The organism is Streptomyces sp. RK62 (assembly GCF_018070255.1).
Lineage (GTDB): Bacteria > Actinomycetota > Actinomycetes > Streptomycetales > Streptomycetaceae > Streptomyces > Streptomyces nigra.
In genome coordinates, this window is the sequence record NZ_JAGPYD010000009.1 from 112,978 (window position 1) to 169,481 (window position 56,504).

At 74.0% G+C, this 56,504-nt stretch carries 50 protein-coding genes (2 of these 50 only partly in view); 25 read left to right on the forward strand and 25 right to left on the reverse strand.

Features of this window, described 5'->3' with window-relative positions:
- A protein-coding gene (locus KBY32_RS18695) for a YihY/virulence factor BrkB family protein (protein WP_210980848.1) crosses the window boundary here: on the forward strand, window positions 1-129 show its final stretch. Its footprint begins 1,017 nt before the window's first position; 129 of the gene's 1,146 nt are visible here — the last part of the coding sequence; its start codon lies beyond the left edge, outside the window; it ends in the stop codon at window positions 127-129.
- Window positions 130-140: 11 nt separating this feature from the next.
- On the opposite strand, the gene KBY32_RS18700 is transcribed toward KBY32_RS18695, so the two are convergent.
- Entirely contained in the window at window positions 141-1,001 is an 861-nt protein-coding gene (locus KBY32_RS18700; protein WP_247689670.1) for an NmrA family transcriptional regulator, read from the reverse strand.
- A gap of 80 nt (window positions 1,002-1,081) precedes the next feature.
- On the opposite strand from KBY32_RS18700, the gene KBY32_RS18705 reads away from it, so the two are divergent.
- Both KBY32_RS18705 and KBY32_RS18710 read left to right on the forward strand, forming a co-directional pair.
- Window positions 1,082-2,041 (forward strand): AraC family transcriptional regulator, encoded by a 960-nt coding sequence (locus KBY32_RS18705; protein WP_210980849.1) that lies wholly within the window; start codon window positions 1,082-1,084, stop codon window positions 2,039-2,041.
- Window positions 2,034-2,717, forward strand: a complete 684-nt coding sequence (locus tag KBY32_RS18710) for a helix-turn-helix domain-containing protein (RefSeq protein ID WP_210980850.1) — start codon at window positions 2,034-2,036, stop codon at window positions 2,715-2,717. Before KBY32_RS18705 ends, KBY32_RS18710 begins: the two co-directional genes overlap by 8 nt.
- On the opposite strand, the gene KBY32_RS18715 is transcribed toward KBY32_RS18710, so the two are convergent.
- Entirely contained in the window at window positions 2,703-3,101 is a 399-nt protein-coding gene (locus KBY32_RS18715; protein WP_210980851.1) for a VOC family protein, read from the reverse strand. The two genes, KBY32_RS18710 and KBY32_RS18715, sit on opposite strands and share 15 nt — an antisense overlap.
- 60 nt (window positions 3,102-3,161) lie before the next feature.
- Window positions 3,162-3,794, reverse strand: a complete 633-nt coding sequence (locus tag KBY32_RS18720; RefSeq protein ID WP_210980852.1) for a VOC family protein — start codon at window positions 3,792-3,794, stop codon at window positions 3,162-3,164.
- Between the two features lie 104 nt (window positions 3,795-3,898).
- Between KBY32_RS18720 and KBY32_RS18725 the strand changes: the two genes are divergently transcribed.
- Window positions 3,899-4,546, forward strand: coding sequence for a ThuA domain-containing protein (locus tag KBY32_RS18725; protein ID WP_115504690.1), 648 nt, complete (start codon window positions 3,899-3,901; stop codon window positions 4,544-4,546).
- Here the strand turns inward: KBY32_RS18725 and KBY32_RS18730 are convergent.
- On the reverse strand, window positions 4,543-5,691 hold the full coding sequence (locus KBY32_RS18730; RefSeq protein WP_210980853.1) for a ferritin-like protein: 1,149 nt from the start codon (window positions 5,689-5,691) through the stop codon (window positions 4,543-4,545). The two genes, KBY32_RS18725 and KBY32_RS18730, sit on opposite strands and share 4 nt — an antisense overlap.
- Before the next feature lie 283 nt (window positions 5,692-5,974).
- Between KBY32_RS18730 and KBY32_RS18735 the strand changes: the two genes are divergently transcribed.
- Window positions 5,975-7,549, forward strand: coding sequence for a carboxylesterase/lipase family protein (locus tag KBY32_RS18735; protein WP_210980854.1), 1,575 nt, complete (start codon window positions 5,975-5,977; stop codon window positions 7,547-7,549).
- Window positions 7,550-7,559: 10 nt separating this feature from the next.
- Here KBY32_RS18735 and mmuM read toward each other — a convergent pair whose 3' ends face one another.
- On the reverse strand, window positions 7,560-8,483 hold the full coding sequence (mmuM, locus tag KBY32_RS18740) for a homocysteine S-methyltransferase (RefSeq protein WP_210980855.1): 924 nt from the start codon (window positions 8,481-8,483) through the stop codon (window positions 7,560-7,562).
- A 150-nt stretch (window positions 8,484-8,633) separates the two neighbouring features.
- Here mmuM and KBY32_RS18745 point away from each other — a divergent pair, with 150 nt between their 5' ends.
- The 3 genes from KBY32_RS18745 (at window position 8,634) to KBY32_RS18755 (ending at window position 11,665) form a co-directional block, all read left to right on the forward strand.
- Complete coding sequence (locus KBY32_RS18745) at window positions 8,634-10,367, forward strand: DUF2264 domain-containing protein (protein ID WP_210980856.1); 1,734 nt, start codon at window positions 8,634-8,636, stop codon at window positions 10,365-10,367.
- 10 nt (window positions 10,368-10,377) lie between these two features.
- Entirely contained in the window at window positions 10,378-11,166 is a 789-nt protein-coding gene (locus tag KBY32_RS18750; RefSeq protein ID WP_210980857.1) for an isocitrate lyase/phosphoenolpyruvate mutase family protein, read from the forward strand.
- Between the two features lie 73 nt (window positions 11,167-11,239).
- Window positions 11,240-11,665 (forward strand): NUDIX hydrolase, encoded by a 426-nt coding sequence (locus KBY32_RS18755; protein WP_374224961.1) that lies wholly within the window; start codon window positions 11,240-11,242, stop codon window positions 11,663-11,665.
- Here the strand turns inward: KBY32_RS18755 and KBY32_RS18760 are convergent.
- The 5 genes from KBY32_RS18760 to KBY32_RS18780 all read right to left on the reverse strand — a co-directional run bounded on the left by KBY32_RS18760 (window position 11,652) and on the right by KBY32_RS18780 (window position 16,256).
- Window positions 11,652-12,380: a hypothetical protein gene (locus KBY32_RS18760; RefSeq protein WP_210980858.1), complete on the reverse strand. Its 729-nt coding sequence runs from the start codon at window positions 12,378-12,380 to the stop codon at window positions 11,652-11,654. The genes KBY32_RS18755 and KBY32_RS18760 overlap by 14 nt on opposite strands.
- Window positions 12,381-12,407: 27 nt before the next feature.
- Window positions 12,408-13,796, reverse strand: a complete 1,389-nt coding sequence (locus KBY32_RS18765) for a hypothetical protein (protein ID WP_247689671.1) — start codon at window positions 13,794-13,796, stop codon at window positions 12,408-12,410.
- A 256-nt stretch (window positions 13,797-14,052) separates the two neighbouring features.
- The gene (locus KBY32_RS18770) at window positions 14,053-14,655 is read right to left on the reverse strand and encodes a TetR/AcrR family transcriptional regulator (RefSeq protein ID WP_210980860.1); all 603 of its coding nucleotides are present in this window, start codon (window positions 14,653-14,655) and stop codon (window positions 14,053-14,055) included.
- A gap of 69 nt (window positions 14,656-14,724) precedes the next feature.
- Window positions 14,725-15,420 carry a response regulator transcription factor gene (locus KBY32_RS18775; RefSeq protein WP_308293753.1) on the reverse strand — a complete coding sequence of 232 codons (696 nt, stop codon included), beginning with the start codon at window positions 15,418-15,420 and terminating at the stop codon, window positions 14,725-14,727.
- Window positions 15,417-16,256, reverse strand: coding sequence for a sensor histidine kinase (locus KBY32_RS18780; protein ID WP_210980861.1), 840 nt, complete (start codon window positions 16,254-16,256; stop codon window positions 15,417-15,419). Before KBY32_RS18780 ends, KBY32_RS18775 begins: the two co-directional genes overlap by 4 nt.
- 139 nt (window positions 16,257-16,395) lie before the next feature.
- Between KBY32_RS18780 and KBY32_RS18785 the strand changes: the two genes are divergently transcribed.
- Together KBY32_RS18785 and KBY32_RS18790 are read left to right on the forward strand one after the other, a co-directional pair.
- Window positions 16,396-17,103 (forward strand): ABC transporter ATP-binding protein, encoded by a 708-nt coding sequence (locus tag KBY32_RS18785; RefSeq protein WP_055624061.1) that lies wholly within the window; start codon window positions 16,396-16,398, stop codon window positions 17,101-17,103.
- Window positions 17,100-19,415: an FtsX-like permease family protein gene (locus KBY32_RS18790; protein WP_210980862.1), complete on the forward strand. Its 2,316-nt coding sequence runs from the start codon at window positions 17,100-17,102 to the stop codon at window positions 19,413-19,415. The genes KBY32_RS18785 and KBY32_RS18790 overlap by 4 nt, the downstream gene beginning before the upstream one ends.
- Window positions 19,416-19,436: 21 nt before the next feature.
- On the opposite strand, the gene KBY32_RS18795 is transcribed toward KBY32_RS18790, so the two are convergent.
- The 6 genes from KBY32_RS18795 to KBY32_RS18820 form a co-directional block, all read right to left on the reverse strand.
- On the reverse strand, window positions 19,437-22,316 hold the full coding sequence (locus KBY32_RS18795; protein WP_210980863.1) for a glycoside hydrolase family 2 TIM barrel-domain containing protein: 2,880 nt from the start codon (window positions 22,314-22,316) through the stop codon (window positions 19,437-19,439).
- A gap of 12 nt (window positions 22,317-22,328) precedes the next feature.
- The gene (locus KBY32_RS18800) at window positions 22,329-23,144 is read right to left on the reverse strand and encodes a carbohydrate ABC transporter permease (protein WP_210980864.1); all 816 of its coding nucleotides are present in this window, start codon (window positions 23,142-23,144) and stop codon (window positions 22,329-22,331) included.
- Window positions 23,145-23,185: 41 nt separating this feature from the next.
- Window positions 23,186-24,130, reverse strand: coding sequence for a carbohydrate ABC transporter permease (locus tag KBY32_RS18805; RefSeq protein ID WP_210980865.1), 945 nt, complete (start codon window positions 24,128-24,130; stop codon window positions 23,186-23,188).
- Between the two features lie 20 nt (window positions 24,131-24,150).
- Complete coding sequence (locus KBY32_RS18810) at window positions 24,151-25,410, reverse strand: ABC transporter substrate-binding protein (RefSeq protein ID WP_210980866.1); 1,260 nt, start codon at window positions 25,408-25,410, stop codon at window positions 24,151-24,153.
- A gap of 191 nt (window positions 25,411-25,601) precedes the next feature.
- Window positions 25,602-26,825 (reverse strand): ROK family transcriptional regulator, encoded by a 1,224-nt coding sequence (locus tag KBY32_RS18815; protein ID WP_210980867.1) that lies wholly within the window; start codon window positions 26,823-26,825, stop codon window positions 25,602-25,604.
- Window positions 26,826-26,950: 125 nt separating this feature from the next.
- On the reverse strand, window positions 26,951-28,204 hold the full coding sequence (locus tag KBY32_RS18820) for an FAD-binding protein (RefSeq protein WP_210980868.1): 1,254 nt from the start codon (window positions 28,202-28,204) through the stop codon (window positions 26,951-26,953).
- A gap of 121 nt (window positions 28,205-28,325) precedes the next feature.
- Here KBY32_RS18820 and KBY32_RS18825 point away from each other — a divergent pair, with 121 nt between their 5' ends.
- The 6 genes from KBY32_RS18825 to KBY32_RS18850 all read left to right on the forward strand — a co-directional run bounded on the left by KBY32_RS18825 (window position 28,326) and on the right by KBY32_RS18850 (window position 35,779).
- Entirely contained in the window at window positions 28,326-29,336 is a 1,011-nt protein-coding gene (locus KBY32_RS18825; RefSeq protein WP_210980869.1) for a hydroxyacid dehydrogenase, read from the forward strand.
- A gap of 113 nt (window positions 29,337-29,449) precedes the next feature.
- Window positions 29,450-30,769 carry a radical SAM protein gene (locus KBY32_RS18830; RefSeq protein WP_115504677.1) on the forward strand — a complete coding sequence of 440 codons (1,320 nt, stop codon included), beginning with the start codon at window positions 29,450-29,452 and terminating at the stop codon, window positions 30,767-30,769.
- Between the two features lie 201 nt (window positions 30,770-30,970).
- On the forward strand, window positions 30,971-32,449 hold the full coding sequence (locus tag KBY32_RS18835) for a cellulose binding domain-containing protein (RefSeq protein ID WP_210980870.1): 1,479 nt from the start codon (window positions 30,971-30,973) through the stop codon (window positions 32,447-32,449).
- A 228-nt stretch (window positions 32,450-32,677) separates the two neighbouring features.
- Window positions 32,678-33,787 carry a ribosome small subunit-dependent GTPase A gene (rsgA, locus tag KBY32_RS18840; protein ID WP_210980871.1) on the forward strand — a complete coding sequence of 370 codons (1,110 nt, stop codon included), beginning with the start codon at window positions 32,678-32,680 and terminating at the stop codon, window positions 33,785-33,787.
- Between the two features lie 70 nt (window positions 33,788-33,857).
- A complete protein-coding gene (locus KBY32_RS18845) occupies window positions 33,858-35,264 on the forward strand; it encodes an AlkA N-terminal domain-containing protein (RefSeq protein ID WP_210980872.1) in 1,407 nt (468 codons plus the stop codon).
- A complete protein-coding gene (locus KBY32_RS18850; RefSeq protein ID WP_374224962.1) occupies window positions 35,261-35,779 on the forward strand; it encodes a methylated-DNA--[protein]-cysteine S-methyltransferase in 519 nt (172 codons plus the stop codon). Before KBY32_RS18845 ends, KBY32_RS18850 begins: the two co-directional genes overlap by 4 nt.
- A gap of 1 nt (window position 35,780) precedes the next feature.
- Here KBY32_RS18850 and KBY32_RS18855 read toward each other — a convergent pair whose 3' ends face one another.
- A complete protein-coding gene (locus KBY32_RS18855; RefSeq protein WP_210980874.1) occupies window positions 35,781-36,263 on the reverse strand; it encodes a DUF456 domain-containing protein in 483 nt (160 codons plus the stop codon).
- A gap of 187 nt (window positions 36,264-36,450) precedes the next feature.
- On the opposite strand from KBY32_RS18855, the gene KBY32_RS18860 reads away from it, so the two are divergent.
- Complete coding sequence (locus tag KBY32_RS18860) at window positions 36,451-37,776, forward strand: protein phosphatase 2C domain-containing protein (RefSeq protein WP_210980875.1); 1,326 nt, start codon at window positions 36,451-36,453, stop codon at window positions 37,774-37,776.
- On the opposite strand, the gene KBY32_RS18865 is transcribed toward KBY32_RS18860, so the two are convergent.
- On the reverse strand, window positions 37,777-39,162 hold the full coding sequence (locus KBY32_RS18865; protein ID WP_210980876.1) for a helix-turn-helix transcriptional regulator: 1,386 nt from the start codon (window positions 39,160-39,162) through the stop codon (window positions 37,777-37,779).
- Window positions 39,163-39,367: 205 nt separating this feature from the next.
- Between KBY32_RS18865 and KBY32_RS18870 the strand changes: the two genes are divergently transcribed.
- On the forward strand, window positions 39,368-39,979 hold the full coding sequence (locus KBY32_RS18870; RefSeq protein ID WP_210980877.1) for a hypothetical protein: 612 nt from the start codon (window positions 39,368-39,370) through the stop codon (window positions 39,977-39,979).
- 557 nt (window positions 39,980-40,536) lie between these two features.
- Window positions 40,537-41,016, forward strand: a complete 480-nt coding sequence (locus KBY32_RS18875) for an ATP-binding protein (RefSeq protein WP_079033798.1) — start codon at window positions 40,537-40,539, stop codon at window positions 41,014-41,016.
- A 75-nt stretch (window positions 41,017-41,091) separates the two neighbouring features.
- Here the strand turns inward: KBY32_RS18875 and KBY32_RS18880 are convergent, their stop codons facing one another.
- Together KBY32_RS18880 and KBY32_RS18885 are read right to left on the reverse strand one after the other, a co-directional pair.
- Complete coding sequence (locus KBY32_RS18880) at window positions 41,092-42,129, reverse strand: DUF2637 domain-containing protein (RefSeq protein WP_055623970.1); 1,038 nt, start codon at window positions 42,127-42,129, stop codon at window positions 41,092-41,094.
- 284 nt (window positions 42,130-42,413) lie between these two features.
- Complete coding sequence (locus tag KBY32_RS18885) at window positions 42,414-43,259, reverse strand: (2Fe-2S)-binding protein (RefSeq protein ID WP_210980878.1); 846 nt, start codon at window positions 43,257-43,259, stop codon at window positions 42,414-42,416.
- Between the two features lie 154 nt (window positions 43,260-43,413).
- Here KBY32_RS18885 and KBY32_RS18890 point away from each other — a divergent pair, with 154 nt between their 5' ends.
- On the forward strand, window positions 43,414-44,211 hold the full coding sequence (locus KBY32_RS18890) for a GntR family transcriptional regulator (RefSeq protein ID WP_210980879.1): 798 nt from the start codon (window positions 43,414-43,416) through the stop codon (window positions 44,209-44,211).
- Between the two features lie 19 nt (window positions 44,212-44,230).
- Here KBY32_RS18890 and KBY32_RS18895 read toward each other — a convergent pair whose 3' ends face one another.
- Together KBY32_RS18895 and KBY32_RS18900 are read right to left on the reverse strand one after the other, a co-directional pair.
- A complete protein-coding gene (locus KBY32_RS18895; protein WP_055624058.1) occupies window positions 44,231-45,010 on the reverse strand; it encodes a hypothetical protein in 780 nt (259 codons plus the stop codon).
- 154 nt (window positions 45,011-45,164) lie between these two features.
- Entirely contained in the window at window positions 45,165-46,829 is a 1,665-nt protein-coding gene (locus tag KBY32_RS18900; protein ID WP_210980880.1) for a PucR family transcriptional regulator, read from the reverse strand.
- 374 nt (window positions 46,830-47,203) lie between these two features.
- Between KBY32_RS18900 and KBY32_RS18905 the strand changes: the two genes are divergently transcribed.
- From KBY32_RS18905 to KBY32_RS18925, 5 genes are all read left to right on the forward strand, one after another.
- Entirely contained in the window at window positions 47,204-48,094 is an 891-nt protein-coding gene (locus KBY32_RS18905) for a xanthine dehydrogenase family protein subunit M (RefSeq protein ID WP_055623966.1), read from the forward strand.
- Window positions 48,094-48,663, forward strand: coding sequence for a (2Fe-2S)-binding protein (locus KBY32_RS18910; protein WP_210980881.1), 570 nt, complete (start codon window positions 48,094-48,096; stop codon window positions 48,661-48,663). The genes KBY32_RS18905 and KBY32_RS18910 overlap by 1 nt, the downstream gene beginning before the upstream one ends.
- 2 nt (window positions 48,664-48,665) lie before the next feature.
- Entirely contained in the window at window positions 48,666-51,053 is a 2,388-nt protein-coding gene (locus KBY32_RS18915) for a xanthine dehydrogenase family protein molybdopterin-binding subunit (RefSeq protein WP_210980882.1), read from the forward strand.
- 252 nt (window positions 51,054-51,305) lie between these two features.
- Window positions 51,306-52,763 (forward strand): NCS2 family permease, encoded by a 1,458-nt coding sequence (locus tag KBY32_RS18920; RefSeq protein ID WP_210980883.1) that lies wholly within the window; start codon window positions 51,306-51,308, stop codon window positions 52,761-52,763.
- Window positions 52,764-52,806: 43 nt separating this feature from the next.
- A complete protein-coding gene (locus tag KBY32_RS18925; RefSeq protein ID WP_210980884.1) occupies window positions 52,807-53,961 on the forward strand; it encodes an XdhC family protein in 1,155 nt (384 codons plus the stop codon).
- Here KBY32_RS18925 and KBY32_RS18930 read toward each other — a convergent pair.
- From KBY32_RS18930 to KBY32_RS18940, 3 genes are all read right to left on the reverse strand, one after another.
- Window positions 53,910-55,217, reverse strand: coding sequence for a lanthionine synthetase LanC family protein (locus tag KBY32_RS18930; RefSeq protein ID WP_247689673.1), 1,308 nt, complete (start codon window positions 55,215-55,217; stop codon window positions 53,910-53,912). The genes KBY32_RS18925 and KBY32_RS18930 overlap by 52 nt on opposite strands.
- A 66-nt stretch (window positions 55,218-55,283) precedes the next feature.
- Window positions 55,284-55,724, reverse strand: coding sequence for an SRPBCC family protein (locus KBY32_RS18935; protein ID WP_210980885.1), 441 nt, complete (start codon window positions 55,722-55,724; stop codon window positions 55,284-55,286).
- Window positions 55,725-55,849: 125 nt separating this feature from the next.
- On the reverse strand, window positions 55,850-56,504 hold the 3' portion of the coding sequence (locus KBY32_RS18940; RefSeq protein ID WP_210980886.1) for a PP2C family protein-serine/threonine phosphatase. 488 nt of this gene lie beyond the right edge of the window; only the last 655 of its 1,143 coding nucleotides appear in the window; its start codon lies beyond the right edge, outside the window; it ends in the stop codon at window positions 55,850-55,852.

The window sequence follows — 56,504 nt, forward strand, 5'->3', positions numbered from 1 at the left end:
GACATGCCGTCCGAGTTCCCCGAACGCTGGTCCCGTTTCCTCCCCCCTGAGGACGTCACGTCCCGGCTGCGCACCCATGTGAAGAACCCGCACCACCACCCGCCGCACAAGAAGAACGGCAGCTCCTAGAAGGCCGTCGGTCAGATGCGCCAGGCCCCCGCCGCCGCGGCCTCCCGCACGAAGGCGGAGAAGTCGCGCGGGGCCCGGCCGAGCACCTCGCGCACGTCGTCCGTGAGGTGCGCGTTGCGTCCGTCCAGGAGGGTCTCGAAGATCTCCACCAGCAGGGCCGCCTCCCCGGCCGGCACCCCGAACCCGGTCAGCGCCTCCCCGTAGGCCGGGGCGGGCACCGGCGTGTACGTGATCGCGCGCCCCGTCTCCGCCGCGATCTCCGCGACCGCCTCCCGCCAGGTCAGCAGGCGCGGCCCGGTCAGCCGCAGCGTCCGCCCCGTGTACCGGTCGCCGTCCGCCAGCACCGCCGTCACCACGTCCGCGATGTCCCGGACGTCGACGAACGGCTCCCGCACCTCACCGGCCGGGAACACCAGCTCCCCGTGCGCGATCCCCTCCACCAGCGGCCCCTCGCTGAAGTTCTGCGCGAACCACGAGGCCCGTACGACCGTCCAGTCCGCGCCGGACCCCTTCAGCGCCTCCTCCGCGGGCAGCGCCTGGTCCTCGCCGCGCGCCGACAGCAGCACCAGCCGCCGCACCCCGAGCCCTGCCGCCTCACTCGCCAGCGCCCCGATCCCCTCGGCCGCCGCAGGGTCGCCGATGTCGGTCGGGTACATCAGATAGGCCGCGTCCGCGCCCCGCAGGGTCCGCTCCCACGTCGAGGCGTCGCCCCAGTCGAAGCCCCGCGCCCGGGACGCCGCCCGGACGGTGAACCCCGCCGCACCCGCCGCGCGGGCCACCCTGCTTCCCGTACGCCCCGACGCCCCGGTCACCACCACGGTCGTCCCGTTCCCACCGGCCGTCACGGCCGCGTTCTCCTCGTTCCATGTCATGCCTCCAGTCAACGGCCGCGCTGCCAGGGCGCCCATCGCCGAACGGCTCACTCGCATACGCGGGCGTCTACCCTGACGGCATGGACGCCCTTGCCGGTCTGCTCGACGGGCCCCGCGCGCGCGGCGCGTTCATGATCCGCGCGTGCTTCGAACCGCCGTGGTCGGTCCGCGTCGAGGACCGCGCCCCGCTCACCGTCATGGTCATGGTCCGCGGCGAGGCGTGGGTGACACCCGACGCGGGCGAGCCGGTCCGGCTGCGCGCCGGCGACCTCGCCATCGCCCGCGGCCCCGACCCCTACACCTGCGCCGACGACCCCGGCACCCCGCCGCAGGCCCTGATCCTGCCGGGCGCCGAGTGCCGCTACCCCGACGGACGGCCCCTCAACGGCGCGATGGACCTCGGTGTGCGCGCCTGGGGCGACCGGCCCGACGGCTCGGCCGTCCTGCTCATCGGCACCTACCCGTGGGAGGGCGAGGTCGGCGGACGGCTGCTGAACTGCCTGCCCCCGCTGCTGACCCTCACCGCCGACGTGTGGGAGTGCCCGCTCACCCCCTACCTGATGACGGAGATCGCCAGAGACGCGCCAGGCCAGGAGGTCGTCCTGGACCGGCTGCTCGACCTGCTCGTCATCGCCGCGCTCCGGGCGTGGTTCGCCCGCCCCGAGGCCGAGGCCCCGGGCTGGTACCGGGCACAGGCCGACCCGGTCGTCGGGCGGGCGCTGCGGCTCCTCCAGGACGACCCCGCCCACCCCTGGACGGTCGCCTCGCTCGCCGCGAAGACCGGGGTGTCCCGTGCCGCGCTGTCCCGGCGGTTCACCGAACTGGTGGGGGAGGCGCCGATGACGTACCTCACCGGATGGCGGCTGGCGCTCGCCGCGGACGCGCTGCGCGACACCGACGACACCCTGGAGGCCATCGCGCGGCGCGTCGGCTACGGCAGCCCGTTCGCGCTGTCCGGCGCCTTCAAACGCGTCTACGGGGTGAGCCCGCAGGAGCACCGGCGGCGTCCCGCCCCGGCCCGGGTCGGCACCCGTGTATGAGGAGCGGGCGTCCCGGCTGCCGGGGGCCGTCGTCTGGACGAACACCCCGGACGCCTCCGGCACCGGGCGGGTCCTGCCCGACGGCTGCATGGACCTGCTGTGGCACGAGGGACGGCTGCTGGTCGCCGGGCCCGACACCCACGCCCAGCTCACCGAGGGCACGGCCGGCGCCTGGAGCGGCGTCCGGTTCTTCCCGGGGACCGCGCCCGCCCTCCTCGGCGTCCCCGCCCAGGAACTGCGCGACCGGCGCGTCGACCTCGCCGACCTGTGGCCCGCGTCCCGGGCCCGCCGGCTCGGCGCCCGCGTCGGAGCGGCGGCCGATCCGGCGACCGCCCTGGAGGACGCCGCCCTGGACCTCGCCGCCGACACCCGGCCGCCCGACCCGCTGCTGCGCCCCCTCGTCACCGCGCTCGGCGCGGGCCGCCCCGTCGCCACCGTCGCCGGTGAACTGGGGCTCGGAGCCCGGCAGTTGCACCGCCGCTCACTGGCCGCCTTCGGGTACGGCCCCAAGACCCTGGCCCGGATCCTGCGGCTCCAGCGCGCCCTGCGGCTGGCCCGCTCCGGCGTGCCGTACGCGGACACCGCGGCCCGCGCGGGCTACGCCGACCAGGCCCACCTCGCCCGTGACGTCAGGGAGCTGACGGGACTGACCCTCGGCGGACTACTCGGCGGGTAGCGGCGCGAACAGGTCCACGCCGTTGCCGTCCGGGTCCCGCACCACGGCGTAGCGCTGCCCCCAGAAGGCGTCCCACGGCTTGAGCGCGCCGTCGTACCCCGCGCCCACCATGTCCTCGTACACCGCGTCCACCTCGGCCGGACCGTCGCACCGCAGCGCCAGCGCGGCCCGGCCGTCCCCGGTCGGCGACCGCCATTCCGGATGGAAGGACCGGACCGTGTCCTCGGTGTCGAGCAGCAGCCGTACCCCGCCGGGCGGCGCGGCCTCGGCGTGCGGCTCGTGCTCGGCGCCCTCGGGGAACGGGAATCCCAGACGCCGGTAGAAGGCGACGGAGGCGGCCATGTCGGAGACGACGAGGCCGACGGCATCGAATCGTGGAGTCATGCGGTCACCGTAGGGACCGGGGGAGGGGCCCGTCTTGAAGAAAACGGACACCGGAAGCGGTCAGTGGAAGGTGACCGGCCCCTTGGGGGTGTCCAGCGTGAAGGAGAGCCCGACCGGGCCCACCGTCAGCGCGAGATCGGTGCCGAGCGAGCGCACCGGCCGCCGGACCGCCTCCGGGTCGGGCGCGCTCCCCGACATCGACAGCAGCGGAGTGAGCGGCAGCCCGGCGGCCGTGGGATGGGGCGAGTCGCCCCAGTCGATCAGGAAGGGCACCAGACCGGACGGGTCGGCGTCCTCGCCGTCCGTGAGCCGCCACCGCAGCAGCGTGCCGTCGGGCAGGCGCCTGCTCATCGGCTTCGCCGGGCCCGGGTCGTACCCCTGGGCCCGCGCGGCCGCGATCGCCGCGTCCAGGTCGGGCGGGGCGATCGCCCAGGTGAGGGCGCGGGCGGTGGTGAGCCCGAGGGACGCGAAGGGCCGCGGTCGCCCCGGAGCGGCCTGCTCCGGGTCCGGGCCGATGATCTCCAGATAGCTCGAACCGCCCAGCGCCACCAGATGGTTGCGGGTGCCGCGCCCGACATGCACCCCGCCGGGGGCCGGCTCCACCCCCGTGCGACGGGTGAACTCGGCGAGGGTGGCGGCGAGATCGCGCGTCGCCAGCACGAGATGATCCAGGAACGGGGGAATGGCATTCATCCCGGCCGAGGCTACGCAGTGCGCCCGTTCCGGGGGAACACCCCCGCCCGCGCCGGGAGTTCACAGCGGGACGGCCGGGCGGACCGCCGTCTACGCTGGACCGCATGGCCGTACGACTCCTCGTCTTCACCCGCACCACCGACTACCGGCACGCGTCCATCCCGGCCGGGGTGGAGGCACTGCGCACGCTCGGCGGCTTCACGGTGGACCACACCGAGGACCCGGCGGCCCTCGAACGCCCCCTCGACGGCTACGCGGCCGTCGTCTTCCTCTCCACCAGCGGCGACGTGCTCACCCCCGCCGGACGCGAACGGCTCCTCGCCCACATCGGCTCCGGCGGCGGCTTCGCCGGCATCCACGCGGCCGCCTGCACCGAGTACGGCTGGCCCGCCTACGGCGACCTCCTCGGCGCCCGCTTCGACCGGCACCCCGCGTACCAGCCCGGCAAGGTGGTCGTCGAGGACCACGACCACCCCGCCACCCGGCATCTGCCGCCCGTCTGGGAACTCACCGACGAGTGGTACGACTTCCGCCGCAGCCCCCGGGGCGCCGTCCGGGTCCTGGCCTCCGCCGACGAGTCGTCGTACGACGGAGGCGGCATGGGCGACGACCATCCGCTCGCCTGGTGCCGAGAGCACGGCGCCGGGCGGGTCTTCTACACGGCCCTCGGCCACGCGGCCGAGCTGTACGACGACCCCGCCTTCCGCGCGCATCTGCGGGGCGGGATCGGGTGGGCGGCGGACACGACCTAGCGGCCGGGCCGGGGGAGGGCGTGGAACTGGGGGCCGTAGTTGCCGCGGCCGTCCGGGAGCGGGGTCTCCATCAGCTCCAGCGCCGGCTGCGCCAGACCGCGCATGGTGCGGATGCCGGCGCCCAGACTGCGGTGCCCACCGCCCGCCCAGGCGTCGTCGAGGGAGTCCAGCACCGTGCTGTACATGGCGTCGAAGCGGAACAGCGTGCCTCCGACGTGCACCGAGGCGCGGGGCCAGCCGCCCGCCGGGACCGGCGCCATGGGACGCACGTCCGGGAACGGCACCGCGGGGCCGGTGTAGGCCCAGCCCTCGGCGGTCTGCCGCAGCTCACGCCCGTGGTAGATCTCTCCGAACGCGTAGTAGTGCGCGGGGGCGTCCTGCGAGAACGAGTCGTTCGGCGAGGCGGCCGTGCCCTCGCCCTGCTCCCTGATCACCTCGATGTCGTGCTCGACGTCGTCCAGCGTCCGCACGGGCCGCAGCTCGTCGGAGTCGATGCGCTGGGACACCTGCCCCCGCACCGACAGCTCCGGCCGCACCGACGTGAACGCGCCCAGCAGGCCCTCGTAGAACTCGCCGACCGTGGGGGACGCCGGGGCGCTGCGGACCAGCGGCTCCTCGGGCGCCTCGATGGCCATCATCACGTCCCGGACGTAGTCCCTGCCGAGCCCCGACAGATAGACGTTCACGCCCGCGCGCACCCCGCCGGGCAGTGGCCCCGGGTAGACCGGCGCGGCCGCCTTGACCTGCGGCCGGCCGCCGATCGCGACCAGCAGGTTGCACACGATGCCCAGGTGGTACATCTCGTCGCCGACGATGCGCCGGATCATCCGCGCCACCTCGTGGCGCGGGTTCTTCACCGACCACCAGCCGCACAGATAGGGCGGGATCGTGGCGAGCTCCAGGGCGATGGCGACCTGCAGCGCGGACCGCAGCCAGTCGATGTCGCGGCCGTCCTCCGGGACGGCCATCAGCCGGGCCACCGACCCGAGCCGGGCCGTGGCGGCGGCCGTCTCCAGGGGCGCGGCGTGGGCCGTCTGCGCTGTCCCGGCGACCGCGGCCGGCGCTCCGGCCGCCAGCGCGGCCGACGCCAGGAAACTCCTGCGCCTGAACGGGGCCACCGCCGGCTCGTCCCGCTCTTCGCTCATACCCGTCTCCCTCGCCTCAGCTCACGGGGCGGGCCCCGGCCTGGCTCGGCACGGCGGCACACGGGCCCCTCGACAGCTCGCGAAGCTAGCAGCGATCACCCCCGCCACCAGGGCACACGTGCCGAGCGGCGCCGCGACCACCCGGCCGGTCCAACGCGGCGCCCCCACCCCGCGACCTACGCCGAACGGCCCTGTTCGGCCCCCGTCCGATGGAATATCCGGCCACAATGAGGTGCTCTGATCTTCACGGTGCACAAGCGCGGTGGAGGAGGCTGGTGGACGGATGACGGCACTCCGGACGGACCCTGTGGTGAGCACGCCCCACGGCGCGGTACGGGGCGGATACGAGGACGGCGTCGCCGTGTTCCGGGGCATCCCGTACGCGGCACCACCCTTCGGCCCCCGCCGGTTCCGGCCGCCGGAGCCGCCCGAGCCGTGGGACGGCGTGCGGGACGCGCTCGCCTTCGGCCCGACCGCGCCGAAGCCGCCCTACTCCGAGGCGTTCGCCCAGTATCTGTCCGACCCGACCGTGCCCGGCGACGACTGTCTCAACCTCAACGTCTGGACGCCCGACCCGGCCCCCGGCGCCCGGCTGCCCGTCATGCTGTGGCTGCACGGCGGCGCCCTCACCCGCGGCTCCTCCGCGGTGCCGGTCTACGACGGGCGCGCCTTCGCCCGCGACGGCATCGTCATGGTCTCCGTGAACTACCGGCTCGGCGTCGAGGGCTACGGCTACTTCCCGGACGCCCCCGCCAACCCGGGCCTGCGCGACCAGCTGGCCGCGCTGGAGTGGGTGCACGCGTCCATAGCCGCGTTCGGCGGCGACCCCGACCGGATCACGCTGTTCGGGCAGTCCGCCGGCGCCATCAGCATCGGCGCGCTGCTCGCCGCCCCGCAGGCCCAGGGCCTGGTCCGGCGGGCCATCCTGCAGAGCGGGCCGCCCGAGGCCGGCGAACGGGACAAGGTGCGCCGCATGGTGCGCCGGATGGCGACCCGGCTGAAGATCCCGGCGACCGCCGCCGCGTTCGCCGAGGTCGACCGCGAGCTGCTGCTGCGCATCCAGGGCGAGGTGGGCCGGCTCAGCTCGCCCGTGCTAGGCGGCCCGGCCTTCGGGATCGTCGTCGACGGCGACCTCGTGCCCCGCGACCCGCTGGAGGCGCTGACCGACGGCGGCGCGGCGGCGGGCGTCGAGCTGATGATGGGCTGGACCAGGGACGAGTACCGGCTGTGGCTGGTGCCCGGCGGGCTGCTGGAGCGCGTCGACCGGCTCGGCGCGGTCGCCCTCGCCGGAGCCATGGCCCGCTGCCACGTCGGCTCCGACGTCCCGCGCGGCTACCGCGCGCTGCACCCGGAGGCCGGCACCGCCGAGACGGTCGGCCAGATGGTCACCGACCACCTGCTGCGCCGCCCCCTGCACCGCCTGGCCGACGCCCGCCCCGGATCGTCGTACATGTACGAGTTCGCCTGGCCCTCCAACCTGCCCGGCCTGGGCTCCTGCCACGCGCTGGAACTGGGCTTCGTCTTCGACACCGGGGAGGCCCCCGAGTCCCGCAGACTCGCCGGCGAGGGCGCGCCGCAGTCGCTCGCCGACGAGATGCACGGGACGTGGGTGCGGTTCGCGACGGACGGCGACCCCGGCTGGCAGCCCTGGGACGCGACCCACCCGGTCCGCGTCTTCGGCGACGGCGCCCCCCGCACGGACCTCGGCCCCCGCGACGCCGAACTGTCCCTCTGGACCCCAGCACCCCACCCCCCGGACCCCGCCCCCGCCCCGGCCAACGGCACCCCGGCCCGGGGCACCGAGATGCGAGCGGTCGTCCGCCGTCTGCGCCTGCCGGGGGCGGTCCGGCGGCACTGAGGGCGGGACGTCACGCCCCAGGGGTCAGCGTTCGGGAGAGGGCCGTGATCGTCGGGGGGCCCACGCGGCAGCAGCCGCCGATCAGGTGGGCGCCCGATGCACGCCACTGCCTGGCCAGGGCGGGGGAGAGGGTGGCTCGGCCGTCCCAGGCTCGGGTCGTCGCGTTCCAGGACTCGCCGCTGTTCGGGTAGGCGACCACCGGAAGGCCCGTCACCCGGGCGGCGATCGCGACGGCACCCTCGACGTCCTCCGGGGCGCAGCAGTTCACCCCGACCGCGATCACCTCGTCGGCGCCGGCGGCGAGCCCGAACGCCTCCTCCAGCGGCTGCCCGGCGCGGGTGCGGTCGCCGCTGACCGTGTACGACAGCCAGGCCGGGACGCCCAGCCCGCGCACCGCCCGCAGCAGCGCCTCGGCCTCGTCGGTGTCCGGGACCGTCTCCAGCGCGAGCACGTCGGGCCGGGCCCCGGCGAGGACCTCCAGCCGGGGCCGGTGGAACCGCTCCAGCTCCGCCACGCTCAGCCCGTACCGCCCCCGGTACTCCGAGCCGTCCGCGAGCATCGCCCCGTACGGTCCGGCCGACGCCGCCACCCACAGCGGACGGCCGATTCCGCGCGCCCGCGCCCGCCGCGCCGCTTCACGCGCCAGCTCCACGCTCGACGCGATCAGCCCGGCGGCCCGCTCCCGGTCCACTCCGCGCCGCGCGAAGCCCTCGAAGGTCGCCTGGTAGCCGGCGGTGATCGCCACGTCCGCGCCCGCCTCGAAGTACGCGAGGTGGGCTTCGACGATCGCCCCGGGCTCCTCCGCGAGCAGCCGCGCCGACCACAGCTCGTCGCTCAGGTCGTGTCCCTGGGCCTCGAGCTGGTTGGACAGTCCTCCGTCGAGCACGACGGTGCCCGTAGCGAGGGCCTCGGCGAGGGTCGGCGTGCCGTTCATGCACGTGACGGTAGTCGAACGCGGGGCGGGAGGGGGTCTGGCGCGGTGGGGGTGGGTGCGGGTGGGATGGGGGCGTGGGGGTCTTGTTCCCGTCGCCGGAAGGAGCCCCCCGGCGTACGACCGTAGACCAGCCCACGAGCCGGGAGAGCCATGCCGCCGTCGCCCGACGTCCCGCTGGACGGGGACCCCGCCCTCAGCCCCTACACCGGTCGCACCCGCGCCCACTGGGAGGCGACGGCCGACTCCCTGCTCGCCGCCGTCGAGCCGTACGCCACCGGCGACCGCGCCCTCTACCACCTGCCCGGCGACCGCCCGAGCTGGTCCGGCCGGCTCTCCGACGGCCTGGAGGGCTACGCCCGCACCCTGCTCCTCGCGGCCTTCCGCCGGGACGAGACCGTGCTGGAGCGTTACGCCGACGGACTCGCGGCCGGCGTCTCCGGGGTGTGGCCCCGGATCGAGGACCGGGGACAGCCGCTCGTCGAGGCCGCGTCGATCGCGCTCGCGTTGAGGCTCACCCGGCCCCTGCTGTGGGACCGGTTGCCGGACGGGGTGCGGCAGCGGGCGGCCGCATGGCTCGGCGACGCGCTGACCGCCGAACCCTGGCCCTGCAACTGGGAGTTGTTCCCGGTGACGGTCGGCGGCTTCCTCCAGGAGATCGGGCACGCGTCCGAGGCGTCCCGTACGGCGATCGACCGGGGCCTGGCCCGCATCGAGGACTGGTACGTCGGCGACGGCTGGTACACGGACGGCGACGGCCGCAAGTTCGACTACTACAACGGCTGGGCCATGCACCTCTACCCGGTGCTGCACGCCTGGCTGGCCGGTGACGCCGCCCTCCTCGACCTGTACGGCGGCCGGCTGTCCCGCCATCTGGCCGACTACGCCCGTCTGTTCGGCGGCGACGGTGCCCCGATGCGCCAGGGTCGCTCCCTGACCTACCGGTTCGCCACGGCGGCCCCGCTGTGCCTGGGCGCGCTCACCGGGCACACGCCCCTCGCGCCAGGTGTCACCCGACGCCTGGCGTCCGGCGCGCTGACCTACTTCCTGGAGCGCGGCGCGGTGGACGAGAAGGGCCTGCTGACGCTCGGCTGGCACGGCCCCGACTCCACGGTTCTGCAAGGGTATTCGGGGCCCGCGTCCCCGTACTGGGCGAGCAAGGGCTTCCTCGGCCTGCTGCTCCCGGCCGGCCACCCGGTGTGGACGGCGGTGGAGGAACTCGCGCCCGTCGAGCGCGAGGACGCCGTCACCGCCCTCGCCGCCCCCAACTGGCTGCTGCAGGCCACGCGTTCGGACGGGCTGGTCCGGCTGCACAACCACGGCAGCGAGGACGTCCGCTACGACCCGTACTACACGCGGCTCGCCTACTCCACGGCCACGGCGCCCTCACCGTCGTACGACAACTCCGTGATCGTCGGCGGCGATCCACGCCGTACGGACATCGTGCCGCTCGGGGTGGGCGACGGCTGGGCGGCGTCCCGGCACTCGGTCGGCGACGGGGTCCGTGTCACCAGTGTGGTGCTGGCGGAGGGCGCGGCCGAGGTGCGGATCCACGAGGTCACGGGCGCGCCGCCCGGGACGGAGGTACGGGTGACCGGGTGGGCCGCGTCCGGCGGGCTGCGGTCCGAACTCGTGCCGGTGCTAGGCATGTCGGGGGAGGGTGAGCCGACCGGGGTGACGTCCGCCGGGTCCACCCTGTTCGCCGTCCTGGCCCGTCTCACAGCCGAGACCGATCCCGGCCCGCTGACCGATCTGGTGTCCGTTCGGCCGTCCGGGGACGGCACGGTGGATGTCCGGTGGAGCAGTGGCCGCCGGATGCGGGTCCGGCCGGCGCGGGAGTGCCCGGTGGTCGACACTTCGGCCGGGGCCGAACCGATCGGGCCCTAGCGTTCCCCGTATGACGTCGACGACCCCGTTCGCCGCGCTCCACCACGGTGACGCCCCCCTGCTGCTGCCCAACGCCTGGGACCACGCCTCCGCCTCCGCCCTGGCCGCCCGGGGCTTCCCGGCGGTCGGCACGACGAGTCTGGGGGCCGCCGCTGCCGCCGGGCTGCCCGACGGCTCCTCCGCCACCCGCGACGAGACCCTGCGCCTCGCCCTCGTGCTCGGCTCCGGGCCCTACCTGCTCTCCGTCGACGCGGAGGACGGCTACAGCGACGACCCCGAGGAGGTGGCCGCGTTCGCCCGGCAGCTCGCCGCCGTCGGAGCCGTCGGCGTCAATCTGGAGGACCGGCTGGGCGACCCCGTCCGGCACGCGGTGAAGATCGCCGCGGTCAAGGCCGCCGTCCCCGGTCTCTTCGTCAACGCCCGTACCGACACCCACTGGCTGGGCGACGGGAGCGAGGACCCGAGGCGCCGGCTCGACGCCTACCGGGAGGCGGGCGCCGACGGGGCGTTCGTGCCCGGGCTGACCGACGCCCGGGAGATCGCCGCCCTGGTGAAGGATCTCGACGTCCCCCTGAACGTCCTGCACAGCCCGGCCGGACCCGGGCTCCCCCGCCTTGCTGAACTCGGCGTCCGCCGCGTCAGCCTCGGCTCCCTGCTCTACCGGGTGGCCCTGGGTGCCGCGCTCGACGCGGTCGGCGCGATCGCGGCCGGACGGCCCCTGGCCGGGACCGTCCCCTCGTACCGGGATGTCGAGAAGCTGGGACGGCGCGGTGACGCGGGACACGGCGGCGTGCGGTGAGCCCCTGTTAGCCTTGAAGCTTTCCCGGGTATCAGACCCTTTGGACTCATCACCGGCGAGGGACCGAGGAACCATGACCATGGACATCCCCGGCGACAGGCGACTGGCGGCCGCCGTCGTGATGGACGAGGACCGGCGGGTCCTCCTGGTCCGCCGCAGCGTCAAGGAGCGGTTCCTGCCCCGGGTCTGGGGTGTTCCCTGCGGAAAGCTGGAGCCCGGCGAGCTCCCCGAGGACGGCGCGCTGCGGGAGCTCAAGGAGGAGACCGGCCTGCTCGGCGAGGTCGTCCGCAAGGTCGGCGAGTCGTCCTTCCTCAGCGAGTACCGGGGCCACGAGATCAAGAACTGGCAGGACAACTTCCTGGTCCGCCCGCTGACTTCGGCGATCACCCTGCCCGAGCCCGACCAGGACTCCGTCTGGCTGAGCCGCGCCGAGCTGACGACGGTCGACGTCGACGCGTACAACCTCGACGTCGTCCAGCAGGCCTTCAGCGCGACCTGAGGCGGTCCGCCAGCGCGCCCAGCGCCGCCAGATACTCCGGCACCGCCAGCGGCACCTTCGCCACCGCGCCCGGATGCGGGCCCGCCGCCGTGAACACGTCGGTGTGCCGCCGCCGTCCGGCCCCCGTCTCCAGAAACAGCGTCACCGTCGGCTCGTCCGTGTCGCACCAGGCCCGGTGCAGGGTGTGCGCGGGCAGCGCGTACGAACTGCCCTCCGCGTACTGGCCGGTGTGCGTCAGCCGCAGCCGCGCCTCGCCCGCCGCCGCCAGCGTCCAGTCCGCCGAGCCGTGCGCCAGCGACTCCTCGTAGCGGGCCGCCGTGAGACCGCCGCCGTCGCCGGACACCTCGTACAGCTCCATCGCCAGCCGGCCCCGCACCACATAAGAGGCCAGCGATGAGCGGTGGTTGTGGATGTCTTCCTTGCCGATCGTCCCCGCGTCCGGATGCCACACATGCGCGCGCAGCATGTGCCGCGGCCCCGCGTCGATCAGCAGCAGCTTGTCGAAGCCCAGCACATGCCGGTACGACAGCCGGGCCGTGCCCTCCGGATCGCCCGCGCCGGAGGCCAGTTCGGCGACGAGCGCCGACAGGGCGCCGTCCGCGCCGAGTTCACCGACGACCCGGCGGGCGGCCGCCGCCTGTTCGTGCTCGGGCAGCTCGCCGTCCAGCGCCTCCGCCAGCAACCGCCGTGCCGCCCGCACCCGCCGACCACCCATGCACCCGTCCTCCCGTACCGCAGCGGCTCATCCGCGTGGCTGATACATCCATACGGCATGGGCGCGCAGCGCCGAAAGGCCCTGATACGTCATCCACATGGGCCGGCGCAGCTCGGTGCCGTCGCCGCCGCGCCCCCACACCCAGACACCGCCCCGCTGCCCGGCCCACACCGCGGCCAGCGCCCCGTCCAGCCGGACCCGCCACTCGGCCTCCAGGCCCTCGGCCCGCGCGACGGCCACGGCACCCGGCGTCAGAAGGGCGCGCACCAGCCAGGACGCGGTGAAGTGGCGCACGCTCAGCACCTCGTGCCGGGACGGGTCGTCGGTACGCGGGCGGCGCACCTCCTCGTGCAGGTTCTCCAGGTCGGGGCAGGTGTCGTGCGGTGCGTCCGGGCAGGCCAGCAGCCAGCGGATGCCGTCCTCGCGCGCGGTCCGCGCCCGCTCGCCCCGCGCGTCGGCGTCCTCGCCCAGGACTAGCGCCGCCCGGTCCAGGGCGACCACGGCCTGCGCGGTGTGCAGCGGCGACGGCCTGCCGTACGGCGGCTGCAGCCGGTAGCCCCAGCAGCGCAGATGGTCCCGGCGCCCGTCGCTGATCGCGCCGTCCGCGAGGGCTTCGCGCAGCAGGGACAGCAGCGGGGAGCCGGGCGCGGCCCGCAGCAGCCCGCGCAGCACGGTCGTCACCACATGCGTGGACTCCCAGCCCGCGCGGTCCAGCTCCCGGGTGAAGCCGGCCGTGCAGAGGTCCACCTCGGCGCCCAGCCGGTCGGCCGGCACCCCCGCGCGGGCCAGCGCGCCCAGCACCAGCGCGGTGACCTCGGGACGCGCCTGGGAGCCCTGGGAGCGCGCCGACCAGCCGCCCTCGGGCAGCCGCAGCCGCCACAGCGTGTCCACCAGCTCGCCGGTGCTCAGCCGCCCGTCGGGCATCCCGAGGTCGAGCATCATGTGCAGGCCGTACGCGGTGCCCACGGACGTCGGCCAGGACGGGGTGCTCTCGCCGAGGGAGTGCGGCCAGCCGGTGAGGCGCCCGCGCCGCGGGTCCTCCACGACGCACACCTGCTCGACGAGGGCGTTGTACGCGGAGGCGAACACCTGCGGGAGCGGGCCGGACGCGCCCGTGCCCGGAAGGTCAGGGCCGCTGCCGCCCCGGTCGCCCGCCGCGGCCCGGGCGCGCAGCAGGGCCGCCGCCAGCCAGACGGCGACGAAGGTGCCGAGGCCGCTGACCCCGGAGATCAGATAGCGGGCCGCGGAGCCGTCCAGCGAGTCCGGCAGCACCCCGAACAGGGCCTGGAAGACGGCATATCCGGCGGCCGCCGCGCCGAGTCCGCCGAGCCAGCCGACGAAACGGGCCGGCGGCGAGCCGGCCGGGTCCTCACCGTCGGCGGCGGGAGGGGCGGGACCGGGGCGACGGGATCTCAACGGGCCGCGTCCTAACTGCTGTTGGGACAAGACGCGCTCCCTCCCCCGTGGCGGCCGCGTGTGGCTTCCGCGAAGCTTCCAGTCTAAGAGCTCCGAACACAAGTGGAGTCCGATCAGCTCACGGCGTCTGGCGCGTGCGATCGCAAGGCGCCGGAAGCCCCTGGTAGCGGCGCTACCAGGGGCTTCCGGCAACGCGGCGAGCGTGCGGGCCAGGCGTCGTGAGCCGGGCTCCACTTTTGTTCGGAGCTCTAAGTGGTCAGCGGGGCGCCTGGGGTGGCCGCCCGCCGAGCCCGCCCCGCGGCCAGTGCGAGAGGGCCACGTGCAGGGCGTCGACGGCCCGGTCCCAGGACTCCTCGACGTCCCGGGGGGCGCCGAACGCCCCGGTGGACTCCAGGGAGCAGTAGCCGTGGAAGGTACTGCGCAGCAGCCGGACGGCGTCCGTGAGGTCGGGCTCCTCGAGGCCGTAGGCGCGCAGCATGCCGTAGGTGATCTCGGCGGTGCGGCGCAGGGCGGGGGAGTCGGCGATCAGCTCCTGGTCGATCGCCATCTGGGTCGCCGCGTACCGTCCGGGGTGCTCCAGCGCGTACGCCCGGTAGGCCGCCGCGAAGGCGACCAGGGCGTCCTTGCCGGCGCGTCCCGCCACGGCCGCCGCGATCCGGTCGATCATCTCGCCGCCGGCCAGCAGCGCCACCCGGGTCCGCAGGTCCTGGAGGTTGCGGACATGCGAGTAGAGGCTCGCGTCCTTCACACCGAAACGCCGGGCCAGCGCGGACAGGCTGACGTTCTCGAACCCCACCTCGTCGGCGAGCTCGGCCGCCGCCGCGGCGAGGCGGTCGGCGGTCAGTCCTGCGCGGGCCATGGAGGTCCTTCGGTGGTGAGAGGCGGGGTGACAAGCGGAGATGCTAGTCGCCGGGTGCGGGCGGGGGCCTCACGCCCGTCCGTCGGAGCCGCCCGGCCGGACCAGGCCGGTCTCGTACGCGAGGACGACCGCCTGGGCGCGGTCCCGCAGGTCCAGCTTGGCGAAGATCCGGGCCACATGGGACTTCACCGTCGCCTCGCTGAGCGTGAGGTGCGCGGCGAGCTCCGCATTGGACAGACCCCGGCCGAGCAGCGTCAGCACCTCCAGCTCGCGCGGGGTCAGCGCGGCCAGGTCGGCGGGGACGGCCGGCTGCCCGGCGGTGTCCCCGGCGGCGAAGCGCTCCACCAGACGGCGGGTGATGGCGGGCGCGAGCAGCGCGTCGCCCGTGCCGACCAGGCGTACGGCCGCCGCCAGGTGCTCGGGCGTCACGTCCTTCAGCAGGAAGCCGCTCGCCCCCATCGCCAGGGCCGCGTACACATACCGGTCCAGGTCGAAGGTGGTGAGCATCAGCACCCGGCAGTGCGGCGCCTCCCGGAGGATGCGGCGGGTCGCCTCCAGGCCGTCCATGGTGGGCATGCGGATGTCCATCAGGACGACGTCCGGAACGAGTTCACGGGCCAGCGTCACCGCCTCCACGCCGTCCGCGGCCTCGCCGACGACCTCGATGCCGCGCACCGTCAGGATCAGCCGGAAACCGGTGCGGATCAGGGTCTGGTCGTCGACGACCAGCACCCGGGGCCCGGGCCCGTCCACCGGCGCCGTCACGGCCGGTCCAGGGGGATGCGGGCGCGGACCCGGTAACCGCCGCCGAGGCGCCGGCGGGCGTCCAGGTCACCGCCGTACAGCGCGACCCGCTCGCGCAGGCCCAGCAGACCGCGGCCGGTGCCCTCGCGGGGGCGGGGCACCGCCGGGCCGCCCGTCAGCACGCTCGGGCCGGTGGTGAGCACCTCGACGCGCAGCGCGTGGTCGGCGTAGCGGACGCTGACCTCCGCCCGGCCGCCGTCGCCGTGCCGGAGGGCGTTCGTCAGAGCCTCCTGGACGATGCGGTACGCCGTCACGTCGATGCCCGGCGGCAGCGGGCGCGGCTCGCCGGAGATCCGCACCTCCACGGGCAGCCCCGCGAACGACACCCGGTCCACCAGCTGCCCGAGCCGGTCGAGGCCGGGCTGCGGAGCCGGCACGGACGCCCCGCCCGTCCCCGGGTCCCCGTCCGCCTCGTCCCGGCCGTCCGCCGGCGGGGCGAGCACCCCCAGCAGATGCCGCAGATCCGTCATCGCGCCCCGCCCCGCGTCCTCCACGGCCCGCAGAGCCGCCGCGGCCTCGTCCGGCATCGTGCCGAGCACCTCGCGGGCCGCACCCGCCTGGACGACCATGAGGCTCACCGTATGACTGACGATGTCGTGCAACTCCCGTGCGATCCGGTCCCGTTCGGCCGCGACGGCCGTGCGTGCCGCGCTCTCCCGCTCCCGTTCGAGCAGCCAGCCGCGCTCGCCGACGGCCGCCCGCCACCGCCGCCGCGTCCGCACCAGCGCGGCGGCCAGCACGACCACGGCCGCCCACGCCACCGCCGCGGCGGCCCAGCCCGCGTTCCAGTCCCCCATGGGGACAACCCTGGCAGACCGCCGGGGCCGCGCGCATCGGCCGGGCGATGCAGTGCCTGCATCCCGGGGATGAGAGGACGCCCGGATGCCATCCGGAGAGGGATGTCCGCGGCGGCGCGCGGCTCGTAGCGTCGTGTCTATGGTCACCGAGGACAGCGAACACGACACCGTCGTACGGCTCGACGGCGTACACAAGGAATACGGGGAGACGACGGCGCTGGCCGGGGTGTCCCTGGAGATCAGGGCCGGTGAGGCGGTCGCCGTGATGGGGCCCTCGGGGTGCGGGAAGACCACCCTGCTCAACATGATCGCCGGCCTGGACCGGCCCACGGGCGGCAGCGTCGTCGTCCACGGCGAGAACGTGGGGGAGGCGAGCGAGAAGGAACTCGCCCTGTACCGGCGGCACCGGATCGGCATGATCTTCCAGTTCTTCAACCTGATCGACGACCTGTCCGCCCTCGACAACGTGGCGCTGGCCGCCCAGCTGACCGGCACCCCCGCCCGGCAGGCCCGGCGCCGCGCCCTGGAACTCCTCGACGAACTCGGCGTCGCCGACCGGCGCAACGCCTACCCGGCCGTGCTCAGCGGAGGCGAGCGCCAACGCGTCGCCGTCGCCCGGGCGTTGATGAACCGCCCGGCCCTGCTGCTGGCGGACGAGCCGACCGGCGCCCTCGACAGCCGGGCCGGGGAACAGGTGATGGACCTGCTGCTCGACCTCAACCAGATCGGGCAGACCCTGATCCTGGTGACCCACGACGCCCGGCTCGCCCGGCGCTGCGCCGGCCGGCTCGTCGAACTCGCCGACGGCCGGGTGACCGGCGAACAGGCCCTGGAGGTGTCCGCGTGAGGGCCGTGTGGCGGGCCGCGCGCGCGGCGGTACGGCGCCGCAGGCTCCAGACCCTCGTCATCGCCCTGGTCACGCTCACCTCCAGTACGGCCCTGGTGTTCGCCCTCGGCCTGCTCGACGCCGCCTCCGCCCCCTTCGACAAGGCGTTCGGCGCACAGCGCGGCCCGCACATGGTCGCCGTCCTCGACCCGGAGAAGGTCACCGACGAGCGGCTCGCACGGGTCGGCGACCACCCCGGCGTCGAGGCGATGGCCGGCCCCTTCCGGCAGGCCACCGTCGAACTGCCCCGGGACGCCATGGAGTTCGGTCTCGGCACCGAGATCACCGTCGTCGGCCGCGCGGACCCGGGCGGGCCCGTGGACCGGCTGGACCTGTGGGCGGGGCGCTGGGCCACCCGGCCCGGCGAGATCGTCCTCAACCGGCAGTCCGACTGGACCGCGGACGACCTCGGCAAACGGATCCCGGTGCGGCCGGGCGGTCCCGCCCTCACCGTCGTCGGGTTCGCCTTCGACCTCAGCCGGACCGCCGACGCCTGGGTGGCGCCCGGCCAGATCGGCGCCCTGCGCCCGACCGCCACCCAACTGCTGCTCCGCTTCCCGGACACGTCCTCCGAGTCCCGGCTGCGCGCCCAACTCTCCGATGTCACCGAGACGTTGCCGGACGGTGCGCTCACCGCGTCCCGGTCGTATCTCGCCCTCAAGCACCAGGTGAGCAGCTCGGCCCGCGCCTACACCCCGTATCTGACGGCCTTCGGCGTCCTCGGGGTGGCGGTGGCCGTGCTCATCGTCGCCAACGTGGTGAGCGGCGCGGTGATCTCCGGCTTCCGGCAGATCGGTGTGCTCAGGGCGCTCGGCTTCACCCCGGGCCAGGTGGTCGCCGTCCACCTCACGATGGTCTCGGTGCCGGCGGTCGCCGGCTGCGCGCTCGGCACGGCCCTCGGCAACCTGCTCGCCCAGCCCTTCTTCGGGGCCGTGTTCACCGGGCCCGACGCGGGGGTGCTGCACGACAGCGTCTCCGTCTCGGGCCGGGTCGACGCCGTCACCCTGCTCGGCCTGCCCGCGGTCTGCCTCCTCGCCGCGCTGGCGCCCGCGCTGCGCGTGCACCGGATGCCCGCGGCACGGGCGATCAGCGCCGGCAGCGCGCCACGCGCCGGACGGGCGCTGCGCCTGCAGCGGCGGCTCGCCGGCAGCGCGCTGCCGCGCCCGGTCAGCCTGGGCGTGGGCCTGCCGTTCGCCCGGCCCGGACGCAGCGCCCTGACGCTGGCGGCGGTGGTCCTCGGGGTGACCACGGTGACGTTCGCGACGGGACTCGCGACGACGATGGAACGGTTCGGCACCGCCGGGCGGGACGCCTTCCAGGTCACCGTGTACGCCTCCCGGTACCACGACGGCCGGGAGATCCAGCCCCGCCACCCCGACCCCGCACTGCACGCCCTGCTCGCCGGTCTGCCGGGCGCCACCGAGGTCACCGCCCGCTCCGCCGTGGACGTACGGCTGGTGGGCTCGGCGCACCCGGTGCTCCTGGAGGGGCGCCGCGGGGACCGCCTCCCGCTCGGCGACGTGCTCACCGGCGGCCGGTGGATGCGCGGCGACCACGAGGTCGTGGCCGGCTCGGCCTTCCTGCGGCAGAACGGCGTACGGATCGGCGACCGGATCACCCTGGAGAAGGGCGGCCGGGATCTGCGGGTGCGCGTCGTCGGGGAGTTCATGGGGAACAACGCCCGGGTCGTCGTCTCCGCCTGGCCGGCCGTCACCGCGCTCGCACCCGACGAGAAGCCCATCGCCTACCACGTCAGGCTCCGTGCCGGCGCCGACCCGGACGCCTACGCCCGCGCCGCCCGGGACGCCGACACCGGGGTGACCCCGGCGCCCCGCGGCCCGGACACCGTCACCCGCACCATCGTGGGCTCCGCCACCGCCCTCACCCTGATGCTCGCGCTGGTCGCCGCGCTCGGCGTGTTCCACACCGTCGTCCTCAACACCCGTGACCGGCGCCGCGATCTGGGCACGCTGAAGTCGATGGGCATGACCCCGGCGCAGGTCACCCTGATGACGGTGACGTCGATGGGGGTCCTCGGCGTCCTCGGCTCCCTGCTCGGCATCCCGCTGGGCGTGGCGGGCTACGAAGTCGTCGTCCCGCGCATGGCGGACGCCGTGGACATCACCCTCCCCGCGTACATGACCGACGTGTGGCGGGCCCCGGCCCTCACCGCGCTCGCCCTCGCCGGGGTGGCCATCGCCGTGCTCGGCGCCCTGGTGCCGGCCCGCCGCGCCGGACGGCTCACCATCGCGGAGGTGCTGCGCGGCGAGTGACCGGGGCGGCGGGCCGGGGCCTCAGTCGGCCTCGGCCGCCGAGAACACGAAGGAGAACTCGGCGGGCCCGGGCCACAGCTGGTACCGGGGGAGCGGGCCCGGACCGCAGGACTGGGAGCCGATGCCGTGCAGCCGATGGTCCAGGTGGACCCACACCGTGTCCCCGGGGACGAGGTCGGTGCGGTGCCGGGCGGCGTCCAGCTGCTCCGTGGTCCAGGGCCTCGCCGTGAACCAGAACTCCGGTTCGCCGTCGACCCGCAGACCGCCGATCTCCGCCCACCGCACATCGGCGCGGGCGCCGTTCTCCTGCGGGCGGACATAGGGCGTCTGGAGCTCCCGGACGCTCGCGTCCCACAGCAGGTCCTTGGACGCCGCCCGGGTGTCCGGGTACGACTCGTTCCCGCCGCCGAACCAGAAGACGGCGTCCTCGGGGGTGGCTCCGGGGAGGCCGAAGCGGATGCCGAGCCGGGGCAGCGGGACCCGCCACTCGCCGTCCGGCACGACCGAGACGGTCAGCCGCACCCGGGTGCCGTCGGAGGTCCAGCGGTACACCGTGCGCAGGCCCATCTCCCGGGCGGCGGGCGCCACCCGGGTCCGTACGGTCAGCGCGTCACCGTCCGTCTCGACGGCCTCCAGCCGGTGCCGCATCCGGTGCAGGCCCAGTTCGCGCCAGAGCGGTCCGTACCGGGTGCCCGTCTGCCAGGCCGCCCCCTCGTCGTTGTCGGTGGTCGCCCGCCACACGTCCAGCAGCAGACCGCTCACCGGCACACCGAGGAGGGTGCGCGGCGCGCCGGTGCGCGCGTAGAAGACCGCGGGGCCCAGAGCGATCCGGTCGCCGTCGACAGTGGGGCGTACGCCGGTCGCCGCGGGCGCCGGGGCGCGTCGGGTCACCGTCCCCTGCGCCCAGGCCACCTCGTGGTTCCGTCCGGCCCAGGGCGTGTCCTCGGCGAGCCGCGCCTCCACCGTCCACCGCACCTCCTCGCCCCTGCCGTCCGGGGCCTCGGGCAGCTTCACCTCCGCCGACTCCCCGGGGGCGAGCGGGGGCACGGCGAGCGGGCGCGCCCCCGTCGGCATGCCGTCCACCTGGTAGGAGAACGAGAACTCCAGATGGGTCAGATCCGCGAAGTCGTACCGGTTGGTCACCCGTACGGTGCCGTCCGCGTCGCCCGCCTCGATGCGGACCGGCTCTATCACCTTCTTGTACTCGATCAGGCCCGGCGACGGCGTGCGGTCCGGGAAGAGCAGCCCGTCGCAGACGAAGTTGCCGTCGTGCAGCTCCTCGCCGAAGTCACCGCCGTACGCGTAGCCCAGATCGGGGTGCTCGACGCCGTGGTCGATCCACTCCCAGACGAAGCCGCCCTGGAGCCGCTCGTACCGCTCGAACAGCTCCTGGTACTCGGTGAGCCCACCGGGGCCGTTGCCCATGGCGTGCGCGTACTCGCACAGGATCAGGGGCAGTTGGCGCCTGCGGTGGGTGCCGCCGTCCAGGCCCCGCGCGATCCGCTCCACCTCCTCGTGCGACGGATACATCCGCGAGTACACGTCCGTGTCGCGGCAGCCGAGGTCGCCCTCGTAGTGCACCGGGCGGGACGGGTCCCGGCCGTGGATCCAGTCGGCCATCGCGGTCAGTCCGCGTCCGGTGCCCGCCTCGTTGCCGAGCGACCACATCACCACCGACGGGTGGTTCTTGTCCCGCTCCACCATGCGGGCGGCGCGGTCGAGCAGCGCGGGGGTCCAGCGGTCGTCGTCGACGGGGTTGTCCCGCCACTCCTGTTCGACGAAGCCGTGGGTCTCCAGGTCGCACTCGTCGATCACCCACAGCCCGTACTCGTCGCACAGGTCGAGGAAGGCCGGGTGCGGCGGGTAGTGCGAGGTGCGCACCGCGTTGACGTTGTGCCGCTTCATCAGCAGCACGTCCTCGCGCATCGTGCCGAGGTCCAGGGCGCGGCCCGTGCGCGGATGCCACTCGTGCCGGTTGACCCCCTTGAACAGCAGGGGAGTCCCGTTCACCTTGATCAGGCCGTCCTCGACGACGACCGTACGGAAGCCGATGCGCACAGGGACGCGCTCGCCCGCCGTGACCAGGACGCCGTCGTACAGCCGGGGCGTCTCCGCCGTCCACGGCTCGACCGGAAGCGTCACCGGCTCCCCGGCCGCCACGTCGACTCCCAACTCCTCGACAAGCACGCGCCCTTCGGTGTCGGAGTCGACGCGCAGGGTGCCCGTGCCGGTGACATGGTCGTAGGAGGCGTGCACGAAGAAGTCGCCCACGCCGCCCACCGGCCGGTGCAGCAGGGTCACGTCACGGAAGATGCCGGGCAGCCACCACTGGTCCTGGTCCTCCAGATACGAGCCCGCCGACCACTGGTGGACCCGGACCGCGAGCACGTTCCCGGCCGGCTCCAGCAGATGCCCGACCGCGAACTCGTGCGGCAGGCGCGAGCCCTTGAACTCCCCGAGCTCCGTGCCGTTCAGCCAGACCCGGGCGCAGGACTCCACACCGTCAAACCGCAGCAGCGCCTCCCCGTCCGCGGGCCAGTCGCCGGGCAGGTCGAAGACCCGCAGATGGTCGCCGGTCGGGTTCTCCGTCGGGACGTGCGGGGGGTCCACCGGGAACGGGTAGAGGTGGTTGGTGTAGATCGGCGCGCCGAACGCCCCGTCGCCCTGCAGCACCCAGTGCCCGGGCACCGCGACCTCGGCCCAGCCCCCGGCGTCGAACCCCGGTGCGGCGAACGCCTCGTCCTCGGCGTCCGCGGTCGCCGAGACCCGCAGCCGCCACCGGCCGTTCAGGGACAGGGAGCGCGCGTCCGAGTCCGCGTACCAGGCACGCGGAGGCAGCGCTCCGCTACCGGGCGACACGTCCTCGACGTAGCCATGGGCGGGGGAAGTACGCACTGACATGTGTCTCCTTGCTCAGCCCTTGATGCCGGTCTGCGCGATCCCCTGCACCAGCCAGCGCTGGAGGAAGAGGAACACGAACAGCAGGGGCAGGATGGATATCGCCGTCGCCATGAAGATCTGGTGGAACACGACCGTCTGCCCGGTCGTGTACGACGACAGCGCGACCTGGACGGTCCACGCGCCGGGGTCCTGGCCGATGACCAGCGGCCACAGGAAGGAGTTCCAGCCGTTGATGAAGGTGATGGTGGCGATCGCCGCGAAGAAGTTCAGCGAGTTCGGCACCACGACACGCCAGTACGCGCCCCAGTGACCGAGCCCGTCGACCCGCGCCGCCTCCTCCAGCTCCCGGGGGAACCCCAGGAAGTACTGCCGGAAGAGGAAGCACGTGAAGCCGCTGAACAGGCCCGGGACGATGAGCCCCCGGTAACTGTCCACCCAGCCCAGCGAGGACACCAGCACGAAGCTGGGGACGAACGTCACCGCCGTCGGCACCATGAGAGTGCCCAGGACGACGTAGAACACCTTGTCGGCGTGCCGGTACGGGATGCGCGCCAGGCCGTAGCCCGCCAGCGAGCACACCAGCAGGACGCCCGCCGTGTGCAGCACGGCGACCACGGTGGAGTTCCACAGCGAGCGGGCGAACGGCACCTGCGAGTCGTCGAACGGCGCGGTGACGTTGCCCCACTGGATGTCGGTCGGGAAGAGGGTCCAGTCCTCGCCGGTGATCTGGGCGTCCGTGGACAGCGCGTTGCGGACCAGGACGTAGAACGGCACGAGGAACAGCAGCGCCGCGACGCCGGTGGCGATGTACAGACCGGTGCTGCTCATGACGCCGCCGCGCCTCGTCCGTTTCCCTGGTGCGGTGGTGGTCACTTGACGCCCTCCCCCCGGCCGAAGCCCATGAGCCTGCCCTGGAACAGGGTCACGAGGCAGATCAGCGCGGTCAGGATGACGGCCCCCGCGCTGCCGGCGCCGTAGTCCTGGTTCTCGCCCAGCGCCTTCAGATACAGCTCGACCAGCGGCGGCCGGCCCCAGGTCGTCTTGTCCAACAGGTTGTAGAACTCGTCGAACGCCTGGTACGCGGCGACGAGCAGCAGCAGGACGACCGCCGCGGAGGTGGCCCGCAGTTGGGGCAGGGTGATGTGCCGGAAGGTCTGCCAGCCCGGCCGGGCCCCGTCGATCGCGGCGGCCTCGTACAGCTCGCCCGGGATGTTCTGCAGCGCGGCCAGGAACAGGATCATGTAGAAGCCGGCCTGGAGCCACAGCCGCGCGGTGACGATGACCAGCCAGTACCAGGGCGGGTCGGGGTCGGCGAGCCAGGCGATGTTCTCGACGCCGAACCAGCCGAGGACGGTGTTCATCAGACCGAAGCGCACCCCGCTGAACAGGGACATCTTCCAGATCAGCGCGGCGGCGACATAGCTGCACGCGGTCGGCAGGAAGAACACCGAGCGGAAGAAGCCCCGCAGGAACCGCAGCCGGTGCACCAGCAGGGCCAGCGCCAGCGACAGCGCCCAGGTGGTGGGCACGATGAACGCGGCGAACACGGTGAAGGTGCCGAGCGACCCGACGAAGTCGTCGTTGGTCAGCATGTGCCGGTAGTTGTCCAGCCCGATGAACTTCTCCGGGGTGACCGTGAACCGGGCCTCGAAGAAGCTGAGATAGACGCTCCAGCCGATCGGGACGTAGATGAAGAGGGCGAGCCCGATCAGGAACGGCCCGGTGAACAGCCAGAATTGAAGAGCGTTGCCACGGCGGAGCCCCTGCCGGCGCGGTGCGGGCCGCGCGGGGGCGGATTCGGTGGTGGTCGGCATGTCGTGATCCGTCCGCCGGCCTATCCGAAGAGCTTCGTCAGCTCACGGCCGACCGCCTTGTCCGCCTTGTCGAGGGCGGCCTCCGGGTCGCCGCCCTTGCGGACGCAGTCGGCGAAGACGTCCTCCAGCGCGGTGATCATGGCCTGGGTCCAGCCGATGTTGTCGAAGTGCCCGTACTCGTTGAACAGTTCGACACCCTCGGCGGCCAGCCCCGACTTGAGCTTGTCCGCCCGCTCCGCGATCGAGGTGCGCGGCGGTATGTGAAAGCCGTAGGAGGTGGCCCAGTCCTCCTGGTGGTCCTTCTGGTCGATCCACAGCCACTTCACGTACTCCTTGGCCTCGTCGACATGCCTGCCCTTGGCGTTGACGAACATCGACCAGCCGCCGTTGTAGACGGAGGGCGCGCCATCGTCGGTGACCTTCGGGAAGGGGAAGACGCCGAGATCGTCGCCGAGGGCCTGCTGCATCTGCGGCATCGCCCACATCCCGCAGAACTGGATGGCGCACAGGCCCTGGTTGAGCGCGGACGGGTCCCAGTAGTCGGTGGGGGCGCCGAGCAGGAGGTCGCCGCTGGTGAACAGCGAGCGCATCTTCCGCAGGCCCTCGACCACACCGTCCGTGTGATAGGCGATCTGGTTCTTCTCGTCGAGGGTGTCGGCCCCGGCGGACCAGATCATCGGGTTGATGACGGCGTGCAGATCGTTGCCGAGGTAGAGGCCCTTCACCTTGCCGGTGGTGAGCTTGGCCGCCGCCTCGATCAACTCGTCCAGCGTTTCCGGCACTTCCACGCCCGCCTTCTCCAGGAGCGACGGACGGTAGAAGAAGAACTGCGGGTCGTCGATCATGCGGATGCCGTACGTCTTCCCGTCGACCGTGTGCGAGGCGATGTCGGCCGGGTTGAAGTCGTCCTTGACGGGCTCCACGAGGTCGGTGAGGTCGGCGACCTGCCCGCTGCGGACCAGCTGGATCTGCGGATGGAACTCGAAGACGTCCGGGGCGTTGTCGGTGAGCAGGGTCGCGAACAGCTTGTTCTCGAAGTCGTTCGACGTGATCCACTGCGTGCTGACGGTCGCGCCCTTGTACGCCTTCGCGTACCTCTTGACGGCCTGTTCGGTCCCGGCCTCGCCGTACGCGTGGAAGTACTGCGTGAGACGGGTGCCCGACCCGCCGCCGCGGCCGGTGTTGCCGCCGCACGCCGTCAGCCCGCCGGCGGCGGCCAGTCCCATGGCGGCCCGGAGAACGGTACGGCGGTCCCAGTTGCTCTTGCTCGATGCCGACATGCTGACGTCCTTGTCTCGAGTGCGGCTCTGCGCCGCCCGTGGCCGGCGGGGGCCCGGCGGCAGGCGGTCCAAGGAGGGTGCGGTGCCGGACGCTAACCTTCGGCCAATACTTCGGCAAGGGGTTGGACGAAGTCTGTGCGAAGCGTTGTGCGCCGTTCGGCATACCGGACGCGACTGCCCCTGAGGGGCCGTCAGGAGGTGGACACCGTACGGCTCTTGATCCGCTGCCCCACGGACTGCAGGGCGCCCTCCAGGGCGAACGTGGCCGCGCCCAGACAGACCGGGTCGGTGGGGATGGGGGACAGGACGATCCGGGTGCCGGTCAGCGGCCGGCGCAGCGCGTGCCGGGCCACCGCCTCGCGGACCTCGCGCAGCAGCGGCTCGCCGAGCGCCGCCGCCACCCAGCTGCTGAGCACCACGACCTGCGGGTTGAGCAGGTTCACCAGGTCGGCGATGCCGGCGCCGAGATAGCGGGCGGTGCGCCGGACCGTCTCGAGGGCCACGGGGTCGTCGGCGGCCACCGCGCGGGCCAGCGCGTCGATCGTGGCCGTCTGGTCGCCGTCGTGCAGCAGCGGGCTCGCGGGGTCCACCTCCCGCAGGTTCCGCATGATGCCGGGCGCCCCCACATACGTCTCCACACAGCCGTGGTCGCCGCAGTGGCACGGGCGGCCGTCCAGGACGAGCGTCGTATGGCCCCACTCGCCCGCGCTGTTGCTCACGCCCCGGTGCAGTCCGCCGCCGAGCACCAGGCCCGCGCCGACGCCGGTGCCGAGGTTGACCACCACGGCGTCCTCGCTGCCCCGTGCCGCCCCGAACCACAGCTCGGCCACCGCGCAGGCGCGCAACGGGTTGTCCAGGTGCAGCGGATAGGCGATGTGCTCGGCGAGCAGATCGAGCAACGGCACGTCGTGCCAGTCCCAGTTGGGCGCGTACTCGCACACGCCCGTCGCCCGGTCCACCTGCCCCGGCACGCTCACCCCGACGCCCAGCACCCGCGCGCCCTCCGCCCCGGCCTGCGCGACCACCGAGCCGACGGCGGCCGCGACATGGCCGACGACCTGCTCGGGCCGGCTCTCCCCGGGGCGCATCTCCTCGTCCGCGCGGGCCAGCACCTTCAGCGCGAGATCGAAGAGCTCCACCCGGACGTAGGTCTCCGCGATGTCGACGCCGATCAGGGTGCCGCCGGACGCGTGCACGGCGACGAGGCCCCGGGGACGGCCGCCCGCCGAGTCCTCGAAGCCGACCTCCGTGATCATCCCCAGGTCCAGCAGCTCGCCCACGAGGGTGGCCACCGTGGCCAGGCTCAGCCCGGTGGCCGCCGCCAGCTCCTGCCGCGAGGTCGGCGACGCGGCGATGATCTGGCGCAGCACCTCGTAGCGGTTCGCGGTACGGATGTCGCGTGACGTGCGCTTCACGGGGTGCCCCCGTCCCTTCGTCCGGGCCGGGCGGATGGGCACCGGCGCGGCGTCAGGCTATGGCGTGCGCCCGCCGTTGGACAAGGGCTTAGGAAAGGGGCTGTACGAAGTCCCCCGCAGCCTCTTCACTCGCCCAGGACATCCCGTACGAACGCGTTGGCGAACGTGCCCTTCGGGTCCAGCTCACGCGCCAGCGCCCGGAAGTCGTCCAGGCGCGGATACCGGTCGCGCAGCACCCCGGCGGGCGTCGTGAACACCTTCCCCCAGTGCGGCCGGGGCGCGAAGGCGTCCAGCGCCGCCTCCAGCCGCCGCACCACCGGAAGCACCGCCGCCGTGTCCTCGATCCACGTGAAGTGCAGGGCCACCGTGTCCCGCCCGTAGGACGGGCTGAGCCACTGTTCGTCGGCGGCGACCGTGCGCACCTCGCAGGTCTGCAGGACCGGGGCGACCGTGTCCCGGATCGCGTCGACCGCGTGCAGGGCCTCCAGCGCGCGGTCGCGGGGCAGCAGATACTCCGACTGGAGCTCGGCGCCGCTGCTCGGCGTGAACTCGGCCCGGAAGTGCGGCAGCCGCTCGTGCCACGGGCCCGGCACCCCGAACTGCTCGGTGCAGTTGACCGCGGGCATCCCCGGCACCGGGTGCAGCTTCTCGGTGGCGGGCGCGGCCCCCGTGATCTCCGGCAGCGGCTGGTCGGTGCGCCGCTTGAGCCACACCTGCCTGAAGCCCGGCGCACGCCAGTCGGTGAACAGGCTGACGCTGTACGCCGCCGACATCACCGCCTCGAACGCCGCCGTGTCCAGTCCGGCCAGCGGAAGCTCGGTGAACACGTGCTGCTCGACCTCGAAGGCGGGCTCCAGGTCCAGGGTGAGCGCGGTGACCACGCCGAGCGCGCCCAGCGAGGTGACGGCACCCCCGAACCGCGGATCGTCCCGGCCGATCCGCACCACCGAACCGTCGGCGGTGACCAGCTCCACCTCGCGCACGGCCGACGCCAGCGAGCCGTTGCCGACGCCCGAGCCATGGGTGCCGGTGGCGACGGAACCGGCCACCGAGATGTGCGGCAGCGACGCCATGTTCGGCAGCGCCAGGCCGTGCGTGTGCACGGCGCGGGCCAGCTCGGCGTACCGGGTGCCGCCCGAGACGCGGACCCTGCGCGCGGCGCCGTCCACGTCGACCAGCGGGGGCAGGGCCGCGATGGACAGCAGGACCCCGTCCGGACCGGGCTCGGCGATCTCGTTGAAGGAGTGCCCGCTGCCCAGCACCCGCACCCGTGTGCTCGCGGCCACCAGGGCGGCCACCTTGTCGACCGAGGCCGGGCGGTGCAGCTCCCCGGCGCCGTAGGTGATGTTGCCCGCCCAGTTGGTGATCGTCCCGGTCATCCTGTCGCCCTTCACGGTGCGTGTCTGTCGCGTTGACCCTCTCATCCGCGGATGCCTACGGTAGAGACCGTTTTCCACGACCGACGTCCCGGGCCCATTCCACCGAGCCGGAGGCCACGCGTTGACCCAGCGGCCGTACGCCGTCTTCGCCCTGTCCGCGGAGAACGTCCCCCTGGTCTTCCCGCCCCCGGTGCTGGCCCGGCTGCGCGAGACGGTGGACATCGACGCGGCCCTGGTCGCCGAGGACTTCACGGATCCCCGGGTGAAGGACGCCCTGGCCCGCGCCGAGATCCTCGTCACCGGCTGGGGCGGCCCCCTGCTGGACGCCGCCGCCCTGGACGCCGTCCCGCGTCTGCGGGCCGTGCTGCACGCGGCCGGGTCCGTCAAGGGGATCGTCACCCCCGAGGTGTGGCGCCGGGGGATCGCGGTGGGCTCGGCGGCGGCCGCCAACGCGCTGCCCGTCGCCGAGTACACGCTCGCCATGATCCTGCTCTCCGGCAAGGACCTCTTCGCCGTGCGCGACCGGCTGCGTGCCGAGCGGGACGCCTTCAATGGCTGGGGGCTGCTCCCCGGCATCGGCAATCTCGGCCGCCGGGTCGGGGTGATCGGCGCCTCGCGCATCGGCCGCCGGGTCATCGAGCTGCTGCGCCCCTTCGACCTGGTGCCGGCCCTGACCGACCCGTACGCCGACGAGGAGACGGCCGCCGCCCTCGGCGTCCCGCTGCTGCCGCTGGACGAGCTGCTGCGCACCTCGGACGTCGTGACCCTGCACGCCCCCGCCACCCCCGAGACCCGGCAGCTGATCGGCGCCCGCGAACTCTCCCTGATGCCGGACGGGGCCGTCCTGATCAACACCGCGCGCGGCTCGCTCCTAGACCACGACGCCCTCGTCACCGAGCTGCGCACCGGCCGGCTCTCCGCGATCCTCGACGTCACCGACCCCGAGCCGCTGCCCGCCGGGTCACCCCTGTACGACCTGCCGAACGCGGTGCTCACCCCGCACCGGGCGGGCTCCCAGGGCAACGAGACGGCCCGGCTGGGCCTCGTCGTCGCCGAGGAGGCCGCCCGCCTGGCCGCCGGTTCACCCCTCGCCCACGCCGTCGACCCGGCCGCGCTGGCACGCGAGGCGTGACCCCCGGCACACGCCACGACCTGCTGGAAGGGGCCCCGGCGCGGCCCGCCCGAGGGCAGGGGCATACCGTGAGGAGTCGTACGCAGAGAGCCTGTGCCGGGAGGAGATTACGGATGGGCAGCCGCACCGCACTGGTCGAGGATCTGATGGAGCGATTCCCGCACGTTCCGCGGGAAGCCGTCTTCAAGGAGGATCTGCTCCGGGGCGGGGTCGCCTTCGACCCGTCGGCCCTGAGCGACAACGAGGGCGGTGAGGTCAAACCGAAGTCGTACTTCATCTTCTCGTTCGACCACGGCACCCTGCCCGAGCTCGGCGAGGCCGCCCTGCGGCGCCCGCCCGAGGAGATCATCCTCACCGGCGGCCCCTACGACCTGCGCCGCACCGTCGTGTCGGTCCGGGTGAACCCGGCGTCCCCCTACCGGGTCGCCGCCGACGAGCACGGCATGCTCGGCCTCTACCTGGACGGCAAGCGCATCTCCGACGTCGGTGTACCGCCGATGCCGGAGTACTACCGGCACAAGCTGTCCAACGGGAAGTCCGTGATGGAGGTCGCCCCCACCATCCAGTGGGGCTACCTGATCTACCTCACCGTCTTCCGGGTCTGCCAGTACTTCGGCGCCAAGGAGGAGTGCCAGTACTGCGACATCAACCACAACTGGCGCCAGCACAAGGCGGCCGGGCGGCCCTACACCGGCGTGAAGGACGTCGAGGAGGTCCTCGAGGCGCTGGAGATCATCGACCGGTACGACACGGCGAAGGCGTCCACCGCCTACACCCTCACCGGCGGCGCCATCACCAAGACCGTCTCCGGCCGTGACGAGGCCGACTTCTACGGCCACTACGCCAAGGCGATCGAGGAGCGCTTCCCCGGCCGCTGGATCGGCAAGGTCGTCGCCCAGGCGCTGCCCAAGGACGACGTGCAGCGCTTCAAGGACTACGGCGTGCAGATCTACCACCCCAACTACGAGGTGTGGGACGAGTACCTGTTCAAGATGTACTGCCCCGGCAAGGAGCGGTACGTCGGCCGTGACGAGTGGCACCGCCGCATCCTCGACTCCGCGGAGATCTTCGGCGCACGCAACGTGATCCCCAACTTCGTGGCCGGTGTGGAGATGGCCGAGCCGTTCGGGTTCAAGACCGTCGACGAGGCGATCGCGTCCACCACGGAGGGCCTGCGCTTCTTCATGTCGAAGGGCATCACGCCCCGCTTCACCACCTGGTGCCCCGAGCCGACCACCCCGCTCGGCAAGGCCAACCCGCAGGGCGCGCCGCTGGAGTACCACATCCGGCTGCTCCAGGCGTACCGGCAGACGATGGAGGAGTTCGGCCTGTCGTCGCCCCCCGGCTACGGCGAGCCCGGCCCCGGCCGCGCGGTGTTCTCCGTGAGTTCCTTCATGGACAGCCTTCCCGCGGAGGAGTCCAGCACGGTATAGGTGGGGTGACGGGTGAGCCGGACGGGGTCCGCATCCGTACAAGGGGCCACGGGGGCGGGGCGCCACGGTCCGTCATGAGCTCTGAACACAGCGCTTGTCAGTTGTGACGGAGACGTGCAAAGCTCCTGCCCTGCCGCGAGGGTCCCCTCAACTCCCCTTTCCCTGGGGTGAGTTGACCTCGGATGTGGATGCAGGAGACTCATGCCCGACCTGCCGACCCCTCAGGACGCCACCGAGGCCGCCCTGTTCGCCGAGTGCTGGGACGCCGTGCTGTCGTACGCCGACCTGTGCACGGTCGGCCCCGAGTCGGCGGGCCATCTGGCCTCGGAGGCCTTCGCGGCAGGGCTGCGCGAGGCCCGCGAGGCCGGGACGGGACCGGGCGCCGCCCGCCGCCCCGCCCGGCTGCCCCGTATCCCCCTGCTGCTGGTCGCCGTGCGCACCACGGCGGCCGCCTGGGAGGAGAGCGGCCGGGGCGACGGCCTCGACCCCGACCTGCGGCTGTGGCTCAACTCCGAGCACGCCGCCCGCTACACCGGGCCCCCGCTCGGGCGTCCCGTCGCGCTGCGCGGACTGCGCGACATGCAGGAACCGGACGCGGCCCTGCTCTGGCTCACCGAGGTCGAGGCGCTGCCGCCGCACGTCGTCGCCCGCACCCTGGGCCTCGACCCGGCCACCGTCTCCGACGAGGTCGCCCAGGTGCGCGGCCTGTTCCGGGACCGCTGCCGGCGCAACCACCTCGACACCCCGATGGACGCGCGGTGCCGCAGCTACGCCCGCCTCCTCGACGCCGTGCACCGCTCGCCCGCCGCCGACATCCCCGGCGACCTCTCCCGCCACCTCGCCACCTGTGTGCCGTGTGCCGAGGCCGCCGCCTGTCTGCGGCCGCACGGCGGAGGGCTGCCCGCCGCCCTCGCCGGGGGCGTCCTCGGCTGGGGCGGACTCGCCTATCTGGAGCGCCGCCGCCGGGCCGCCGAGGCCCGTCTCGCCGCCCACCCCGGCGCGGACCCGGACGCCCCGGCCCGCCCCGGCGCCCACAAGGCGCGGATGGTCCGCGGCGCCCTGCTCGTCACCGCCGTCCTCGTCTCCGCGCTCGCCCTCGCCGTGTCGATGACCCAGGGCGGCTCGTCCGCCGGCACCGGCGCGGCCGACGGCGACCTCTCCGCACGCCGGCCCGTCACCGACCCCGGCTTCTCCCTGCCGGTCACCGCCGCCACCCGCCCGGCCTCCAAGACGCCGAAGCCGTCCGCGAGCCCTTCGCCCCGCGCGGACCGGGCGACCCGTGACCCCGATCCCGAACCGCAGGGCACCCCGTCCACGACGGCCCGCCCCAGGACACCGCGGCCGTCCACGGCCGAACCCCCGTCCTGCACGGCGGTCTACGACGTCGTCAACGAGTGGACCGACGGTTTCCAGGCCATCGTCACCGTCACCACCGACCGCGCCCTGGACGACTGGCGCGTCGCCTGGTCGTTCCGGGACGGCCAGCGGGTCGGCCAGATGTGGGACGCCGAGTACGCCCAGAACGGCCCCCGGGTCACCGCCACCGCCGCCGACTACAACAAGTCCGTCGCGGCCGGCGGCAAGCTGACCTTCGGCTTCCTCGGCTCCTGGCGGGGCGCCAACTCCCCGGCGTACGACCTCACCCTCGACGGCAGGACCTGCGCCCTGAAAACCGGTTGACGGGCGGGAGCGCGGCCCGGCAGAGTGACGGCGTTCCCACAGCGGTGGCCCCTGGCCGCCGCGGTCCGGCGGAAGTGACGAGGAGGTGTCGACCGATGGCTGTCATCGCGATGAGCGCTGCCCGCATGCGAACCATCCCGTCCACCTCCGTGGCCGCCGGCTGACACCCACCTTCCTCGCGCGTCCTCACGCGCGACGGCCGGGGCCGCCCTTGTGAAGGGTCACCCGTTGACTTCCAGCTCTGCCGCTTCCTCCTCCGTCCGCACCGCTCTCGCCCCCTACGGCTGGGACGAGGCATGGGCGGACGCCTTCGCGCCGCACGCGGCCGAAGGACTCCTCCCCGGACGCGTCGTCCGCGTCGACCGGGGCCAGTGCGACGTCGTCACCGCCGACGGCGTCGTCCGCGCCGACACCGCCTTCGTCACCCCGCACGACCCCATGAAGGTCGTGTGCACCGGCGACTGGGTCGCCGTCGACCCCGAAGGCGCCCACCCTCGCTACGTCCAGGCGTATCTGCCGCGCCGCACCGCCTTCGTGCGGTCCACCTCCTCCAAGCGGTCCGAGGGGCAGATCCTCGCCGCCAACGTCGACCACGCCATCGTCGCCGTGTCGCTCGCCGCCGAACTCGACCTGGGCCGGATCGAGCGGTTCCTCGCGCTGGCCTGGGAGTCGGGCGCCCAGCCGGTCGTCGTCCTCACCAAGGCCGACCTGGTGCCGGACGCCATGACGCTCTCGTACCTCGTGCGGGACGTGGAGACCACGGCCCCCGGCGTGCCCGTGCTCCCGGTCAGCAGCGTGGACGGGGACGGCCTCGACGTGCTCGTCGCCCTGGTCGGCGGAGGCACGAGCGTCCTGCTCGGGCAGTCCGGCGCCGGCAAGTCCACCCTCGCCAACGCGCTGCTCGGCGAGGACGTCATGGAGGTGCGGGCCACCCGGGACGTGGACGGCAAGGGACGGCACACGACCACCACCCGCAACCTCCTCGCGCTGCCCGGCGGCGGGGTCCTCATCGACACCCCGGGCCTGCGCGGCGTCGGCCTCTACGACGCGGAGACCGGCGTCGGCCAGGTCTTCTCCGAGATCGAGGCCCTCGCCGAGGGGTGCCGCTTCCACGACTGCGCCCACGAGGCGGAGCCCGGCTGCGCCGTCCTGGCCGCGATCGACTCCGGCGAGCTGCCCGTCCGCCGGCTGGAGAGCTACCGCAAGCTCAAGCGGGAGAACCAGTACATCGTCGCCAAGACCGACGCACGGCTGCGCGCCGAGATGCGCCGGGAGTGGAAGCGCAAGGGCGCGCAGGGCCGGGCCGCGATGGAGGCCAAGCGCGGCCGGCTGCGGTGACGCGGGCCCGTCCTGCTCGGTGTCCGATTCCCGCCAGCGCCGGCCCGCGGCGGGGCGGACACTGGACAGCGTGAAGGACGAGGACAGCAGGTACGAGGCGGTGCGCAGCCGCGACGCCCGGTTCGACGGGGAGTTCTTCTTCGCCGTCGAGACGACCGGCGTCTACTGCCGCCCCAGCTGCCCGGCGGTCACGCCGAAGCGGCACAACGTGCGGTTCTTCCCGACGGCCGCCGCCGCGCAGGGCTCCGGTTTCCGGGCCTGCCGGCGGTGCCGTCCGGACGCCGTGCCCGGCTCCGCCGCCTGGGACGTACGGGCGGACGTGGCCGGGCGGGCGATGCGGCTCATCGGCGACGGGATCGTCGACCGGGAGGGTGTCGCCGGGCTCGCCGCACGGCTCGGCTACAGCGCCCGGCAGGTGCAGCGGCAGCTCACCGCCGAGCTCGGCGCCGGGCCCGTCGCGCTGGCCCGGGCCCAGCGGGCCCACACCGCGCGGGTGCTGCTCCAGACGACCGGCCTGCCGATCACGCAGGTCGCGTTCGCCGCCGGGTTCGCCAGTGTCCGCCAGTTCAACGACACGATCCGGGCCGTCTACGCCCGCACCCCGACCGAGCTGCGCGCCGACGCACCCCGCGCCGGCCGCCCCGCCGGGCGTACGGCCGCCCCGTCCGCGGGCATCCCGCTGCGGCTCGCCCACCGGGGCCCATACCACGCCACAACGGTCTTCGACCTGCTCGCCGAGGAGGCCGTGCCCGGCGTCGAGGAGGTCACCGGACCGCCCGGCGACCGCCTCTACCGCCGCACCCTGCGGCTGCCCCACGGCAGTGCCGTCGCCGCCGTCGCGGAACGGGCACCGGCGTCCGGCCGGGGCGGGGCCGCCCACCCCGGGGGCTGGCTCGACGCCCGGCTCCACCTCACCGACCTCCGCGATCTCACCACCGCCGTACAGCGGCTGCGCCGGCTGTTCGACCTGGACGCCGACCCGTACGCCGTCGACGCGCGGCTCGGCGCCGACCCCCGGCTCGCGCCCCTGGTCGCGGCCCGGCCCGGACTGCGCTCGCCCGGCGCCGCCGACCCCGGCGAACTGGCCGTACGGGCCCTCGCCGGGCCCGGGCGGGCCGCCGAGCTGGTGCGCCGGTACGGCAAGACGCTCGACGCGCCCAGCGGCGGCCTCACCCATCTGTTCCCCGAGCCCGCCGTGCTCGCCGGCGCCGAACCCGGCGGCGCGCTCGGCGCGCTGACCACCGCCCTCGCCGACGGCGCCCTGCGCCTCGACGCGGGCGCCGACCGGGACGAGGCGTACCGTGCCCTGCGGGACCTGCCCGGCCTGGACGCCCGTACCGCCGCCGTGATCCGTACCCGCGCCCTCGCCGACCCGGACGTGGCGCCGCCCGGCACCGACCTGCCCGACGCCTGGCGGCCCTGGCGCTCCTACGCGCTGCGCCATCTGCGCGCCGCGGGCGAGCCCGACCCCCGATGACCACGACCGAGAGGACCGCCATGGCCCCCCGTATCCCCTGGACCGAGGTCGACAGCCCCCTCGGCCCCCTCCTGCTCACCGCCGACCCCGCCACCGGCGCCCTGACCTCCGTGTCCGTGCCGGGCCAGAGGGGCGGCCGTACGGTCCTCGCGGACTGGCGGCACGACCCCGGGCCCTTCCGCGCCGCCCGGGAGCAGCTCGCCGCCTACTTCGCCGGGGAGCTGAAGGAGTTCGACCTGGAGCTGAGCGCGCCGGGCAGCGAGTTCCGCGAGCGGGTCTGGACCGCCCTCGACGACGTCCCGTACGGGGCCACCACGACCTACGGCGAGATCGCCGCGCGCATCGGCGCGTCCCGGCCCGCCGTCCGGGCCGTCGGCGGCGCGATCGGCGCCAACCCGCTGCTCGTCGTACGCCCCTGCCACCGGGTGATCGGCGCCGACGGCTCCCTCACGGGGTACGCGGGCGGGCTCGACCGCAAGATCCGGCTGCTCACCCTGGAGGGCACCCTGCCGTAGGTCAGCCCCACATGACCGCGCCCAGCCAGGCGCCCGCGATCAGCTGGCAGGTGAACAGCTCCGTCAGCACGCTCCATCCGCCCGAGCGCATCGCCGTGCGCACCGCGGCCCGCGCCTCGCCGTGCCGGCCGAGGCGGCGCCGGGCCTCCAGATAGGCGCCGCCCAGGAACCCGGGCACCGAACCGACCACCGGGACGAGGAAGAATCCCAGGAACGAGCCCGCCGCCGCGTACACCGCCGTCCGGCGGCCGGCCCAGCCGGGGCGCAGGCGCCGGGGCGGCAGCGCCCAGCGCACCACCTGGGAGAGGAACAGCGCGACGGTCGCCCCGACGAGCACCCACCACGTCACCGGCTCGACGTCCGCGAGCGCCCACCACAGGACGGCCGCCCACACGAGCCAGGACCCCGGCACCCCGGGCACCATCACCCCGCACAGGCCGAGCAGGAGGACCAGGCCCACCAGCACGAGGTCCCAGACTCCCATCTGACCAGAGTGCAGGAGCACGCGAGGACGCGCAGATCAGGCACTGCCGCCCGGGCACCACCAACGGCACCGGGCGTCTCGTACGCCCGTTCGCCATGTCACCCGACGTGTCCCTCTCGGCGCTCTGCGCGGCCGGATTTGCCGATGCCCCGTTCCCATCCGGGCCCCGCGGGGGACAATCGGGGGCATGAATCAGCAGGGGGGCAAGCCCACCGGTCACGAGGACGACTGGTGGGGCCAGCTGTACGGCGACGCCGACGACGCGGGCCCGTCCGCGGCGCCCGACTCGCTCGACGACCGGTACGCCTCGGCCGCGGGGACCGTGAACCAGCGCCCGGACGGGAGCGAGAGCCCGGACGTTAACCAGCGCCCGGACGGGAGCCGGCGCCCGGACGTCCCGGCGCAGCGCACCGGCGCGAACGCCCCCGAGCGGACGCCCTCGGCGTTCCCGGAAGGGCTGCCCCGCCCGCCCGGCTTCACCGTGGAGGACCCGCGGGCACCGGCCGACGAGGAGCCGCCCCCGCCGCCCGCCCCGGACCGGCCGGCCCGCACCCTCGACTACGTGGGCGCCGGCCCGCCCACCTACGACCCGGAACCGACCGCCCTGCCCCCGGCCGACCCGGACGGCCTCGACGACCTGGTCCCCGACACCGTCCTCGACGGCGCCCGCTACGGCACCGCCACCCTGCGGGCCGTGTCCCTGCGCGGCGACTCCGCCCGCTACCGGGGCGAACCCCGCCGCGACTCCCTCCTCACCGCCCGCTTCGGCACCGGTGAACACGCCCTGCTGCTGGTCGCGATGGCCACCGGCGCCCGCGCCACCCCGCGGGCCCACCGGGCCGCCGCCGAGGCGTGCCACTGGATCGGCCGGGCCGTCGGCACCAGCCATGAACGCCTCGCCCGGGACATGCGGGCCGGCCGGCGCGGCGACCTCAAGTCCGGGCTGCACCGGCTCACCGGCCGCAGCCTCGGCCGGCTCCGCGCCGGCGCCGTCGAGCAGGGCGTCGACCCCGAGGAGTACGCGGCCACCCTGCGCTGCCTGCTGCTGCCCGCCGACCCCGAGTGCCGGACCCGGGTCTTCTTCGGCGCCGGCGACGGAGGGCTGTTCCGGCTGCGGGACGGTGAATGGCAGGACATCGAGCCGCGCGTCACCGACGCGGCCGGCGAACCCGTCGTCGGCTTCGGCTCGGCACCCGCCGAGACCCCCGAGGGCGACCGGCTCACCATGGACCTCGGCGTCCCGACGCCCCCGAGCCCCTACGAACCGGCGCCCGAGCCGCCCCGTGAACCCTTCCGCTTCCGCGCCTCCGTCGCCCGCCCCGGCGACACCCTGCTGCTGTGCACGGGCGGTCTCGCCGACCCGCTGCGCGGCGAACCGGAACTCGCCGCCCACCTCCGGCGCCGCTGGTCCGGCTCCCCGCCGCCCGGCCTCGCCGACTTCCTCGCCGACACCCGGGTCCGGGTCAAGGGGTACGCCGACGACCGTACGGCCGCCGCCGTCTGGGAGGCCTGATCAGGTGTACGGCACCCACGCCCGCTCCGACGTCTCGTACACATAGCGCGGCAGCGAGCCGATGCCCGTCGTACGGAACGGACGGCCTCGGTCGTCGATGCGGACGGTTCCGGTACGGCCCTGCGAGGACCAGTCGAGCTCCAGGTACCAGGAGCAGTCGCAGTCCGCGGTCTGCGCGGTGATCAGCAGCACCTCCGGGTCCGTCGCGGACACCCGGTACGGCAGCCGCATCGCCGGGATCGGGGTGCCGGAGTCGCTGCCGTCCTGGGGGCGCGCGATCGGCCGGTCCTTGTCCAGGTCGACGTCGAAGTAACGCGGCGTCAGCGCCCCGCCGCAGCCGGAGCCCATCGCGTACGCGGTGCCCTTCATCGGCGCCGCACGGCTCACCATCCGGACGCGCAGCGCCTCCAGCACGACGGCGGTCGAACTGCGGCCCTGCACCGTCACCTTCACCATGGTCTGCCGCCCGTGCACCGCCCCCAGGGAGGTCGCCCACGCGCGGGCGTCCTGCCCCGGGGGCGGCGGGGGCACCTGCTCCGGGGGCCGGGTGAGGACGTAGTCGTGGCCGCAGCCGGCCTGCCACACGTGCGAGTCCACACTCCAGGCCAGGGGCACGCCCCCCGGGGGCCGTGGACTCGTGGCCTTCCCCGACGGCTCCGCGCCACCCTTCTTCCCCGGCGCGGACTTCGTCGAGACGCCGGGGGAGGGGGACGCCGTCGTGGGGGTGGGGGAGGCGGAGCGGGGCGGCGAAGGGCGAGACGTCGGCGGGGCCGTCGTACGGGTCGGGTCGACCGCCCGCACCTGGTCGGGCCGGCGCGTCCGGTCGTCCGGCAGGGCGGCGAGGGCCCCGACACCGGCGAGGAGCGCGGTGGCGGCGGCCGTGAGCACGAGGAGACGGCGGCGCCGGGGGCGGGGATGGTCCTTGCGCGCGGGGGCGGGCGCCGGGGTGACGTCGGTGGCCGCCTCGTCCGTGCCGGGGGCCTCCGCAGAGGGGGCCTCACCGGTCTCCGTCGGCGTCTCGGTGGTCGTCTCCGCCTCGTCGGGCGTCTCCGGCTGCGGGGTCTCCGGGTTCGGGCTCTGCCGGCCGCGGGGCCGTTGACGGGCCGCCACCGCGGCGAGCCACAGCCGGTGCAGCTCCAGCCGCTCCTGGGGGGTCGCCGCGCACAGCGCCGCGAACCGTTCCACGGGGGCGAACTCGAGCGGTACGGCCTCCCCGGCGCAGTAGCGGTGCAGCGTGGAGGTGTTCATCGCGAGGCGGCGGGCCAACTGCCCGTAGCTGCGGTCGGTGCGCTCCTTGAGCCGTCTGAGCAGCGTCGCGAACTCCTGGACGTCGTCCCGCACTTCCGACACCCGTTCCCCCGTGTCCAGTCCGTCCCGGGACGGCATCCCAGGCACTCCCCTTATCTGCACGTCAACGGGGCTGGGATGGTTCCACCGTCGCCGATCGGCGCCCGGCGCTTGCGGCGGCCCACTGGGGCGGCTGATGCTTCTGGTGCCGCACCGGCCTGGAGCCGCGACGACCGAACGGCGTCGGTGACGGCCTTTCACCACGGTCGTCACACGCACCGACTCATCCCACGGGGGGCCGCCCATGTCCACGACCATCCGCACCGGTGTGCTCGCCGCGCTCGCCGTGGCCGGGCTGACCGCCGGGGCCGCGCTCACCGCCGCACCGGCCGGCGCCGCGCCGAAGGCCGCGCCCGGATTCCTGACGGCGTCCCAGCTGCCGCCGCACCCGACGGGCTGGACCGCGGGCCCGGTCACCGACGGGGTGCCGGTGGAGCTGGAGTACTGCTTCGGGGAGGCACTGCTCGCCTACGACATCCGTCACCGCGACTTCCGCACCGAACTGGAGACCAACGCCCAGCAGATCGTCGTCGTGGTCGGTGACAGTGCCAAGGCGGAGGCGCTCGCCCGGCGCCTCGACCGGGAGGTCCGGCGCTGTGCGCTGCGGGCCGGCGCCGACCCCGAGATCGAGGCGGAGTACCGCACCTACGGGACCCTGCCGGTGGAGGAGGGGGCCCGGGTGCACGCGGTGCACACGCGGGCGGCGTGGGGCGCGATGGACATCGACCTGACCTCGGTCGGCCGGGACGGCGGCACGGTCACCCTCGTGCGCTGGGGGCAGATGGGGGACTTCTCGGACGCCCCGGTGAAGGCGTTCAAGAAGACGACCACCACCGCGGTCGACAAGCTGTACTGACCGCACGGCCGGCGCGTCACGGGGCCGCCCTCCCGCACGGGGGTCGGGCGGGCGGCCCCACGGGGGAGTGACAGCGTCCCGTTTCAGCCACTTTCCGAGGACGGGGGCGTCGGCGCCGAGGGGTCCCGGCCGCCGACTCCTCCGTCCACCCGGGTGTCCGCACCGGGTACGCCGACTTCGGCAGGGCCGGGTCGGCGTTCCGCGTGATCCCGTACGGTCCGGACGCCCGTACGCGGGTCGGCGCGAGGGGCGTGTGCCGGGGCGCCGCACGGCCCTCTCCTGCCCGCACCGGAGGACGGCCCCGCCTCATGCCGTCGCAAACCCCGTCCCGCCCCGTCCTCCCGGCGGGACAGGTGACGGAACCGGCCCGCCCGCCGCTCCGGACGCCCGAAACACGGTGTTCCGGCTTTCACCCACCGGTACGGACCGGCCGCCGATGGCCGAACACCTGGTAGTTGATGACGGGACATGACTGTTCGCCACCGCGACCGGGGAATGGTTCCCGTGAACGTGTTCGAGCCAGGAGGGGAACCGACATCGGCACGCAGGCGGGGGTCATGAAGAGGCAGGCACGGGGAGGCGGTACCACGGCGGTCGGGGCCTCCTCGGCGAAGAAGGCGGAGGACGGGACCGGGGGCGCCGGGGACCACATACGGACCTCCCAGCTCAGGCGCAGACTCGGCCGGGCCGATCTGCGGGCGGTACCGGAGGCGCGCAGGGCGCTGCGCGAACTGCTGCGGCAGTGCGGCAGGGGCGGCGGCTCCGACACCGCCGAACTGCTCACCAGCGAACTCGTCACCAACGCACTCGTGCACACCGACCGGGACGCGGTGCTGACCGCCACCGTGGGACCGGACGGACTGCGCGTGGAGGTACGGGACTTCACGTCCCGGCGGCCCAGGATGCGCGTACCGGACGCCGACACCGGTACGAGCGGCCGGGGTCTGCTGCTCGTGCAGTCCCTGGCGGACGCCTGGGGCGTGTGCGTGCACGGCGTGGGCAAGGCCGTCTGGTTCGAGCTCGGCGTCGACGTGTGACGCCGGACGACGGGAAGGGGCGCGACCCGTGCCGTGGGTCGCGCCCCTTCCCGTAGATGCGTGGCTGGGACGGGCTCAGCCGAACTGCTGCTCCAGGTCCTTGAGCTTGCGCTCCAGGGAGTCCAGCCGCGGCAGCGCCATCGTGTCGTCCTCCGCGGTCAGATCGACGGTCACCGGTTCCGAACCGGTGCGTACGGGCTCAAGAGAAGGGCGAGTACGCACGGGCAGCGGTTCCGGCGAGGATATGGCGGGCTCCGCGGTGACCTGGGACGAGGCGGGCTCCAGGGCCTGCGGCTCGCCCTGCCGGCCGCCGCCGCGGCCGATGAACCCGCGGTGGCCGCGGCTGATCGCCTTGAGCTGGGCGCGCTCCATGCGCTCCTTGTCCCGGCGGCGCAGGCGGGCCGCCTCCTTCTGCCGCTTGTCCTCGCGGACCTCGTCGACCGCCTCGTCCAGGCTGCGGACGTTCTCCAGCAGCATGAGCGACCACGCCTTGTAGGTCTCGCGGGGCGCCCGCAGCCAGCGCACTATGCGGATCTGCGGCAGCGGGCGCGGCACCAGGCCCTGCTCGCGCAGCGCGGCCCGGCGGGTCTGCTTGAGGGCACGGTCGAACAGGACGGCCGCCGACAGGGACATGCCGGCGAAGAAGTGCGGGGCGCCGGCGTGGCTCAGGCCGCGGGGCGCGTGCACCCAGTTGAACCAGGCCGCGGCGCCCGCGAACGTCCACACGAGTATCCGGGAGCCGAGCGCCGCGTCGCCGTGGCTGGCCTCGCGCACCGCGAGCACGGAACAGAACATCGCCGCACCGTCGAGACCGAACGGCACCAGGTACTGCCAGCCGTCGCTGAGGCCCAGGTTCTGCTCACCGAAGCCGACCAGGCCCTTGAAGGAGAGCGCGGCGGCGACGGCCGCACAGCAGAAGAGCAGCACATAGGACGCCGTGCCGTAGATGGCCTCCTTGCGCCTGCGGCGCTCCTCGTTGCGCTCCCAGGAGTCCTCGGTCACGTGCTCCCCGGACCGTTTCCCGCGAGCGAGCACCGCCACCGCCGCCAGCATGCCCAGGAGCAGTACGGCGCCCGGAAGCAGCCAGTTCAGCGATATGTCGGTCAATCTCATCTGGGGTCCCTTGCATTGGGATAGGGCGTAACGCCCGCCATAGTGGCCCAATCCCTGCGGCCCTCAGGGGGTTTCGGGGCAAGAGGCCGCCAAGGAGGTGCAAGGGGATGCCCAGGGCGGCGTTCTGCTCGAACTGCCGCTTGAGGGGCGGGAGTTGAGTTCGAACAACACTACCCGTGCGGGTGGTTCCGTGGAAAGTTCCTGCGGAAAGTGTGGAAGCTGTGAAACGAGCGCGTCCGAACGGCTGTACGAGAAACGGCCGTTCGCGGTCGTTGCCGGTCGTTTCAGGCCGCGAGGAGCTTGGCCAGCCGGTCGGCGTCGCAGGTGCGCGGACAGGTCGCGCAGGTGTCCTCGGGGCGCACCGTGTAGAACATGCAGCAGCTCGCCCGGTCACGGGTCGGCAGGGACTCGCCGTCCGGACCCGTCAGCTCACGGAAGGCGGCCGAGCCCACGTACGGCTTCGTCGCGCCCGGCAGCAGCAGCTCCAGCTCGTGCCGGGCCCGCTCCTGCTCGCCGTCCCCGAACAGATGCGCCACGTACCACAGGCCCTCGACGACCTCGTCCGTCGCCATGCCCCACAGGGCGCGCCCGCGCCGCCGCATCCGGGGGCCGAAGCCGCCGAGGACCGGCTCCAGGTGCTCGGCGACGGCCGCGCGCACCTCGGCCCGCAGGGCCTCCTCGTCGGGGACCACGCGTGCGCCGGGCAGGCCGGCCGCGGGGTCGCCGGGCAGGCAGGCGAAGGACACCGGACGCGCGGCGAGACGGCCCAGGGGTGCGCGGGGGTCCGTACGGTCGTACGAGACATGCGTCACGGGGAAGCGCGGGACGCGGCGGAGCAGGAACCACGGCACGGTGATCAGCAGGCACGCCGGCCAGGCGTAGCGGTGCAGTCCGAAGCTGGCGACGACGTCCGGGCGCGCGGACCGCCCGTAGTCCCGGAGCACCTGGGCGTCGTCCCAGGCGAGGAACGCGTCGAGCCCGGGGCCGCCCTCCGCCAGCGCGCTCGCGGTGACCCAGCCGCCGTGCCGGGGCAGCGCCGCGGCGGTGGCCGGCTGGGTGATGTCGAGCCCCGGGAGGACCTCGGCGAGACGGGCGTAGGCGTGCTCGAGAGCTGAGGAGGGCACGGGCATCGGAGCCGCCAATCCGCGAGGCATTGAAGGTAAGCCTTACCTTACCCCTAGATCGGCGAGGTTTGAACTGTCGCGTTCTGCGCCTAAGGTGCTTGACGGGTGAGTAACAAGCCGCCGTAATACCCCACGTACCGACCGTCCCGGAGGAGGACCCGTGAAGCAGGGCGCGCGAAGCTCCGCGACGACGGGGACACCGCGGACACCGCACGTCCAGGAGGCCGCGGCGGCCGTCCCGGAACCCCGGGTCCCCTCGCAGGGAACGCCGCCCGCCGCGCGCGGCGAGCACACCCACAGCGAGACGCCGATCCCCGGGCCGCGCCCGGTCGTGCAGCGCGCCTCGGTGCGCGGGCAGATCCTCGACGCCCTGCGCACCGCGCTCGTCACCGGCGAGCTGGCCCCCGGCGCCGTCTACTCGGCACCCGCCCTCGGCGACCGCTTCGGCGTCTCCGCGACCCCGGTCCGCGAGGCCATGCAGCAGCTCGCCCTGGAGGGCGCCGTCGAGGTGGTCCCCAACCGGGGGTTCCGGGTCGTCGAGCGCGGCGCCCGGGACCTGGCCGAACTCGCCGAGGTCCGGGCGCTCATCGAGGTCCCCGTCATGCTCCGGCTCGCCCACGCGGTGCCCGCCGAACGCTGGGCCGAGATGCGCCCGCTGGCCGAGGCGACCGTCCGCGCGGCCGCCACCGGATGCCGGGCCACCTACGCCGAGTCCGACCGCACCTTCCACCGCGCCGTGCTCTCCCTGGCCGGCAACGCCCAGCTCGTGCGGATCGCCGACGACCTGCACCGCCGCGCCCAGTGGCCGCTCACCGGCCCGGCCCGCACACCCGGCCGCGGCCACGCCGACCTGCTGGCCGACGCCTCCGAGCACACGGCCCTCCTCGACGCCCTGATCGCCCGCGACCTGGAGGTCGTACGGGCGCTGGTCGACGAGCACTTCGCAGGCGCGCATTAGGGCTTGTTCCTTATGGCCTTCAGGCCGTCGCCGCCGGTGGCAGTGGGGCCAGTTGGTCCGCCAGCCAGGTGGGGACGCCGCCCAGGAGGCGGAACAGTCGGCGGGCCTCCTCGCGGAGGCGGGTCGCCTCCGGTTCGGACTCCGTGTCGGCCAGCGACGCCAGCGCCGGGGCCGTGCCCACCAGATAGCCCAACTCCTCGCGGATGCGCAGGGATTCGGCGAAGCCGTGCCGTGCCTCGGCCAGTTCCCCGTCGCGCAGCGCGAGGCCGGCCAGGTGCCGCCAGGTGAACGACAGCAGCAGCGGGTCGGCGTGCGCCGTGGCGCCCGCGTGGGCCCGGCGGTAGGCGGCGCGGGCGGCCTGCGGCGAGCGCGCCAGGTTCTCCGCGAGCAGACCGCGGCGGAAGTCCAGCAGGGCCCGGCCCGGCGCCCCCGGCGCGATCAGCGCGGCCGCCCGGCCCAGCGCCGCCCGCGCCTCGTCGGCCCGGTCGCGCACGGAGTGCAGCGTCGCCGCGTACGCAAGTTGCCCTCGTTCACAAGCGGCCGCGCCGCGTTCGTCGTCGGTGTGGGCCAGCGCCTCGGCCGTACGCAGCGCGTCCTCGGCCTCCGCCCAGCCCCGCTCGGTGTACAGGCACCGTTCCACCAGCAGGGCCGCGCGCTGGAGCGCGGCCTGTGCGGTGACCGGCTGGAGCAGGGCCGCCGCGTCCGCCCAGCACGCGCGTGAGCGCAGCCGCCATACCGCGGTCTGGAGTGGATCGTCGCCGCCGGTCGTTCCGTTACCAGACATGGCGGTATACGCCACCTCGCCCTCCCCGAGCACGCCATCGAGCTGTTGAGTGGTGGCGGCATCTCAGCACGAATCATCGCGCCCGGCCAAGAGGGTGGGTGAAGGATTTCACAAAGTCGTGGGACACGGACGGCACTTGGTGCCACCTCCGCGCGCCCCCCGCGCCGGTTCAGCTCATCCGCAATGCCAGGAAGAAATCCAGCTTGTCCTCCAGCCGGGACAGGTCCCGGCCCGTCAACTGCTCGATCCGGCCGACCCGGTAGCGCAGTGTGTTGACGTGCAGGTGCAGCCGGGTCGCGCACCGGGTCCAGGAGCCGTCGCAGTCGAGGAACGCCTCCAGGGTGGGGATCAGCTCGGCGCGGTGCCGGCGGTCGTAGTCGCGCAGCGGGTCCAGCAGCCGCGCGGTGAACGCCCGCCGGACGTCGTCGGGCACGAACGGCAGCAGCAGGACGTGCGAGGCGAGCTCCTGATGGCCGGCCGCGCACACCCGGCCCACCCGGGCCGCGGCCACCCGGCGTGCGTGCCGGGCCTCCTCCAGGGCGCCGCGCAGCCCCTCCGCGGAGTGCACGGCCGCGCTCACCCCGAGCGTGATCCGGCCGTCGTCGTCCAGCCCCGCGGAGAGCGGCTCGGCCACGGCGTCCAGCAGCGCGTCGGCCAGCACGCCGGCCTCCGAGCCGTCGTGCTCGGCGGAGACCGCGGGGAGCGGCACCAGCGCGATCGCCTCCTCGCCGGTGTGCGCCACCGCGATCCGGTCGGAGGGCTCCGGGCCGGTGGCGCGGGGGTCGACCAGGATCTCCTCCAGCAGGGCCTGCGCGGCCGGACCCGGCTCGATATCGCCGTCCGCCCACTCGACCCGGGCGACCACGACCTGCCAGTGCGGGGCCGCCCCGAGGCCGGGCAGCAGCACCGGGGCCGCCACCCGCAGCCGGGCGGCGATCTCGGCGGGCGCCGCGCCCGTCTGGACCAGCTCCAGGACCTCCTGCGCGAGCCTGCGCCGTACCGTGCGGGCGGCGTCCCGGCGGTCCCGCTCCACGGCGATCAGCTGGGTGACGCCCTGGAGGAGGTCCAGCCGCTCGGCGGGCCAGTCCCCGGCGTCCGCCTCCACGGCCAGCAGCCACTCGGACAGCACCGTCTCGCGGGGGTCCCCGGCCGGCCGGCCGCCGCTGCGGATCGGGAAGAGCGAGTACACGGTGTTCCCGAGCGTCACCCGGTGCGGGCCGCGGCGGCCCGAGCGGGCGGCCGCCAGATGGCCGGCCGCGAGCCGCGCGCACAGGTCGGGCGGCAGCGCCGGGCCGGCCGACTTCGAGCCCGCGATCAGCCGTCCCGCCGGGGACAGCACCCAGGCGCGCAGGTCCAGGTCGGAGCCGAGCAGATCGAGGACCACGTCCGGGCCGCCGCCCGCCGGGCCCGACGTCATCAGCCGGCGGTGCCGGTCCACGACGGCCGCCAGATCCCCGGCCCGCTCCCCGCTGACCTGCCGGACGACATGCTCGGTGACCGTCGCGAACGCCACCGACTCGTGCACCGCGAACAGCGGCAGCCGGTGCCGGGCGCAGGCCACCACCAGATCCTCCGGGACATCGCCGAGCTCGGCCGTACCGGCCGCCAGGGCCGCCACACCGGCCTGCACGAGGATGCGGACGAAAGGGTCGGAGTCCGCGGCGTCCCGCCGCCACGCCAGCCCGGTGAGCACCAGCTCCCCGCCCGACAGATAGCGGCTGGGGTCCCTCAGATCCGTGGTCATGACCCCGCGCACGGTGCGGTCGAGCTCGTCCTCGCCGCCGAGCAGCTTCAGGCCCAGCGCATCGGTGTCCAGCAGTGCGCGCAGCCGCATTCTCGTCGCCGCCGTTCTTCTGTCTCGAAAACTACGATGGATCTTGAGGGGTCCGGGCAGGCCCGCGCACGGGCCGCGAGCGGCCCCCACGGGCGGCGCGCTCGTCGTCTTTCGGACGGTGTCCCAGGTCACAGAGCCGTGCCGGATGTTTCCCCGGGGAAGCAGGGAGGTTACGGATGTCCTCCGTTCATACGAATCTACAAGATGCCCGTCGTGGCCAGCCAACTCCTTCATGGTTTCCGTGACTGACACCGGTGGAGCACAGGCCTGTGTACTGACGTCCATCAGCGTGAACAGCACATGAACGAGCCGGGCCCGCCGCACCCGATCTGGCTCGATCCGTACGACCCACGAGACGAAGAAGAGAGCCGGTCATGGACTTCCTTCGCCCCGCCAGCTGGGAGGAGGCGCTCGCCGCGAAGGCCGAGCACCCCACCGCTGTGCCGATTGCGGGCGGCACCGATGTGATGGTCGAGATCAACTTCGACCACCGCCGGCCCGAGTACCTCCTCGACCTCAACCGGATCGGAGACCTCTACGAATGGGAGGTCGGCGAGGACAGCGTGCGGCTCGGCGCCTCCGTGCCGTACACGCGGATCATGGAGCACCTGCGGGCCGAGCTGCCGGGCCTCGCCCTGGCCTCGCACACGGTAGCCTCCCCGCAGATCCGCAACCGCGGCGGAGTCGGCGGCAACCTCGGCACCGCCTCCCCGGCCGGTGACGCCCACCCGGCCCTCCTCGCCGCCGGCGCCGAGGTCGAGGCCGAGTCGGTGCGCGGCAGCCGCCGTATCCCGATCGACGCCTTCTACACCGGCGTGAAGCGCAACGCGCTGGCGCCCGACGAGCTGATCCGCGCCGTCCACATCAAGAAGGCCGACGGACCCCAGCAGTACTCCAAGGTCGGCACCCGCAACGCCATGGTGATCGCCGTGTGCGCCTTCGGCCTCGCCCTGCACCCCGAGACGCGGACCGTCCGGACCGGCATCGGCTCGGCCGCGCCCACCCCGATCCGCGCCACGACCGCCGAGGAGTTCCTGAACGCGGCGCTCGAGGAGGGCGGCTTCTGGGACAACGGCAAGATCATCACCCCGTCGGTCGCCAAGCGGTTCGCCGAACTGTGCGCCGGCGCCTGCAACCCGATCGACGACGTCCGGGGCACCGCGAGCTACCGGCGCCACGCGGTCGGCGTGATGGCCCGCCGCACGCTGACCTGGACCTGGGAGTCGTACCGCGGCACCGCCGCCACCACGGAGGGAGTCGCCTGATGCGTGTCAACTTCACTGTCAACGGACGTCCGCAGGAAGCCGACGACGTGTGGGAGGGCGAGTCCCTGCTGTACGTCCTGCGCGAGCGGCTCGGCCTGCCGGGCTCCAAGAACGCCTGCGAACAGGGCGAGTGCGGCTCCTGCACGGTCCGTCTGGACGGCGTGCCGGTGTGCTCGTGCCTGGTCGCCGCCGGCCAGGTCGAGGGCCGCGACGTCGTCACCGTCGAGGGGCTCGCGGACCACGCCCGGCAGCGGTCCTGCGGCGACGCCCACGGCACCTCGCTCGACGAGGCGAAGGCGTGGCAGGCCAAGGGCACCGACTCACAGACCGGCGAGGGCACCGAACTCGCCCCGATCCAGCAGGCGTTCATCGACGCCGGCGCCGTCCAGTGCGGCTTCTGCACCCCCGGTCTGCTGGTCGCCGCCGACGAGATGCTGGAGCACAACCCCAACCCGACCGACGCGGACATCCGCGAGGCCCTGTCGGGCAACCTGTGCCGCTGCACCGGCTACGAGAAGATCATGGACGCGGTCCGCCTCGCGGCCGCACGGCAGGGAGAGGCGGTCTGACGATGGCGTCCCCCAGCGGAACCCCCACGAAGATCACCCAGGGCGCCCCGACCAAGGGCGGCATCGGTGAGTCCACGCTCCGCCCCGACGGCACCCTCAAGGTCACCGGCGAGTTCGCCTACTCGTCCGACATGTGGCACGAGGACATGCTCTGGGGCCAGATCCTGCGTTCCACCGTCGCGCACGCCGAGATCGTGTCCATCGACACCTCCGAGGCCCTCGCCCTGCCCGGCGTGTACGCCGTCATGACCTACGACGACCTGCCGACCGAGGTCCGCCACTACGGCCTGGAGATCCAGGACACCCCGGTCCTCGCACACGGCAAGGTCCGCCACCACGGCGAACCGGTCGCCCTAGTCGCCGCCGACCACCCGGAGACCGCGCGCCGCGCCGCCGCCAAGATCAAGGTCGAGTACCGCGAGCTGCCCGTCATCACCGACGAGGCCTCCGCGACCGCCCCCGACGCGATCCTCGTCCACGAGAACCGCGACGACCACCACGCCGGCCACGTCCCGCACCCCAACATCGTGCACCGGCAGCCGATCGTCCGCGGCGACGCGGCCCGCGCCGCCGAACGGGCCGACGTGGTCGTCACCGGCGAGTACACCTTCGGCATGCAGGACCAGGCGTTCCTCGGCCCCGAGTCCGGCCTCGCCGTGCCCGACGAGGACGGCGGAGTCCACCTCTACATCGCCACCCAGTGGCTGCACAGCGACCTCCGCCAGATGGCCCCCGTCCTCGGCCTGCCCGAGAGCAAGGTCCGGATGACGCTGTCCGGCGTCGGCGGTGCCTTCGGCGGCCGCGAGGACCTGTCCATGCAGATCCACGCCTGTCTGCTCGCGCTGCGCACCGGCAAGCCCGTCAAGATCGTCTACAACCGGTTCGAGTCCTTCTTCGGGCACGTCCACCGCCACCCCGCCAAGCTGTACTACGAGCACGGCGCCACCCGCGACGGCAAGCTGACCCACGTCAAGTGCCGGATCGTGCTCGACGGCGGCGCCTACGCCTCCGCCTCCCCGGCCGTCGTCGGCAACGCCTCCTCGCTCTCCATCGGCCCCTACGTGGTCGACGACGTCGACATCGAGGCCATCGCCCTCTACACCAACAACCCGCCCTGCGGCGCGATGCGCGGCTTCGGCGCGGTCCAGGCCTGCTTCGCCTACGAGGCGCAGATGGACAAGCTGGCGAAGGAACTCGGCCTGGACCCGGTGGAGTTCCGGCAGCGCAACGCCATGGAGCAGGGCACGATCATGCCGACGGGCCAGCCCGTCGACTCGCCGGCCCCGGTCGCCGAACTCCTGCGCCGCGTCAAGGCGATGCCCCTGCCGCCGGAGCGCCAGTGGGAGTCCAGCGAGGGCGCCGACGTACGGCAGCTGCCCGGCGGCCTGTCCAACACCACCCATGGCGAGGGCGTCGTCCGGGGCGTCGGCTACGCGGTCGGCATCAAGAACGTCGGCTTCTCCGAGGGCTTCGACGACTACTCGACGGCCAAGGTCCGGATGGAGGTCGTCGGCGGTGAGCCCGTGGCCACCGTGCACACCGCGATGGCCGAGGTCGGCCAGGGCGGCGTCACCGTCCACGCGCAGATCGCCCGCTCCGAACTCGGCGTCGCCCAGGTGACCATCCACCCGGCCGACACCCAGGTCGGCTCCGCCGGCTCGACCTCCGCCTCCCGGCAGACGTACGTCACCGGCGGCGCCGTGAAGAACTCCTGCGAGCTGGTCCGCGAGAAGGTGCTGGAGATCGGGCGGCGCAAGTTCGGCTCGTACCACCCGGCCTGGGCCACCGCCGAACTCCTCCTGGAGGGCGGCAAGGTCGTCACCGACGGCGGCGAGGTCCTCGCCGACCTCGTCGACGTCCTGGAGGACGAGAGCGTCGAGGTCGAGGCCGAGTGGCGGCACCGCCCCACCGAGCCCTTCGACCTGCGCACCGGCCAGGGCAACGGGCACGTCCAGTACTCGTTCGCCGCGCACCGCGCCGTCGTCGAGGTCGACACCGAACTCGGCCTGGTGAAGGTGATCGAGCTGGCCTGCGCCCAGGACGTCGGCAAGGCGCTCAACCCGCTGTCCGTCATCGGCCAGATCCAGGGCGGCACCACCCAGGGCCTGGGCGTCGCCGTCATGGAGGAGATCATCGTCGACCCGAAGACGGCGAAGGTGAAGAACCCCTCCTTCACGGACTACCTCATCCCCACGATCCTCGACACGCCGACCATCCCCGTCGACGTGCTCGAACTCGCCGACGACCACGCGCCGTACGGGCTGCGCGGCGTCGGCGAGGCCCCCACCCTGTCGTCCACCCCGGCCGTCCTCGCGGCGATCCGGGACGCGACGGGGCTGGAGCTGAACCGGACCCCGGTACGCCCCGAACACCTGACGGGCACCGCGTAACGTCCGCGCGGTTGCGGGCAGTCGTGCCTCCCCCAGTGCCTCAAGGGCCTTGGGGGACCCCCAGCGGCACGGGTGGGCGCAACGGCACCCCGGCGCCGGGCACAGCACACTCCACGGCTCACCCCCGGCGCCGGCCAAGCAAGTTCCGCGTTCGTCTCGGGCCGTCCCCCGGGTCGTGCACCTCCCCAAATCCCGTGCTCCACCGCCGACGGCGGCCACGGGTGCCCCTATGAACCTTGGGAGCAGGCCCACATGACCCAGCAGTCACTCGAGCCCACGGTCACCGCCGACGACGCGGGTGAAGGAACCCGCGTCCCGGCCGGCCGGTCCTGGCTCGACCGGTACTTCCACATATCCCACCGAGGATCCACGGTCGCGCGCGAGGTGCGCGGTGGCGTCACCACCTTCATGGCGATGGCGTACATCCTCCTGCTCAACCCGCTGATCCTGTCCGGCAAGGACGCGGCGGGGGACACCCTCGCGCAGAAGGCCCTCATCACCGCGACCGCGTTCGCGGCGGCCTTCACCACGCTGCTGATGGGCTTCTTCGGCAAGGTGCCGCTCGCCCTCGCCGCCGGCCTCTCCGTCTCGGGCGTGCTCGCCTCACAGGTCGTCCCGCAGATGACCTGGCCGCAGGCCATGGGCATGTGCGTGATGTACGGCGTCGTCATCATGCTGCTGGTCGTCACCGGCCTCCGCGAGATGATCATGAACGCGATCCCGCTCGCCCTCAAGCACGCCATCACCATGGGCATCGGCCTGTTCATCGCCCTGATCGGCCTGGTGAAGGCCGGCTTCGTGCACCAGGGCAAGGCGACCCCGCTCAGCCTCGGCCCGGCCGGTGAACTGGCCGGCTGGCCCGTCCTCCTCTTCGCCGTCACGCTGCTCGCCATCTTCATGCTCCAGGCGCGCGGCGTCCCCGGCGCGATCCTGATCGGCATCGTCGGCGGCACCGTCCTCGCCGTCGTCCTCAACGCGCTCGACGTGATCGCCCCCGAGCAGTGGGCGGGCGGCGCTCCCGAACTGCACGGCAGCGCGGTGTCCATGCCCGACTTCTCGGTCTTCGGCCATGTCGAGTTCGGCGGCTGGGGCGAGGTCGGCGCGATGACCGTCGGCATGATCGTGTTCACGCTGGTCCTCGCCGGGTTCTTCGACGCGATGGCCACCATCATCGGCGTCGGCACCGAGGCGAAGCTCGCCGACGACAAGGGCCGGATGCCGGGCCTGTCCAAGGCGCTGTTCATCGACGGCGCGGGCGGCGCGATCGGCGGAGTGGCCGGCGCCTCCGGCCAGACCGTGTTCGTCGAGTCGGCGACCGGGGTCGGGGAGGGCGCCCGCACGGGCCTGTCCTCCGTGATCACCGGTCTGTTCTTCGCCGCCTGCCTGTTCTTCACCCCGCTCACCGCGATCGTGCCGGGCGAGGTGGCGGCCGCCGCGCTGGTCGTGATCGGCGCCATGATGATGATGAACGCCCGGCACGTCGACTGGTCCGACCGGGCCACCGCGATCCCGGTCTTCCTCACCGTCGTGATCATGCCGTTCACGTACTCCATCACGGCCGGTGTCGCCGCCGGCGTCATCTCGTACGTGGCGATCCGCGTCGCCCAGGGCAAGGCCCGCGAGATCGGCGCCTTCATGTGGGTCCTGACCGCCGTGTTCCTCGTCTACTTCGCCCTGAACCCCATCGAGAGCTGGATGGGCGTCCACTGACTGGGTGAGCCCCTCCGCACAACCGCTCCAAGGAGACCGAGAGATGCTGGACATCGCCGAGGAACTGCACCGGTGGGCCGGGCAGGGACGCGACTTCGCCGTGGCCACCGTGGTGGCCGTCGGCGGCAGCGCTCCCCGTCAGCCCGGCGCCGCGCTCGCGGTGGACGCCGAGGGCACGGCGATCGGCTCGGTCTCCGGCGGCTGTGTGGAGGGCGCGGTGTACGAGCTGTGCCGACAGGCGCTGCGGGACGGCGAGTCCGTCCTGGAGCGCTTCGGCTACAGCGACGACGACGCCTTCGCGGTCGGCCTGACCTGCGGCGGCGTCATCGACATCCTGGTCACCCCGGTCCGGGCACAGGACCCCGTCCGCCCGGTCGTGGAGGCGGCACTGGCCGCCGCTGCGGCCGGCGAGGCGGCGGCGGTCGCCCGGATCGTGTCCGGGCCCGCCGAACTGATCGGCCGCGCGCTCCTGGTCCGCCCGGACGGCGGCCACGAGGGCGGCTTCGGCGGACACCCCGAGCTGGACCGCACGGTGGCGGCCGAGGCGGCCGCCTTCCTCGACGCCGGGCGCACCGGCACCCTGGAGATCGGCGAACAGGGCTCCCGCTGCGGGCAGCCGCTGACCGTGCTGGTGGAGTCCTCGGTGCCGCCGCCCCGGATGATCGTCTTCGGCGCCATCGACTTCGCCTCCGCGCTGGTCCGGGTCGGCGCGTTCCTCGGCTACCACGTCACGGTGTGCGACGCCCGCCCGGTCTTCGCGACGAAGGCCCGCTTCCCGGAGGCCGACGAGGTCGTCGTGGAGTGGCCGCACCGATACCTGGAGCGGACCGACGTCGACGCGCGCACGGTCCTGTGCGTGCTCACCCACGACGCCAAGTTCGACATACCGCTGCTGCGGCTCGCCCTGCGCCTGCCCGTCGCCTACATCGGCGCGATGGGCTCGCGCCGCACGCACCTGGACCGCAACGAACGGCTCCGCGAGGCCGGGGTCACCGAACTCGAACTGGCCCGGCTGCGCTCGCCGATCGGCCTGGACCTCGGCGCGCGCACCCCGGAGGAGACGGCCCTGTCGATCGCGGCGGAGATCGTCGCGAGCCGGCGCGGCGGCAGCGGGGTCTCACTGACCGGGGCGCACACGCCCATCCATCACGACGCCACGTCCCGGCCCGCGGAGGCCCGGATCGGGTCCGTCGCCTGAGTCCGGGCCACCGGCTGGTCGGGCCAGGCGACGGCGTACGACGGGTCGCCGCCGCCCACGATCCGTACATGGCGCAGGAGTTCGCGCACGATGCCCGCGCTGCCCGACGCCCAGCCGCACTCCGGTTCGAGGCCGCTCGGGGTGGCGCGGTGCTCCACGTTGGACCAGCGGGCGCCGTCGGCGTCCCGTACGGCGTGCGCGCCGAGCGCGGCGACGAGCGTACGGGAGAAGGCGGGGGAGTCCCCCTGCTCGGCGATCCGGTCGCCGGCGAGGGCCAGGACGCCCGCCGTGCCGCAGCAGCGCCCGTCGTTGTCCCAGAAGCCGGGGCGCAGCCGGCGCGGCAGCCCGGAGCGGGTGACGGTGCCCCAGCAGCGGTCGGCCAGCTCCGGCCACACCGGGTCGCCGGTCACGTCCCGCAGCAGCCGGAACACCTGGGCGTCACCGGCCGGGCCATGGCACCAGCCGTAGCTGTACCGCGGGGTGACGTCGGGGAAGTGCGGCGGGTCGGAGTGGGGGACGAGAAAGCCGTCAGGTCCGTCCTCGTCACGCGCGACCACGTCGGCGGCCCCCGCGAGGGCGAGTTCGAGCAGATCGGACCGTCCGGTCGCCCCGCCGACCGCGGCCAGCCCGTACACGACGCCGAGGGTGCCGTGCGAGATGTGGTGCATCCGCCCCTCGACCTCGGGCCGGAACGGCCACCGCACCCCGGCCGCCGTCGGCTCGGCCGTGCGTGCGTACGGCTCGACCGCCCGTACAGCCAGGTCGTGGTCCCCGGCGAGGAGGGCGCCCAGGCCGATGCCCGCGTTGCCGCCCATGAGTTCGTACAGCTCGCCCCAGCGCTCCCCGTCGAAGTTCGCGGCCACCCGCTCCAGGGCGCGTACGGCGGCGGCCCCGGCCCGGGCGTCGCCCAGCTCCGAGTGGACGGCCCGCAGGGCGAGCGCGATACCGGTCCGGCCGAAGTACAGGGAGTCGTCCTCCCACGATTCCGCGAACCCCTCCAGGGCGCGGGCCGCGCGCAGGGCGGTGTCCGCGTAGGCGTCGTCCCCGAAGTGCCGCCAGGCCTCCAGGAGTACGGGGACGACCCCGGCCGTGCCGTTGTAGAGCATCGGGTCGATCGCCTCGTCCGACGGCCGGACCGGCCAGCCCAGCCCGCCGTCCTCCGTCTCCCGCCCGGTGCCGATCAGCCAGCGCAGCCCGTCCACGGCCAGCGCCTCGACCTCGCCGGCCGTCATCGGCCCGGCCTCCGCAGTGCTCATACGATCGTCCCCCCGTCACCCCGGTCGGACCCCAACCCTACGTAACGGCACGGACGTCGACCCAAGTCAGGGGGTGCGCAGCAGCCGGTTCATCGCCCGTCCGAACAGGTAACGGCCCGCCAGCCGCACCACACCGTCCAGCGCGCCCGGCACGAACCGGACACGCACCTCCTCGTGCCACACGGCCCGGGTCCGGCCGCCGGGACCCGGACGCACCTCGATCTCCGCCCAGCCGGTCATCACCCGGCCCCGCTTCTCCAGCCGGCACCGCCCCGGCGCGGTGTCGCCGGGCGGCTCCCACAGCGTGACGTCCATCGGGTCGTCGAAGCCGAGCGGGCCGAGCCCGGTGCGGGCGACGAAGCGGGTGCCCTCCCGGGTGGGCCCGGGGGTGAGGACCCGGATGCGGGTGAACGGGACGACGTCACCGTGGCGCGGCCACTCCGTCAGACGGCGCCAGGCCTCGTCGAGGGGGAGCGCGACCGTGCGCTGGAGGAGAAAGGTGGCCACGGGAAGATCCTACGGAACGCCCTCGCGCGATCGGCGCTGGTCACGCCCGGCTCACCGGTACACCTCGCCGGGCTCGGCCTTGCCCGGGGCGAGCAGCCGGGTGGTGGCGAAGGGGGGACTTGGTCTCAGGAGAAGCAGGTGCCGACGTGCCCGGCCTCCTGCGGGGCCGCGGGTGCGGGCACGGGCGCTTCGGCGGGGACCGGCTTGCGCAGGAGGAGCAGGGCCGCGTCGTCGTGCAGATGCCCGCCGACATGGTGCAGCAGCTCGCCGTGGAGGGCGGTGACGGTGTCCGCCGGCTCGTCGCAGGTGTGCCGGGCCAGTCCCTCGGCCAGCGGGTAGAACTCGCGGTCGTGGTTGCGGGCCTCGGTGACGCCGTCGGTGTAGAGCAGCAGCTGGTCGCCGTCGGCGAAGGGCAGGACATGCAGGTCGGGCGTCTCGCCGGACAGGCCGCGCAGACCGAGCGGCGGGGCCGGCCGGTCCGGCTCGACCGGGACCACGGCCGAGTCCCGCACCAGCAGCGGCGGCGCGTGCCCGCAGTTGACCACTTCCAGCTCCCCGGTGCGCGGATATCCGGCGACCACGGCGGTCACGAAGTCGTCCGGCCCCAGGTTCCGCGCGAGGCTGCGCTCGATCCGGGCGACCGCGTCGAGCAGGTCGGGCTCGTCGTGAGCGGCCTCCCGGAACACGCCGACGACCAGGGCCGCCGTCCCCACGGCCGGCAGCCCCTTGCCGCGGACGTCGCCGACGATCAGCCGTACCCCGTACGGCGTGGACACCAGG

Coding starts and splice junctions, on each gene's coding strand:
- KBY32_RS18745 (WP_210980856.1), top strand. CDS start 8,634: ATGCCGCCGTCGCCCGACGTCCCGCTGGACGGGGACCCCGCCCTCAGC.
- KBY32_RS18715 (WP_210980851.1), bottom strand. CDS start 3,101: ATGACTCCACGATTCGATGCCGTCGGCCTCGTCGTCTCCGACATGGCC.
- KBY32_RS18880 (WP_055623970.1), bottom strand. CDS start 42,129: ATGAGATTGACCGACATATCGCTGAACTGGCTGCTTCCGGGCGCCGTA.
- KBY32_RS18780 (WP_210980861.1), bottom strand. CDS start 16,256: ATGGGGGACTGGAACGCGGGCTGGGCCGCCGCGGCGGTGGCGTGGGCG.
- KBY32_RS18830 (WP_115504677.1), top strand. CDS start 29,450: ATGGGCAGCCGCACCGCACTGGTCGAGGATCTGATGGAGCGATTCCCG.
- KBY32_RS18860 (WP_210980875.1), top strand. CDS start 36,451: ATGAATCAGCAGGGGGGCAAGCCCACCGGTCACGAGGACGACTGGTGG.
- KBY32_RS18870 (WP_210980877.1), top strand. CDS start 39,368: ATGTCCACGACCATCCGCACCGGTGTGCTCGCCGCGCTCGCCGTGGCC.
- KBY32_RS18905 (WP_055623966.1), top strand. CDS start 47,204: ATGGACTTCCTTCGCCCCGCCAGCTGGGAGGAGGCGCTCGCCGCGAAG.
- mmuM (WP_210980855.1), bottom strand. CDS start 8,483: ATGAACGGCACGCCGACCCTCGCCGAGGCCCTCGCTACGGGCACCGTC.
- KBY32_RS18800 (WP_210980864.1), bottom strand. CDS start 23,144: ATGAGCAGCACCGGTCTGTACATCGCCACCGGCGTCGCGGCGCTGCTG.
- KBY32_RS18785 (WP_055624061.1), top strand. CDS start 16,396: ATGGTCACCGAGGACAGCGAACACGACACCGTCGTACGGCTCGACGGC.
- KBY32_RS18865 (WP_210980876.1), bottom strand. CDS start 39,162: ATGCCGTCCCGGGACGGACTGGACACGGGGGAACGGGTGTCGGAAGTG.
- KBY32_RS18735 (WP_210980854.1), top strand. CDS start 5,975: ATGACGGCACTCCGGACGGACCCTGTGGTGAGCACGCCCCACGGCGCG.
- KBY32_RS18750 (WP_210980857.1), top strand. CDS start 10,378: ATGACGTCGACGACCCCGTTCGCCGCGCTCCACCACGGTGACGCCCCC.
- KBY32_RS18910 (WP_210980881.1), top strand. CDS start 48,094: ATGCGTGTCAACTTCACTGTCAACGGACGTCCGCAGGAAGCCGACGAC.
- KBY32_RS18885 (WP_210980878.1), bottom strand. CDS start 43,259: ATGCCCGTGCCCTCCTCAGCTCTCGAGCACGCCTACGCCCGTCTCGCC.
- KBY32_RS18930 (WP_247689673.1), bottom strand. CDS start 55,217: ATGAGCACTGCGGAGGCCGGGCCGATGACGGCCGGCGAGGTCGAGGCG.
- KBY32_RS18810 (WP_210980866.1), bottom strand. CDS start 25,410: ATGTCGGCATCGAGCAAGAGCAACTGGGACCGCCGTACCGTTCTCCGG.
- KBY32_RS18705 (WP_210980849.1), top strand. CDS start 1,082: ATGGACGCCCTTGCCGGTCTGCTCGACGGGCCCCGCGCGCGCGGCGCG.
- KBY32_RS18820 (WP_210980868.1), bottom strand. CDS start 28,204: ATGACCGGGACGATCACCAACTGGGCGGGCAACATCACCTACGGCGCC.
- KBY32_RS18875 (WP_079033798.1), top strand. CDS start 40,537: ATGAAGAGGCAGGCACGGGGAGGCGGTACCACGGCGGTCGGGGCCTCC.
- KBY32_RS18730 (WP_210980853.1), bottom strand. CDS start 5,691: ATGAGCGAAGAGCGGGACGAGCCGGCGGTGGCCCCGTTCAGGCGCAGG.
- KBY32_RS18900 (WP_210980880.1), bottom strand. CDS start 46,829: ATGCGGCTGCGCGCACTGCTGGACACCGATGCGCTGGGCCTGAAGCTG.
- KBY32_RS18700 (WP_247689670.1), bottom strand. CDS start 1,001: ATGACATGGAACGAGGAGAACGCGGCCGTGACGGCCGGTGGGAACGGG.
- KBY32_RS18835 (WP_210980870.1), top strand. CDS start 30,971: ATGCCCGACCTGCCGACCCCTCAGGACGCCACCGAGGCCGCCCTGTTC.
- KBY32_RS18720 (WP_210980852.1), bottom strand. CDS start 3,794: ATGAATGCCATTCCCCCGTTCCTGGATCATCTCGTGCTGGCGACGCGC.
- KBY32_RS18755 (WP_374224961.1), top strand. CDS start 11,240: ATGACCATGGACATCCCCGGCGACAGGCGACTGGCGGCCGCCGTCGTG.
- KBY32_RS18915 (WP_210980882.1), top strand. CDS start 48,666: ATGGCGTCCCCCAGCGGAACCCCCACGAAGATCACCCAGGGCGCCCCG.
- KBY32_RS18855 (WP_210980874.1), bottom strand. CDS start 36,263: ATGGGAGTCTGGGACCTCGTGCTGGTGGGCCTGGTCCTCCTGCTCGGC.
- KBY32_RS18770 (WP_210980860.1), bottom strand. CDS start 14,655: ATGGCCCGCGCAGGACTGACCGCCGACCGCCTCGCCGCGGCGGCGGCC.
- KBY32_RS18805 (WP_210980865.1), bottom strand. CDS start 24,130: ATGCCGACCACCACCGAATCCGCCCCCGCGCGGCCCGCACCGCGCCGG.
- KBY32_RS18795 (WP_210980863.1), bottom strand. CDS start 22,316: ATGTCAGTGCGTACTTCCCCCGCCCATGGCTACGTCGAGGACGTGTCG.
- KBY32_RS18850 (WP_374224962.1), top strand. CDS start 35,261: ATGACCACGACCGAGAGGACCGCCATGGCCCCCCGTATCCCCTGGACC.
- KBY32_RS18920 (WP_210980883.1), top strand. CDS start 51,306: ATGACCCAGCAGTCACTCGAGCCCACGGTCACCGCCGACGACGCGGGT.
- KBY32_RS18725 (WP_115504690.1), top strand. CDS start 3,899: ATGGCCGTACGACTCCTCGTCTTCACCCGCACCACCGACTACCGGCAC.
- KBY32_RS18760 (WP_210980858.1), bottom strand. CDS start 12,380: ATGGGTGGTCGGCGGGTGCGGGCGGCACGGCGGTTGCTGGCGGAGGCG.
- KBY32_RS18925 (WP_210980884.1), top strand. CDS start 52,807: ATGCTGGACATCGCCGAGGAACTGCACCGGTGGGCCGGGCAGGGACGC.